Source organism: Streptomyces rimosus subsp. rimosus, from assembly GCF_000720725.1.
GTDB lineage: Bacteria > Actinomycetota > Actinomycetes > Streptomycetales > Streptomycetaceae > Streptomyces > Streptomyces rimosus_A.
In genome coordinates, this window is the sequence record NZ_JOCQ01000007.1 from 114,829 (window position 1) to 170,922 (window position 56,094).

The following is a 56,094-nucleotide window of genomic DNA, read 5'->3' on the forward strand; positions in this document are numbered from 1 at the left end:
TGCTGCCCGGCGGCGAGCTGCGCGCGATGGCGCACTACAGGGAGGAGGGCACTCCGCTGCGGGAGGCCGGCCGGTCGGCCGAGGGGCACGTACCGCGTCTCGACATGCGGCGGGCCCGCTGGGACGGCGGCGATCCGGCGCGGGGGGACCGAGACGGCGGCGATCCGGTGGGCAGGGGCTGAGGCGGTGGCGATCCGGTGCGGAGGGGCTGAGACGGTGGGTGGCTGAGCCGGGGACGGGGCGCCGACGGGCCCGGCCCGCAGCCTGCCCGCCGTCACGGCCGAACGCGTACCGGCCGCTTCCCGGGGCGCAGCGGTCCCGGCCGGTCCGTACGGCACTTCCGGCGCGCCCAGCGCGCTCGGCCGCCGGGGCGCCCCCGTCCGGCCGGGCACGTCCGGCACGGGCCGCCGCACCCACCGCGCGGTCGCGGGTACCGTCGTGGGACGCGCTGCGGCTCGTGCGCCGCCTGGCGTAGCGTCGGGCACGGCCCGCACCACCGCCCCGCCGCCCGGCGTCCGGCGCGGTGGCCGCACCGGCCCGCGCCGCACCGCAGTGCGCACCACCACCAGCACCTCCTCCCAGGACCGGCGATCCACGTGAGTTCCTCCTTCTCGGCTTCGGCCGTGCCGTCCGCGCAGCCGCGCCGGCGAGCGGCGCGGCGGGATGCCTCCGGCGCGTACCGACTGGTGCGTACCCGGCCGGGACCGGCGGACCCTCCTGCTTTGGACGCACGCCAGCGCGCTGTGGTTGACCACGGCGCCGGGCCCCTGCTGGTGCTCGCCGGCCCCGGTACGGGCAAGACGACGACCCTCGTGGAGGCGGTGGCCCGGCGGGTACGGGACGGCGCCGACCCCGAGCGGCTGCTGGTGCTGACCTTCAGCCGCAAGGCCGCCGTCGAACTGCGGGACCGGATCGCCGCGCGCCTGGGCAGCGCCGCCGCCCCGCAGGCCACCACCTTCCACTCGTACTGCTACGCGCTCGTACGGGCCCACCAGGACGCCGACCTGTTCGCCGACCCGCTGCGCCTGCTGTCCGGACCCGAGCAGGACCTCGTCGTGCGCGAGCTGCTCGAAGGGCAGGCCGGGCTGGCGGCCGCCGGGCGGGCCCGGGTGCGCTGGCCGGACGAGCTGCGGGCCTGCCTGACGACGCGCGGCTTCGCCGACGAGGTGCGCGCGGTGCTCGCGCGCAGCCGCGAGCTGGGGCTGGGCCCGGAAGCGCTTGCCGACTTCGCGCGGCGCACCGGCAGGCCCGACTGGGGCGCGGCGGCCGCCTTCCTCGCCGAGTACCTGGACGTGCTGGACGCCCAGGGCGTGCTCGACTACGCCGAACTGGTGCACCGGGCGGTGCTGCTCGCAGAGCGCGACGAGGTCGCCGCCGAGCTGGCAGCGCGCTATGACGCGGTGTTCGTGGACGAGTACCAGGACACGGACGCGTCGCAGGTACGGCTGCTGCGCGCGCTGGCCGGCGGCGGCCGTACGCTCGTGGCCTTCGGCGACCCGGACCAGTCGATCTACGCGTTCCGTGGCGCCGACGTCAACGGCATCCTCGATTTCCCGCTGATGTTCCCCCGAAGGGATGGCGAACCGGCGCCGGTGGAGGTGCTCGGCACCTCCCGCCGTTCGGATGCGGCTGTCCTGGCGGCCACCCGGCGGCTCACCTCCCGGATGCCGCTGACCCGTCTGCCGGCCCGGAAAGTACGGGAGCACCGCGACCTCGCGGCCGTACGGGACGGGGGCCGCGTCGAGGTCTACACGTACCCGACGCCGGGCGCGGAGCTGGACAACATCGCCGACATCCTGCGCCGCGCGCACCTGGAGGACGGCGTGCCGTGGCGTGACATGGCCGTCCTCGTACGCGCCGGCGCCCGCTCCATCCCCAGCGTGCGCCGGGCGCTGACCTCGGCCGGTGTCCCCCTGGAGATCGACGGCGACGAACTGCCGCTGCGCCGGGAACCGGCGGTGGCGCCACTGCTCACGGCGCTGCGGATAGCGGCTTCGGCGGTGGCGTCCGGGCCTGCCGAGGACGGGCCTGCCGATGACGAGCCTGCTGATGACGCGCCTGCCGATTACGCCTCTGCCTCCGCCGCCGACGCCTCCGCCGATGCTGATGACGTCCCCGCTGACGAGACGCCCGTCCCGGCCGACGAGCCCGCCGACGTCCCGGCCGGCGTTCCGGCCGCCGAGCCCACCGGGGCGGCGCACCGGCTCACCGCCGAGACGGCGATAGAACTGCTGACCTCCCCCCTCGGCGGGATGGACGCCGCCGATCTGCGCCGGCTGGGCCGGGCGCTGCGCGAGGAGGAGCGGGCCGCCGGGCACGACGTACCGCCGCCGTCCGACGAACTGATCGCGCGGGCGCTCGCCGAGCCGGAGCGCCTGGTCGCGCACGATCCGGCGTACGCGCGGGGCGCCCGGCAGCTCGGTGAGCTGCTGCGCACCACCCGCGCCCTGCTGGCCCGCGGCGGCACCGCCGAAGAGGCCCTGTGGACGCTGTGGGACGGCACGCCCACCTGGTCGCAGCGGCTGGAGCGGACCGCCCGGCGCGGCGGCGCGGCGGCCCGCAACGCCGACCGCGACCTGGACGCCGTGGTGGCGCTGTTCGAGACCGCCGCCCGCGCGGAGGCCCGTACCGGCGGCCGGGGCGCGCTCAACTTCCTGGAGGAGCTGGACGCCCAGGACATCGCCGCCGACACCCTGACCCGCCGGACCGTGCGCCCCGACGCCGTGCGCCTGATGACCGCGCACCGCTCCAAGGGCCTGGAATGGCGGCTCGTGGTCGTCGCGGGCGTACAGGAAGGGCTCTGGCCGGACCTGCGCCGCCGCGGCTCGCTCCTGGAGGCGGACCGGATCGGCCGGGACGGGCTGGCCGAGCCGCTGCCCCCGGGCGCGCTGCTCACCGAGGAGCGGCGGCTGTTCTACGTGGCGGCCACCCGCGCCCGCGAGCGCCTGGTGGTCACCGCCGTCAAGGCCGCGGCCGATGACGGCGACCAGCCGTCCCGCTTCCTGACCGAGCTCGGCGTGGAGCCGCGGGACGTCACCGGGCGCCCCCGCCGGCCGCTGTCGGTCGCCGCGCTGGTCGCCGAGCTGCGGGCCACCACCGTGGACCCGCAGGCCACTCCGGCGCTGCGCGAGGCCGCCGCGCAGCGGCTGGCGAAGCTGGCCGCGCTGCGCGACGACGACGGCCAGCCGCTGGTGCCGGCCGCCCACCCCGACCAGTGGTGGGGACTGTACGAGCCGACGCACAGCGCCGTACCGCTGCGCGACCGGGACCGCCCCGTGACGCTCTCCGGCAGCGCACTGGACCAGCTCGCCAACACCTGCGCGCTTCAGTGGTTCCTCGGGCGCGAGGTCAAGGCGGACACTCCCGCGACCGCCGCCCAGGGCTTCGGCAACGTCGTCCACGTACTCGCCGACGAGGTCGCCTCCGGCCGTACGCCCGCCGACCTGTCCGTCCTGATGGAGCGCCTGGACTCGGTCTGGGACGCGCTCGCCTTCGACGCGCCCTGGAAGTCGCGGCAGGAGAAGGACAACGCGCGCGCTGCCCTGGAGCGCTTCCTGCGCTGGCACGTGATGGAGCGCGGCACGCTGGGCCGCGAGACCGTCGCCACCGAGCACGGCTTCGACGTCACCCTCGAAGCGGGCGAGTACGCGGTGCGCATCCGGGGGAGCATGGACCGCGTCGAGCGGGACGCGGAGGGCCGGGCGTACGTCGTCGACTTCAAGACCGGCAAGCAGAAGCCGACCGGCCCGGAGGTCGCCCGCCACCCGCAGCTCGCGGTGTACCAGCTCGCGGTACAGGAGGGCGCGGTGGACGCCGCTTTCGAGGGGCGGCGGCCGGAGCCCGGCGGCGCGGAGCTCGTACACCTGCGGCTGGGCGCGCCCCAGAAGGAGGGCGGGGACGCGCTGCCCGCCGTGCAGGCGCAGGGGCCGCTGGCCGGGGACTGGGTGGGCGAACTGCTCGCCACCGCCGCCGGCCGGGTCCTGGAGGAGCGCTTCACGCCCAGCACCGGCCAGCACTGCACCCACTGCACGTTCCGCAGCTCCTGCTCGGCACTGCCGGAGGGGCAGCACGTGGTGGAGTGACGACGGGAGCGGGCGATGCGGCCGGGCGTCACGCCGTGCGGCGACACCGGCCTCCCCGCGTCCCACCGGCCCGCTCAGCTGGGTTTTGCCGCGATTGTCAGTGGGGGCCGATACGGTCTCGGGTGTGTCAGCGCGTATCACCGACCCCGAGCAGCTCAAGGAGCTCCTCGGCATCCCGTTCACCCCGGAGCAGACGGCCTGCATCACCGCACCGCCCGCCCCGCAGGTCATCGTGGCCGGTGCCGGTTCCGGCAAGACCACGGTCATGGCCGCGCGCGTGGTGTGGCTGGTCGGCACGGGCCAGGTCGCCCCGGAGCAGGTGCTCGGGCTGACGTTCACGAACAAGGCGGCGGGCGAGCTGGCCGAGCGCGTCCGCAAGGCCCTGGCCGCGGCGGGGGTGACGGAGCCGGCCGACCCGTTCGGCGCCCCCGCCCCGGAGGCCGCCGGCCCGGTCGGCGCCGACGGCGTCCCCGGTGAGCCGCGCATCTCGACGTACCACTCCTTCGCGGGCCAGCTGCTCAAGGACCACGGCCTGCGCATCGGCCTGGAGCCCAGCGCCCGCCTGCTCGCCGACGCGACGCGCTTCCAGCTGGCCGCCCGGGTGCTGCGCTCAGCGCCGGGTCCGTATCCGGCGCTGACCAAGTCGCTGCCCACCCTCGTGGAGGACCTCCTCGCGCTCGACGGCGAGCTGGCCGAGCACCTGGTCGAGCCGGACCGGCTGCGGGCGTACGACACCGAGCTGCTGGCCACCCTCGACCGCGTCAAGCTCTCCAACGCCGACCTGCGCAAGGTGCCCGAGACGGCCCGCGGCCGCCTGGAGCTGCTGGAGCTGGTCGAGACGTACCGAACCGAGAAGCGGCGGCGCGAGCTGCTGGACTTCGGCGATCAGATCGCCCTGTCGGCGACGCTCGCGACCACCCGCGCCGAGGTCGGCGCGCTGCTGCGCGAGGAGTTCAGGGTCGTCCTCCTGGACGAGTACCAGGACACCTCCGTGGCCCAGCGGATCATGCTGTCCGGCCTGTTCGGCGGCGGTACGGGCCATGCCGTGACCGCCGTCGGCGACCCCTGCCAGGCCATCTACGGATGGCGCGGCGCCTCCGTCGCCAACCTGGACGACTTCCCCGCCCACTTCCCCTTCGAGGACGGCACCCCGGCCCGCCGCGCCGCCCTCAGCCAGAACCGCCGCAGCGGCGGCCGCCTCCTCGACCTGGCCAACGCCCTCGCCGAGCCGCTGCGCGGCATGCACGAAGGCGTCGAGGCGCTGCGCCCGGCCCCCGGCGCCGAGCGCGACGGCGTGGTGCGCTGCGCGCTGCTGCCCACCCACGCGGAGGAGATGACCTGGCTCGCCGACCGCATCGCCCACCTGGTGCGCACCGGCACCCCGCCCGGCGAGATCGCCGTCCTGTGCCGTACGGCCGGCGACTTCGCCCGTATCCAGGGCGAGCTGGTCGCGCGGGAGATCCCGGTGGAGGTCGTCGGCCTGTCCGGGCTTCTGCACCTGCCGGAGATCGCGGACCTGGTCGCGGTGTGCGAGGTCCTCCAGGACCCCACGGCCAACGCCGCCCTGGTACGGCTCCTGATCGGCCCGCGCTGGCGGATCGGCCCCCGCGACCTGGCCCTCCTGGGCCGCCGCGCGCGGCTGCTCGTCCACCGGGACGGCCAGTCCGAGGACCCCGAGCGGCGCCTGGCCGAGGCCGTGGAGGGCGTGGACCCGGCCGAGACGATCTCGCTCGCCGACGCGCTCGACACGTTCCTGGAGTCGGACGGCCACGACGACGGCCTGCCGTTCTCCCCGGAGGCGCGCGTCCGCTTCGCCTACGTGGCGCGCGAGCTGCGCGAGCTGCGGCGCTCGCTGGGCGACCCGCTGATGGACGTACTGCACCGGGTCCTGACCGTCACCGGCCTGGAAGTCGAGCTGTCCGCGTCCCCGCGCGCGCTGGCCGCCCGCCGCAGGGAGACCCTGAGCACGTTCCTGGACATCGCGGCCGGCTTCGCCGCCAAGCAGGGCGGCGCCGCCCTGCTTGGCGACGCGACACTGCTGGCCTTCCTGGGCTTCCTGCGCACGGCCGTCCAGCACGAGAAGGGCCTGGACAGCTCCCTGCCGGGCGGCGAGAACACGGTCAAGGTGCTGACCGCCCACAAGTCCAAGGGCCTGGAGTGGGACGTGGTCGCCGTCCCCGGCCTGGTCGGCAAGCAGTTCCCCAGCGAGCAGTCCCGCGACTCCTGGCTCACCCAGCCCAAGGTCCTCCCGCACGCCCTCCGCGGCGACGCCGCGACGCTGCCCGACGTGGACGACTGGAGCAGCCGCGGCGTGAAGGCCTTCAAGGAGGCGATGAAGGAGCACCAGTCGGTCGAGGAACTGCGCCTCGGATACGTGACCTTCACCCGCCCGCGCTCCCTGCTGCTCGGCTCCGGCCACTGGTGGGGCCCCGACCAGAAACGGCCGCGCGGCCCGTCCGCCTTCCTGGAGGCGCTGCGCGCGCACTGCGAGGCGGGCCACGGCGAGATCGAGGAATGGGCCGAGGCCCCTGAGGAGGGCGCGGAGAACCCGTCCCTCAAGGAGGCCGAGGCGGAGCTGGAGTGGCCCCTGCCGCTCGACGCCGTGGCGACGGAGCGCCGTCGCGCGGCCGCCGCGACGGTACGGGCGTATCTCGACGGGATGACGGCTGTCGCCACGGGCAGCGCGCCGCCGCACGCGACCGCGGCCGACGGCGCGGAGGCCGCCGCTGCGCATGATGCTCCGCATCCGGCGGCGGGGAACGCGTACGCCGTCAAGGACACACCTCAGGGCGCGCACACCTTCAAGGAGACATCTCACGACGCGCACACCTTCGAGGACACCTTTCAGGACGCCATCGGAATCGACGACCGCCACGAGCCCGGCGCGGAACACGACCTGGCCGACTGGGACGCCTGGAGCGCCGAGCGTCCAGGGCGTGAGCGTGCCCACGTACCGGCCCAGGCTTCCGCCCCGGAAGCGGCGCCACCCTCGGCTCCCGAGGCGGCCCCCGGCCTCCCCCTCCTCCCCGAGGAGCACCGCACCGTCGCCTCCTGGGACCGCGATCTCGACGCGCTCGCCGACGAGCTGCGCCGGGCCCGCGCGACCGTCCGGGACGTCCCCCTGCCCTCCTCGCTCAGCGCCTCCCAGCTCCTGTGGCTGGCCGCCGACCCGGACGGCTTCACCCGGGAGCTGGCGCGGCCCATGCCGCACCCGCCCCGCCCCGCCGCCCGCCGCGGCACGCGCTTCCACGCCTGGGTGGAGTCCCGCTTCGAGGAGCTGACACTGCCCGTGCTCGGCCCGGACGAGCTGCCGGGCGGCGCGTACGGCCATGAGGCGCGCGCCCAGGACGCGGCCGGGGAGGCGGAGCCGATCGCGGACGAGGACGACCTCGAAGCCCTCAAGGAGGCGTTCGCCCGCACCCCGTACGCCCGGCGCACCCCGTACCGCATCGAGGTCCCCGTACAGCTCACCCTCGCGGGCCGGGTGGTACGCGGCCGTATCGACGCCGTCTACCGCACCCGCGGCCCGGAGGGGGACCGGTTCGAGATCATCGACTGGAAGACCCACCACGCGCAGACCGCCGACCCGCTGCAACTGGCGCTCTACCGGGTGGCCTGGGCCGAGCAGCACGGCCTGCCCCTGTCCGCCGTGGACGCCGCGTTCCTGTACGTACGCAGCGGCGAGACCGTCCGGCCGCAGCGGCTGCCCGACCGGGCCGGGCTGGAACGCATCCTGCTGGGGGAGGACGACCGGAGCGCCGACGAGCAGGACGGAGGGGGAGGAGGGCAGAGGTGACAAGATCGACGAGACCGGCGGCGGACCACGCCCGCGCGCCGGATAGGCTCGGACACATGAGCCCCACCTCGGACAGCGCCGTCCGCGCGTACATCGACGTCCACCGCGAAGAGTTCCTCGACGACCTCGCCGCCTGGCTGCGCATCCCCTCCGTGTCCGCGGACCCGGCCCGCGCCGCCGACGTGCGCCGCAGCGCCGAGTGGCTGGCCGGCCGGCTCACCGCGACCGGCTTCCCGACCGCCGAGATCTGGGAGACGGACGGCGCTCCCGCGGTCTTCGCCGAGTGGCCCTCCGGGGACCCGACGGCCCCCACCGTCCTCGTGTACGGCCACCACGACGTGCAGCCCGCCGCCCGCGAGGACGGCTGGCACACCGACCCGTTCGAGCCGCAGACCGTCGACGGCAAGCTGTACGCCCGCGGCGCCGCCGACGACAAGGGCCAGGTGTTCTTCCACACCCTCGGCGTGCGCGCCCACCTGGCCGCGACCGGCCGCACCGCGCCCGCCGTCAACCTCAAGCTCCTCATCGAGGGCGAGGAGGAGTCCGGCTCCCCGAACTTCCCGGCCCTGATCACCAAGCACGCGGACCGCCTGGCCTGCGACACGGTGATCGTCTCCGACACCGGCATGTGGTCCAAGGACACCCCCACCGTCTGCACCGGCATGCGCGGTCTCACCGACTGCCAGATCGACCTGTACGGCCCCGACCAGGACATCCACTCCGGCTCCTTCGGCGGCGCGGTGCCCAACCCCGCCACCGAGGCCGCCCGCCTGGCCGCCGCGCTGCACGACGACGAGCGCCGGGTGGCGATCCCCGGCTTCTACGACGGCGTCGTCGAGCTGACCGACCGCGAGCGCGAGCTCTTCGCCGAGCTGCCCTTCGACGAGGCCGGCTGGCTGCGTACGGCCCACTCGCACGCCGCGCTCGGCGAGGCCGGCCACAGCACCCTGGAGCGCGTCTGGGCCCGCCCCACGGCCGAGGTCAACGGCATCGGCGGCGGCTACCAGGGCCCCGGCGGCAAGACCATCGTGCCGTCCGCCGCGCAACTGAAGCTGTCCTTCCGCCTGGTGGCCGGCCAGGACGCGGCCGCCGTCCAGCAGTCCGTACGGGACTGGGTCGCCGCCCGCCTCCCCGACGGCATCCGCCACGAGATCACCTTCTGGGGCGCCACCCGCCCCTGCCTGACCCCGCTCGACCATCCGGCCCTCCAGTCCGTCGTACGGGCCATGGGCCGCGCCTTCGACCAGAAGATCCGCTTCACCCGCGAGGGCGGCTCGGGCCCGGCCGCCGACCTCCAGGACGTCCTCGGTGTACCGGTCCTCTTCCTCGGCATATCCATCCCCTCGGACGGCTGGCACGCCCCGAACGAGAAGGTCGAACTGGACCTGCTGATGAAGGGCGTCGAAACCGCCGCGCACCTGTGGGGCGACCTGGCGGAGAACTGGCGCGTGGCTTGACCGGTGACCGCGCCGCGACGGCGCCCGTGCCCGCGCCCCGGACGGCGGGACGCGTGACCGGCCCGGCGGCCGCGTGCGAGCGATGCCTGTACCACCACGCCGTGGGAACGGTCCCCGCCGCCCGCCGTATGGTCCGTGCTGCCCGCCGTACGGCTCGTACCGCCCGCCGTACGGCGCGTACCGCCGCCCCTCCGGCACCCGCACCCGCGCCCGTACCCAGCCGGCACGGTCGGCACGAGCCCCACGGCCATCACGGCAATCCCGGCCACCACCGCAATCACCCACGCCATAGGGGGAGTTGGAAACCGCAGTGACCACCTGGACCGACCACAGCGCCGACCGGCCGATCACCTTCAGCGCGCCGAGCGGCATCGACCGCGCCGCCCACCACCGCCTCGACGAGGCATGGCTCGCGGCGGCCTGGAGCCACCCGACGACACGCGTCTTCGTGGTCTCCGGCGGCCAGGCCCTGGTCGACGACACCCCGGACGGGCGTACGGAACTGGTCATGACGCCCTCCTTCGAGGCGCCGCTCACCGAGACACACCGCTACTTCCTCGGTACCGATGAGGACGGCGTGCGCTACTTCGCGCTCCAGAAGGACGCGCTGCCGGGCCGCATGGACCAGTCCGCGCGCCCCGCCGGCCTGCGCGAGGCGGGCCTGCTGCTCTCGCCGCGCGACGCCGGCCTGCTCGTGCACGCCGTCGCCCTGGAGAACTGGCAGCGCCTACACCGCTTCTGCTCACGCTGCGGCGAACGCACCGTGATCGCCGCGGCCGGCCACATCCGCCGCTGCCCCGCCTGCGGCGCCGAGCACTACCCGCGCACCGACCCGGCCGTGATCATGCTCGTCACCGACGAGGAGGACCGCGCGCTCCTCGGCCGCCAGGTCCACTGGCCCGAAGGCCGCTTCTCCACCCTGGCCGGCTTCGTGGAGCCCGGCGAGTCCATCGAGCAGTCGGTGGCCCGCGAGGTCTACGAAGAGGCGGGCGTGGTCGTCGGCGACGTCGAATACGTCGCCAGCCAGCCCTGGCCCTTCCCCTCCAGCCTGATGCTCGGCTTCATGGCCCGCGCCACGTCCTCCGAGATCCAGGTCGACGGCGAGGAGATCGAGGAGGCCCGCTGGTTCTCCCGCGAAGACCTGAAGGCCGCCTTCGAATCCGGCGAGGTCCTGCCCCCGTACGGCATCTCCATCGCGGCCCGCCTGATCGAAATGTGGTACGGGAAGCCGCTGCCGAAGCCGTAACGGCACCGCGGCCGGGGCTTGGCGGGGCCCCGGCCGTTCCCTCGCCGGGCGGGCGCCTCCCTACTGCCTGCCCTTGGCCGCACAGAGCGCGCAGGAAACAGACACGGCGGCATATCACCTTCGCCCCTCACAGCGGCAACGGAATCTCCCGCCGGTGCACCTCCCGCATGTGCCGCCGGTACCGAACCCGCGCGTCCACTTCCATCGACCGGTCCCGGCTCGTCCGCCCCTCGGCTTCGAGGGCCTTCAGCGCCTCGCACATCTCGCACACCTCGCACCTGTCCGTGGGGTTCTCGGTCATGGCGCCCATGCTCCGGAAGGGCCGGGTGCCATCGCGACGGCCATAGGACACCCGTCAGGAGTCCGACCAGCGTCACACGCAAGGCGTCAAACCGGTGCCATCCGCGGCCCGTTGGCCCTAGCTTGGACCCATGACGACCGCGCCGGACCTCGCGGCCAACGACGCCTTCCGGGCCGTCCGCCTCTCGCTCCGCTCGGCTTCGCCCTGCCGGTGCCGGCCGGCGTCCGCGACGACGGCACTGGAGGGCATGACGTGGCCCCTGGGGCGGAAGGCGTGACCGCCGCGTCCGGTAACGCCGAAACGTCCGCCCAGGCGGCTGGACGGCCGCACTACGGGGGCGTATGGCTCAGCCGGTACGAGTATCACTCCTCCGGCCGGGACCGGACCCTCACCGGCGCCCACTACGTCGTTGGAAACGTCGTCACGGGCACCTGGGTGGAGCAGACCGCGACGGACGGCTACTACGCCGGTGCCCGCTACCACGGCGCCGTCCAGCTACTCGCCGAGCCGACCGGCCGCCGCATGGCCGGGAAATGGGTCGGCTTCGGCAAGGACTTCGACGTGAACACCGGTCCCTGGGAGCTGATCTTCAAGGAGGGCTCTACGGCGAAGGAGACGGTGGAGCGGTACAGCCGCCGCCCGGAATGATTCAGTGGAGCCCGTAGCCGTACGCCGCCTTTCCGCCCTGCCCGAGGGTGGGGGTGGGGGCACCATGGCCCCATGCCCATCGGGGATCTGATCAGGAACCTGCGCAAGGCTCGCGGCTGGAGCCAGGGACGTTTGGTGTCGGAGATCAACAAGGCGTTCGGTACGGGGCTGACCCGGGAGTATGTGAGCCGCTGGGAGTGTTCCAAGGTCGCGCCGGGGGCCTATCACCTCAGACACCTGTCAGCCGTCTTGGACGTGCCTCTGGCCACTCTTGAAGGCGAAGTGGACCGACGTACCTTCATCAGTGACGTAGCCGCCACCGCGATAGTGGTGGCTTCGGACCTGCTCAGCGCAGGGTTCGCCGCGCGTCTGCGTGGCGGCCCGACGGCGGAACACTGGGAAGCCACGCTGGCCACGTACGGCACGGACTACATGTCGATGGGCGCCGCCGATATCCAGCGCCGAGTGGCCGGCGAACTTGTCGTGGTGCAACAGCAGCTCGACGATCCACGTCTGTGGTCCGTAGCCGCACGGCTCATGACCTTGTACGCCAAGACGTTCCCCGGCTCGGACGGCTCGAAGGCCGTCTCCTGGTACCGCATGGCTGCCCAGGCTGCCGACCGGTCAGGGGACGAACGGGCCCGCGTATGGGTGCGCGGACGTGCCGCGATCGCCCTCGGCTACGAGGGCGCTTCCCTGGGCGTCGCCGACATACTGGCGGACCAGGCCATGGCGATCTCCGACAAGCCTTCCCTCGGGCTCGTGAACGCCGTGATGGGGAAGGCTCACGCGGCAGCCGTCCGTGGCGACAGAGCGGCTGCCGTACACCTTGCCGACCACGGCCGTCGCCTCTTCGACCGTGTCGGCAGCCACGAGCAGACGTCCGCCTACGCGGTCCCCTGGTGGCGGATGAATGTCTTCCTGTCCCTGCTGCTCGCCAGGGTGGGGGACGAGAAGAACGCGGTCGAGGCCCAGGAGCAGGCGCGCCGCGAGCTTCCGGCGAGCCTGCCGAGGTTCGCGACGCATCTGGAGATGCACCGGGGGCTGATGCTGGCCCGATCCGGCGACCGCGCCGGGGGAGCGGCCTGCGCGCGGGCCGCCCTGGACCGGCTGCCGCCCGAGAAGCACTCGCTCACGCTGCGGATGCTCATGGAGGAGGTCAGGGCCTGACGCGGAAACCGGTCGCGGCACGACGAACCCCCGACCGCAACGGTCGGGGGTTCGCCCGCGTGAACCGGGGGCTAGGACGGTGCCCTGGTGGGGTTCAGGCCCCCAGCGCCTGCTTGACCTGCGCCAGCGACGGGTTCGTCAGGGTGGAGCCGCTGGGGAACAGGATCGTCGCCACCCTCTGTAGTCTTTCCGTTACTGTAAGGGTGGCCAGGGAGGGCTGCCCCATCTTCGGGAGGGGAAAGCCGTGAGCGAGAAGCCCAGGGCTCTTGGCGTGGTCCGTCTGTCTGTAGGCAATGAGAATCAGACCGGCGAGGAAACGCAGCGCACGCGCATCAGCAAGCGGGCGGACGCTGAAGAGATGGAGTTGGTCGACTTCGCTGTCGACATCGACGTATCGGCGTCGATCTCGCCGTGGATGCGCCCGTCCCTGGGGGACTGGCTCAACAACAAGAGGGACCAGTTCGACCACATCATCATCCTGAGAATCGACCGCATCGCGCGGTCGGTTCACCATCTCTCGGACATCATCGAATGGTGTGAGGCAAACGATAAGGGCCTGATTTCCTGTGAGGAGGGGTTCGACCTTTCGAAGCCATGGGGCAAGACCATTGCGAAGATCCTCGCCGTGGTCGCAGAGGCGGAGCTGGAAGCCATCAAGGCCCGCAACAAGGCTTCTCGGGAGACCATGCGGAAGGCCGGCCGGTGGCCGGGTGGCCTTGTCCCGTTCGGTCGCAGGGCGGTCAAGGGCGAGGAGGGCTTCACTCTGGAATTCGACCCGGATTACGGCCCGACGCTCATCGAGATGATCCGGCGATTCATCGAGCGGCCAAGCTTCTCTGCTGTGGCCGACTGGCTGAACGATCAGAGCGTCCCCACGGTCCAGGACATCGCCCGCATCCGGGCGGCAGCGGGCGAGAGCACGACCCGGCTGGCCGATCCGAAGCCACGGGGAAGCCGGTGGACACCGACCACTGTGCAGGCCGTACTGATGAGTCGGTCACTGCTCGGGGAGTACGTACGCGCCGGCGGGGCCGTGGTCCGCAACGACGACGGCTCACCTGTAATGAGGTCGGAGCCGGTGTTGAACGTGGAGGAGTGGAGGAAGCTGTCCGAGGCCGTCGCCTCGGTCAAGTACAAGAAGCAGAACGGCTCTACGTCTCCCACGGTCGGAGTGACCTTCTGTCTCCTGTGCAAGAGCCCTATCTACTACGTCAAGGGAGGCCGGTCCAACAGCAAGCGGGCGCGGTACCGCTGTCACGGATACAGGAGCAAGGGAATCAAGGCGTGCCCGAAGCTCACATTCTGGGCCGATGACCTCTACGCCTGGCTCGAATCCGCTTTGCTCGGCGAGATCGGTCATCTCGAAAGGATGGAGTCCAGCACTGCCATCGACGACAGCCGGGCGGCGAAGCTTGCGGTCGTTGACGGCAAGATGAACCAGCTCAGCAAGGAGTTCCAACAGGGGCAGATGAACGCCACTGCTTACGCCTCTCAGGTGACCAGCCTTGCGCGGGACCGGGAGAAGGTCACCAGCCAGGAAGGCCCCGAGCCTGTGACTGTCTGGGTCTCCACCGGCGAGAGCTACGCGGATTGGTGGCAGCGGTCCACCGTGGATGAGCGTCGCGAGTGGCTGAAGAAGCACAAGGTGCAGGCGTATTTTGGGCACGACGTGATGGCCATTGACCCCGGTGACTTGATCGAGAATCTGCGCCGACAGGGAATCTCGTGGCGGAACACGCCGGTCAAAACGTCCCAGGTGCTGGCGCCACTCACTCCTGTCGCGCTGCCCGGAAAGCCCCACGAGAAGCCCAAGGCGCTTACGGGCGCAGAGTGGGAGATCGTCAGCCGCTGGGAGGACTTCGAGGCAGAGCGAGCAGCGGAGCAGGCGAAAGCCGACGAGGACACCGAGACCGCGCTGGTTCGGGTCTGACACCTGGCGAGTAAGCGAGGAGGTCTCCGACCATGGGGGCCTCGCCCATTCCCACCCGGCACGATGCCCGGCAGGCCGCCGCCATCGCTTCCGACTGCATGAGACCGAGTCCGGGCTTGCGGTCTTGGGTGCCTCCTGTGAAGAGCGACCGTGCCGGCAGCCCGGCGCCGAATGGGGTGGCCTCTCGCAGGCGCAGTGCGCATGCATGGCCGGATAGGGGCGGCACCCACTGGCCTACCGCGTCTACTTGGCAGCCCGTGGAAGGCGAACCAGATCGGTCACGCCGAGTTCTCGCATGGGCGAGCTTGCCAAGGAATCCTCATTGGTGAGGGCAGGGCCGTCCCGTCCAGACGGAGCGTCGCGAACGCGGTCGGCCGAGCCGAGGCGCTGGAACCCATCGGATACGACTCCACCGCCCGCTGCCCAACCCTGCCCCGTCACCACTTCCAGAAGGGTGGCCGAGGGAGCCGCAGGTGGAGCGTGCACAGCGTTGCCACTCCGCGGGCACGCGTGGCCTGAGTGCTCGGGGGGACCGAGCTGCGCGGGGCCCGTGATCACGGAGTCCTGCACCACGTGGTACCCGCCTTCTTCCCCGGCCCACGGCGTGGGGCACGTCCCGTTCCGACAGTCCGGGCCTCCCGGAAGCTTTCGCAGCGGCTCAGCCGCCCTGGGCCGCCACGAGCATCAGCTTTCCGGAACAGGAAAGACCCCCGGCCACGAGGGGCGGAGGTCTCTCCACACTGAAAGAGCGGACTCAAGCGGCCATGGCCTGCTTGACCTGGGCCAACGAAGGGTTGGTCATCACCGACTCCTGGCCGCTGGGGGCAACCACCAGGACCGTCGGGACCGTCTGGTTGCCGCCGTTGGCCTTTTCCACGAAGGCGGCGGACTCGGGGTCCTGCTCGATGTTGATCTCGGTGTACGCGATTCCCTCGCGGTCCATCTGGCTCTTCAGCCGACGGCAGTAGCCGCACCACGTGGTGCTGTACATCGTCACAGTGCCCGCCATGGGTCCTCGCGCTCCTTCAAGCTCGGCGTGTTTGCAGTAGGAGAACGCCCACCTGGCCGGGACCATTCCCGTCCGTATCGGGCCGCTTCCGCATGCGTACGGTTCCACATCGGCACGCGTACGGCTGCGCATCCGTGGGCGCGCGTATTCGTATGACCACGCAGGGACAGCTGTGGACAACTTTCCCGGCTGCCCCGGTCGACCTGGCAGCATTGCGGTGTGACAGCAGCATCGGACCCCACTCTCTTCCCGCAGGCAGCGGCCGCGACCCAGTTCCCGGCCACGCCCGAGGGTGCCGACGCGGTGCTCGACGGCCTCGACCCCGAGCAGCGCGAGGTCGCCACGGCCCTGCACGGGCCCGTGTGCGTCCTGGCGGGCGCCGGTACGGGCAAGACCCGTGCGATCACCCACCGGATCGCGTACGGCGTACGTGCGGGCATCCTGCAGCCGGGCACGGTGCTCGCCGTCACGTTCACCGCCCGCGCGGCGGGGGAGATGCGCGGGCGGCTGCGCCAGCTCGGCGCGGGCGGCGTGCAGGCCCGTACGTTCCACTCCGCCGCCCTGCGCCAGCTCCAGTACTTCTGGCCCAAGGCGATCGGCGGCGAGCTGCCCCGGCTCGTGGAGCGCAAGGTCCAGCTGGTCGCGGAGGCCGCCGCCCGCTGCCGCATCCGCCTGGACCGCAACGAGCTGCGCGACGTCACCGGCGAGATCGAGTGGTCCAAGGTCACCCAGACCGTGCCCGCCGACTACCCGGCCGCCGTCCACAAGGCGGGCCGCGAGGCCCCCCGCGACCCGGCCGAGATCGGGCAGATCTACGGGGCGTACGAGCAGCTCAAGCGCGACCGGGGGACCATCGACTTCGAGGACGTCCTGCTGCTGACGGTCGGCGTCCTGCAGGACCGGCACGACATCGCCGAGCAGGTCCGCGCCCAGTACCAGCACTTCGTCGTGGACGAGTACCAGGACGTCAGCCCGCTCCAGCAGCGGCTGCTCGACCTGTGGCTCGGCGACCGCGACAACCTGTGCGTCGTCGGCGACGCCAGCCAGACGATCTACAGCTTCACCGGCGCCACCCCCGACCACCTGCTGAATTTCCGCACCCGCCATCCGAACGCGACGGTCGTGAAGCTGGTGCGTGACTACCGCTCCTCTCCGCAGGTCGTGCACCTGGCCAACGGCCTGCTGTCGCAGGCGCGCGGCCGTGCCGCCGAGCACCGGCTGGAGCTGATCTCCCAGCGGGACGCCGGCCCCGAGCCGGTGTACGTGGAGTACGGGGACGAGCCCGCGGAGGCGGAGGGCACGGCCCGCCGGATCCGCGACCTGATCGCCTCCGGCGTGCCGGCGAGTGAGATAGCGGTCCTGTACCGCATCAACGCCCAGTCCGAGGTCTACGAGCAGGCCCTCGCCGACCTCGGCGTGCCGTATCAGCTCCGTGGTGCCGAGCGGTTCTTCGAGCGGCCCGAGGTGCGCGAGGCGGGCGTCAAGCTGCGCGGCGCCGCCCGCTTCGGTGCCAACGACGCGCTTCTCGACGACGCCCCGGACCTCCCGTCCGAGGTGCGTGCGGTGCTCAGCGACATGGGCTGGACGAGCACGCCCCCGGCCGGCTCCGGCGCCGTACGGGACCGCTGGGAGTCGCTGGCCGCCCTGGTCCGCCTCGCCGAGGACTTCGCCAAGGCGCGCCCGACGGCCACCCTCGCCGACCTGGTCGCCGAGCTGGACGAGCGGGCCAACGCCCAGCACGCCCCGACGGTCGACGGTGTGACGCTCGCCTCCTTCCACGCGGCCAAGGGCCTGGAGTGGGACGCCGTCTTCCTGGTCGGCCTGACCGAGGGCATGATGCCGATCACCTACGCCAAGACGGACGAGCAGGTGGAGGAGGAGCGCCGCCTGCTGTACGTCGGCGTCACCCGGGCCCGGCTGCACCTGGGCCTGTCGTGGTCCCTGTCCCGCTCTCCCGGGGGCCGCGCGGTCCGCCGCCCCAGCCGCTTCCTGGACGGTCTGCGGCCCGGCTCGGGCGCCGCCGGCCGCCGTACGGCCCCCGGCGCCACGGGCGGCATCGAGCGGGGCGGCGGCAGCGCCAGGGGCGCGAGCAGGCGCCGCGAACGCTCCCCGGCCCGCTGCCGGGTCTGCGGCAAGACGCTGACCGACGCAGGCGAGATGAAGCTCATGCGCTGCGACGACTGCCCCTGCGAGCTCGACGAGGCGCTGTACGGGCGGCTGCGCGACTGGCGGGCCGAGCAGGCGCGGCAGCTGGGCCAGCCCGCGTACTGCGTCTTCACGGACAAGACCCTGATGGCGATCGCCGAGGCCGTACCGGGAACCGAAGGGGACCTCGCGGTCATCCCTGGTGTGGGGGGACGCAAGCTCGGCAGGTTCGGAGCCGACGTCCTCGCGCTGTGCGCAGGTGAGGAGCTGGTTCCGGCAGCGGAGGAGCCCCCGTCGGACGATCTTCCGGAGGGCGGTGCAAGAAGCTCCGGAAAGTCTTCAGAAAAATAGTTTGCGCGCGCGGAGCGCATCCCCATAGCCTTCACAGGCACGAAGACAACGGGCCTTCCGGGATCCGCTGGATTCGTGTTGTACTGAACAAGCCCGGACCGGATTTTCCGGCCCGCCGAGACGCCGAGAGGAGGCGAGACCAGTGATCAGCTTCATGGAGACCCAGAAAATGACCGATCGTCCGGTCGTCGCCACCTGCACCCTTGGCGCCTCGCTGCTGGGCACCGGTCTGTCCGGCGTCAGCCGGCTGTCCGGTCTTGAGGTCTCCCGTGCCGCTTCCCCGGCGTTCCTGCCCGAGGCCAAGCGTGACGAGCGACCGACCCAGGCACCCGCAGTAGCGGCAGCGGCACAGGCAGCGAATGCGCATGCCTTCGCCGGCGCGGCGGCCAACGGTGCCGAATCCCGGAAGCAGTACGAGACGCAGCAGGACACGTGGGCCCACCGCGGGCACGAACCCTGGAGAGATCCAGCCTGATCGGCATGATCAGGTCGGCACCTTCCAGGGCCGCGGAACCCACACCGGGATCCGCGGCCCTTTTGTTTTACCCAAGCGCCCAGCCACCAGCCGGGCCGAACAGACGAGGAACACACCACCGTGCAACTCCAGACGCACACCCCGTCCGTCGCCACCGACCTGATCCCTCCGCCCGACTCCCAGGAGAACCCTTTGCTGCCCCTCACCGAGCTCGACGACGAGATCGACCGACTCGGCGCCGCCGTGCCGTGCCGTACCTACGACCCCGAGGTCTTCTTCGCCGAGACCCCGGCCGACGTGGAGTACGCCAAGTCCCTGTGCCAGACCTGTCCGGTGCGCGAGGCGTGTCTCGCCGGCGCCAAGGACCGTCGTGAGCCGTGGGGCGTCTGGGGCGGCGAACTCTTCGTCCAGGGCGTCGTGGTGCCCCGCAAGCGTCCGCGTGGCCGTCCGCGCAAGAACCCGGTCTCGGCATGAACATCTGCGGCGCGTACACCAGCGGCACCGGAACGATCGACCGTCCCGCCAAGCGGGACCCCCAGAAGCAGGACCCGATGAACCCCAACTTCACCGACACCACCGCACCCGCGAACCCCGGCGCGATCGAGTCGCGCCAGAACAGGACCCTCGAAATGCAACTCATCCCAGAAGCCCTGGCTCGCGCGCAAATGCAAGCGCGCTTGCAGGAGGCCGAGTCCGAACGCAGGGCCCAGCGCCTCGCCGCGGCCCGGCGCATGCAGCGCCGTGCCGAGCGGGCGTCGCTGCGCGCCCGGCGCGCCTTGGCCATGGCTGTCATGCAGTGAGCCACCGGCGGCCCGGCACGCGCACCGTGCCGGCGCCGCCCGGCGGTGTCACCACCGCATCACGCGGCCACGCAACACCACGTACCTCAGGGGCTGTCCAACTGGGCGGCCCCTGAGGGCGTTGTGCCCCTTTCCCGGCGGTGCCGGGGATATTGTCGGCTGATGAACCAGAAGACATACGAACAGGCGGAGTTGGCGACCGGCAACGCGGTGTGCGCCGGGTGCGGTGCCGTGGCCGAGGGCGCCGCGCCGACCTGGACCTGCACCATCGTCAACGGCGCCCGCCAGCACCTCTGCGACACCTGCACCCGTGCCTGCCTCCCCACCATCGAGTCCCACCTGGACCCGGTCCCCGCGAGATGAGACCGCGGGGTGAGATCGCGAGGTGGGTTTGCGAGGTTCGACCGCGCGCCGCGCGGTGCGGAGGCAGGGCGCGGGCGGGTCAGGCCGTGGTCTCCTCCGCTGTGGGCCGATCCTGTTCCGGTACGGACGGCGCGGTGCCGGCCGGGCTGAAGCCCGGGAGCCAGGACTCCAGCTCGTCGCGCAGGCGGACGGTGGCGCCGAGCTGGCACAGGACGCCGATCGTGCTCAGCGTCACGCGGTGTATGAGCAGGTAGGACGGGGGCAGATTGAGCTGGCGGCCGAGCTGGTAGGCGGGGGACCGGGGATCGGCTATGCGCGCGGCCTGGTTGCGCATCCAGGAGCGGGTGAAGGTGAACGCGTCCACCTGGGCCGGTTCGATGATCGGCAGCAGATAGTCCAGCACCGCGTCGGGGTCCAGCTCGATGGACTCCTTGACGAAGCCCTCCTCGCACAGCAGCTCGTAGATCGCCTCGGCCTCGCCGTCGAGCGTCATGCGCAGCGAGGTACCGATCGTGGGCGGCAGGCCGTCCGGCAGGCGGTCGACCGTACCGAAATCCAGGACGCCCAGCCGCCACTTCTCCGGCGGGCCGTCGGGGGCGTCACCGGTCAGCAGGCGGAAGTTCCCCGGGTGGGGATCGGCGTGCAGCAGGCCCGTACGCGCGGTGCCGGAGAAGAGGAAGCGGGCCAGGAGCTGCCCGGCCCGGTCGCGCTCCTCCTCGGTGCCGTCCGCGATGACCTCCGACAGCGGGATGCCGTCCATCCACTCGGTCACCAGCACCTGGTCGCCCTGATGGATCACCGCGGGCACCAGGACGTCCGGGTCGTCGGCGAACTCCTCGGCGTGCGCCTGCTGGGCCTCGGCCTCCAGGGCGTAGTCCAGCTCCTCGGAGACCCGGTCGCGCAGCTCGGAGATCAGCGGCTTGATGTCCATGCCGGGGATCAGCGGACCGAGCAGCCGGGCGAACCGGCCGAGTTGCGACAGATCGGAGAGCAGGGCCGCGCCCGCCCCCGGATACTGGACCTTGACGGCCACCTCGCGGCCGTCGTGCCAGACCGCGCGGTGCACCTGCCCGATCGAGGCGGCGGCCGACGGCTTGTCGTCGAACTCCGTGAACAGCTCGCGCCAGTCCTCGCCGAGCCGCTCCGCCAGCACCTTGTGCACCGTGTCTGTCGGCATCGGCGGCGCGGCTTCCTGAAGTTTGGTGAGCGCCGCGCGGTACGGGCCGGCGATCTCCTCCGGCAGCGCCGACTCGAAGACGGACAGCGCCTGCCCGAACTTCATGGCGCCGCCCTTCAGCTCGCCGAGCACCCGGAAGAGCTGTTCGGCGGTCCGCTGTTGGAGCTCGCGGCCGACGAGGTCCGCCGACCTGCCGCCGATCCGCTTGCCCAGCCCCCAGGTGGCACGGCCGGCGAATCCCAGTGGCAGCGCGGCCAGCTTGGCGGTGCGGGTGACCGCCTTGCGGGGAAGATCTGACATTCGCCCCTCCAACTCACACTGTCCCCAACCGGGGTTACTCCGCCATTGTTACGTGTCGCCGTCGCGGTTCCGAGGCACCCATGGCGTCGGCCGGCCCCGCCGCGCCACAGCCGCACTCCGGATGCGGCGCGATCCGGGTCGTCCGCCAGTCCGCGCACGGCAGCGCGACCTCCATCCGGGCCCCGGTGCAGGGTGGCAACTGACCGTCCAGATACGCCAGTGCCTGCACGGCCGCCAGCCCCGCCACGGTCGCCGCCAGCGCCGCGTCGCACGCCGGAACGGCCGGTGACCCGCGCCCCGAGCGCCACTGGGCGAGCAGCCGCGGCCAGGCCGGCTCCGCGTCCGTACGCCGCAGCTCCAGGCAGCCCGCGCAGGAAGAGCCGCCCGGCAGGACCAGCGGGCCCACCACACCCGTCCCTTCGACCACGCCGGCGAACAGGTGCGGAATACCGGCGGACAGGAACGGCTCGACCAGGTCGGGGTCGGGAGCGTAGGCGGCGAGGCCGTCGCGCGGTGTGATCACGACGAGCGCAAGACCCGGTTCGCCCGCCTCCGACTGCGCCTCCGCGGTGTGGTTCCCGCGCGACCAGGGTGAGGCCCGGTGCACCAGGCCGCGGGCGGCGGTGTCGCGCCGTATGCCGATGTGCTCCGCCCGCGCACCGCCCGGCAGCACGTCCCACGGCTCGACCGTCCCGCCGTCCTGCACCTCCACCCGCCCGATGCCCGCCGCCGAGAGCAGGGCCGCGACCGAGGCCCCCACCCGCCCCGCGCCGCGCACCCGCGCCCTTATGGCACGGCGCGCTCCCATACGCTCCAGTCCACCCGTGGCCTCGGGATGCCGCACCGACAGCGACGCGAGATCCGCCCGCAGCCGCCCGAAGGCCGCGGCGTCCGACCGCACCGACTCGGCCGCCGGACCGCCCGCCGACGGCGCGTCCAGCAGGCCCGCCCGCCCCAGCCGGTCCACCACCCGCCGCGCGCGCTCTGCGGACAGCCCCAGCGACTCGGCCGCTTCCGCCAGCTGATCCAGGCTGCGCGTGCCGTCGATCAAGGCCAGAAAGCTGCCCGTCGCCGTGTCCACCGGCCCCAGCTCCACCGCGTGCGCCGGGGCCACCCCGAACCGCACCGTTTCCCGGTCCCGCCAGCCGCGTCGCAGCGCGGGCTTCACCATCGGATGCATGAATCCGTCCCCCGTCGATCGGATCTCGTCCAGCGCTGTCAGCATGCCCCGGCCGCCGGACGGGCATCGGAAGTTGTCCACAGGCGGCAGGCAATAGTCGTACAAGCCATGACTGCCTTGGAGTGTTTCGGTCGCACGGCAGAACCTGGGGACGGGACTTCCCGCGCGGGCAGCGGGTAACGTCGGGGCGTGCCCGCCGACCCTTTGCGCCGAGCCGCAGACCCCCAACGCAGGACCGCCGCGCGCCCCGCGACCGGCGGCTCCGCGACGAGCGCGGTCGAGGTGCGCAGAAGCTCGCGGCGCCGCCGTACGGTCTCCGCCTACCGCGAGGGCGACCGCACCATCGTGCTGATCCCGGCCCGGATGTCCGAGGCGGAGGAGCGGCGCTGGGTGACGGTGATGCTGGACAAGCTCGCCGCGCAGGAGAGCCGGCGGATGCTCGGCGACGGCGAGCTGGCCGAGCGCGCGGAGCGCCTGTCGCTCCAGTACCTGGACGGCCGGGCCAGGCCCGCCACGGTGCGCTGGGTGACCAACCAGAACACCCGCTGGGGCTCCTGCACGCCCGCCGAGGGCAGCATCCGCCTCTCGCACCGGCTCCAGGGCATGCCCGAGTACGTCATCGACTATGTGCTCCTCCATGAGCTGGCGCATCTTCTCGTCCCCGGTCACGGACAGCGTTTCTGGCAGCTCCTGGAGTCATACCCACGCACGGAGCGGGCGCGCGGCTATCTCGAAGGCGTGGTCGCGGCGGAGCGGCTGCCGCATTTGCCCGCTGCCCGTACGGAATGAGGCCGGTTCGGCACGCTTTGTGCCGCGCCCCGGCATCGCCCGCCGTCAGCGGCAGCGGTTAGCCTGGCGCGACGTCAATCAGAGCGCGAAGCGGGAGCGGGGGACGGTCGTTACGTATGGCCAGGGAATTCCAGCGGGGCCACAAGGCCAGGATCAGTGATCTGACGGCCGGGACGGATCTGTACGTGGGCGTGCAGATCGCGGGTTCCGGCCTGACCTTCGACATCAGCTGCTTCGGGCTCGACGCGGACGAGCGGCTCTCCGACGACCGGTACTTCGTCTTCTTCAACCAGCCCGCGTCGCCCGAGGGCGCGATCCAGCAGCTCGGCCCGCAGGCGGGCGACACCGAGTCCTTCCGGGTCACACTCGACCGGATACCGCAGCACATCCAGAAGCTCTCCTTCACCGCCACCCTGGACGGCGCGGGACAGATGTCCCAGGTCGGGCCCGGCTACCTGCGCATCGTCGCCGGCGGTGAGGAGGTCGCCCGTTACGCGTTCAACGGCGGCGAGTTCACCACCGAGCGCGCCGTCATGCTCGGCGACTTCTACCTGAAGGGCGAGTGGCGCTTCGCCGCGGTCGGGCAGGGCTTCGACGGCGGCTTGGAGGCGCTGCTGAAGAACTTCGGCGGCGAGGTCGCCGAGGAGGAGCCCGCGGCTGCGCCTGAGCCCGCGCCGCAGGGCGGCGTGCCGGGCTTCGCGCCGCCCGCCGCCTCCGAGCCCGCGCCGGGCTTCGCGGTCCCGACGGCGCAGGGGCAGCCCGCCACACCGCAGCCGCCCGTCCCGGCGCCCGCCGCACCGCAGCCGCCCGCCCCGGCCTTCGGTGCGCCCCCGAGCGCGCCCCAGGGCGCCCCGCAGAGCCAGCAGCTTTACGGAGCACCGCAGCCCCCGGCACCACCCCAGCCGGAGCCGCATGCCCAGCCGCCAGCTCCGCCGATGCACGGCGCCCCGACTATCGCGGCCCCGATGGCACCGCCGACCGGCCCCCCGGCCCAGCTCCCCGGCCAGCAGCCGCCGTTCGGCCAGGACCCGTACCAGCAGGCACCGCCCGCTCCGTACGGCCAGCCGCCCCAGGCAGCCCCTCAGGCGCCGCCCCAGGCCCCGTACGGCCAGCCGGTCGGCCAGTTCCCCGGCCAGCAGGCCCCGGCCCCGTACGGCGCTCCGCAGGGCCAGCCGTCTCCGTACGGGCAGCCGTCCGCCCAGGGGCCCGGCCTCGGCGTCGTCCTGGACAAGTACCGCGAGGCCCCGACCGGTCAGCGGTGGACCCCGCAGAACGAGAAGCTGATCCGCGCCGACCTCGGCATCGACGGACAGCCGGTGCTCGCCCGCCAGGGCAGCATGGTCCTCTACCAGGGCAAGGTCGACTTCAGCTACAAGGGCGCCGGCATCCGGGGCCGCATCGTGGGCAACGCCACCGGCCAGGAGATGCAGCTGATGCGCTGCACGGGCCAGGGCCAGGTGTTCTTCGCGGACAACAGCGCCCATGTGCACCCGATCGAGCTCCAGGGCGACGCGATCTGCGTGTCGGCCGAGAGCGTGCTCGCCTTCGACGAGTCGCTCCAGCACGAGGTCCGCCGCATCGAGGGGCACGGCATTCCGGGCGGCGCGCTGTTCACCATGCAGTTCCAGGGCACCGGCACGGTCGTCGTCAAGACCCGGGGCACCCCGGTCGTCCTCCCGGTCACCCCGACGACCTTCGCGGACGCCAACGCCATCGTCGCCTGGTCGGCCGGCTCGCAGGTGATCATCTCCAGTCAGGTGAGCCTGCGCCGCCACGCCTATCCGGGCCACTCCGGCGAGACCGTGAACCTCCAGTTCCGCGGCGCGCCCGGCAATTTCATCGTCGTCCAGCCCTACGAGGTCTGAGGGAGCCCGCCATGTACGAACAGCAAATCCCGGGCCACGCCCCGACCGCGCCCGCGGCCCGGATGGAGAACCACGGCAGCGCCATGGTCAAGATCGCCATGCAGAGCGGCCAGGACGTCTTCGCCCGCACCGGCTCGATGGTCGCCTACGAGGGCTTCGTCCAGTACGAGCCGAACCCGCCCGCGGTCCGCCAGATGGCCTCCCAGTGGCTGACCGGCGAGGGCGCGCCCCTGATGAAGTGCTCCGGTGACGGCCTGCTCTACCTCGCCGACTACGGGGCGGACGTGGTCTGCATCAACCTCGACGGCGACGCGCTCTCCGTCAACGGCACCAACCTCCTGGCCTTCGACGCGCACCTCCAGTGGGGCGTGCAGCGCGTCAAGGGCATGGCGAAGTTCGCCGGCCAGGGACTCTTCAACGTCGGCATCTCGGGCACCGGCTGGGTCGCGCTGACCTCCCGCGGCACCCCGATCGTGGTGGACTGCGGGCGCGGCGAGGACGAGACGTACGTCGACCCCGACGCGCTCGTCGCCTGGTCGACCAACCTGAAGATGAAGGGCAAGCGCAGCTTCAAGGCGTCCTCGATGATCGGGCGCGGCAGCGGCGAGGCGTACCAGCTCGGCTTCTCCGGCCAGGGCTTCGTCGTCGTACAGCCCAGTGAGGACAGCACCGACCGGCTCCGGGCCCGGGGCTGAGGGGGATCAAGCCATCATGCAGAGTCCGCTTTTTGCCCATACCGAGGCGCAGACCCAGGACCGGTTCGCCCTCCAGAACCCGCAGTTGCTGCGGGTCGCCCTGCAGGGCCACGAGGACCTGCTCGCCCGTAAGGGCACCATGGTCGCCTACCAGGGACTGCTGGAATTCGACGGGAACTACCAGACGCCGGGGCAGCAGCACGCCCGCGCGATGTCGGGCGAGGGCCTGGACCTGATGCGCGTCTCCGGACAGGGCACGGTCTACCTGGCCAACCTCGCCCAGTACGTCCACGTCATGGACGTCGACCACGACGGCCTGACCGTGGACAGCAACTACGTGCTGGCGCTGGACTCCGGCCTCCACTGGGAGGTCGTCTCGGTGGACAGCCAGTACGGGATCTCCGGCACCGGCAAGTACCAGCTCAACATCTCCGGCCGCGGCAAGGTCGTCCTGATGACCTCCGGCCAGCCGCTGATGATGCAGGTCACCCCGGACAAGTACGTCAACGCCGACGCCGACGCGGTGGTCGCCTGGTCCGCCTCGCTCCGCGTACAGATGCAGGCGCAGACGCACTCCTCGGGCGTGTGGCGGCGCCGCGGCAACACGGGCGAGGGCTGGGAGCTGAGCTTCCTGGGACAGGGCTACGCGCTCGTCCAGCCCAGCGAGCTGCTGCCGCCGCAGAACGCCGTCATCGGTTCCGGGCTCGCCGCCCAGTTCGGCATGGGCCAGCAGGGCGCCCACGGGCAGAACCAGGGCAACATCTTCACCAACTGAGGCGCACCGGCCGCGCGCCTGTGAGCCGACCGCCGCGCGTCCCTCATCCGGGGGCGCGCGGCGGTCGGGCGCGCTCTACAGCAGCGCGCGCGTACGCTCCACGAGGCGTACGACCGAGTCGTCCGCCACGTCCGCCACCTCGTCGTACGGGAACCAGCGCAGATCCAGCGACTCGTCGCTGATCGCCGCCTCGGCCCCCTCGGGCGCCAGGGCCGCGTACTGCACGTCCAGGTGCCACGCGCACGGTGTCAGATGCCGGTCCAGGCGCACCGGCCCGCCCAGCAGCGTCAGCCCGGACGTGATGCCGGACTCCTCGCGCGCCTCGCGCAGCGCCGCGTCCGCGAGCGTCGCGTCCTCCGGCTCGCAGTGCCCGCCCATCTGGAGCCACATCTTGAGCTTGCGGTGCAGCGTGAGCAGCACCTGCCCGCGCGCCGGGTCGATCACCAGGGCGCTGGCGGTGATGTGCCCGTCCTTGCACGGCTTGCCCATGCCGTCCGGGTGGGCGGCCAGGTGGTCCAGGTAGGCGAGCCGCAGCCGGTCCTGCTCAGGGGACGGCGCGGGCCACTCCTTGAGGACCCGCGCCGCGTCGTCGTGAAGGGTCACTTCTCGCCGTCGCCCCCGGGCTTGCCGCCCTCTTCGGAGCCGCCCCGGCCGCCGTCCTCGTCGGTCTCCTTGGTCAGGTCCGGCTTCGCCGTGCCGCCGCCGGCGGCCTCGCCGAGCATCTTGTCCAGCTCGGAGAAGTCCAGCTGCTCGTGGTGGACGAAGCCGTCCGGGTCGTCCAGGTCGGCGGCCGTCGGGAGCATGTCCGGGTGCTCCCACAGGGCGTCCCGGCCGTCCAGGCCGCGCGCGTCCGTCAGCAGGGCCCACAGCCGCGAGGCGTCCCGCAGGCGCCGCGGACGCAGCTCCAGGCCGATCAGGGTGGCGAAGGTCTGCTCGGCCGGGCCGCCGGTCGCCCGGCGCCGCCGCAGCGTCTCGCGCAGCGCGTCCGCCGAGGGCAGGTGCGGGGAGGCGGCGGCGTGCACCACCGCGTCCACCCAGCCCTCGACGAGGGCCAGCGCGGTCTCCAGACGGGCCAGCGCCGCCTTCTGCTCCGGGGTGTCCTCGGGCTGGAACATGCCCTGCTGGAGGGCGTTCTGCAGCTCCTCGGGGTGCTGCGGGTCGAGCTGGCCGACCACGTCCTCCAGCTTGGTCGTGTCGACCTTGATCCCGCGGGCGTACCCCTCGACCGCGCCGAACAGGTGCGAGCGCAGCCACGGCACATGGGCGAAGAGGCGCTGGTGGGCGGCCTCGCGCAGGGCCAGGTAGAGCCGCACCTCCTCCTCGGGGACGCCGAGGCCGGAGCCGAAGTTGGCGATGTTCCCCGGCAGCAGCGCGGCCTTGCCGGCCGGCCCCAGCGGCAGCCCGACGTCCGTCGAGCCGACGACCTCGCCGGCCAGGACGCCCAGCGCCTGCCCGATCTGCGTGCCGAACATCGCGCCGCCCATGGAGCGCATCATGCCGAGCAGCGGGCCCGCCATGGCCTGCATCTCCTCGGGCAGGACGTCGCCCATGGCCGCGCCGACGCGCTCCGCGACCGGGTCGACCAGGTCCTTCCACACGGGCAGGGTCTCCTCGACCCACTCGGCGCGGCTCCACGACAGCACGGTGCTCGCGCCCGAGGGCAGCGACGTCACGCCGTCCAGCCAGAGGTCGGCCAGGCGCACAGCCTCCTCGACGGCCGCCCGCTCGCCGTGGGAGACGCTCGCGTCCTTGGTGCCGTCCTCGGCGCCCTGCGCGACCGTCTGGCGCGCGATGTCCTTGGCCATGTCCCAGTTCACCGGGCCGCCCTCGTAGGAGAGCATCTGGCCCAGCTTCTGGAAGGCGGCACCGAGGTCGCCAGGGTTCATCTCGCCACCGGGACCGCCCATGCCGCCGAAGAGCGCCGCGAACGGATTGTCCGCGCCGCCGCTCCCGCCGCCGAATCCGAACGGGTTCGCGGGGCCCTGGCTACCTCCCTGGCCGCCCTTCTTCTTGCCGTTGTCGCCGTCCTCCGGCTCCTCCGGCGGAAGGCCGAATCCAAATGGGGTGTCACTCACGGGTTTCCTCGGCTCGTAGGGCCGCCGGCCCGGGGCCGGCGGCGGCTGCCCGACATTCTCTTCCAGCCTAGACACCCCGCCCGCATCGGGGCTCGGTGCTTCGCCGCCCCGGTGCCTGCGGCAGGATGGACGCCACCTGGTACGTACGCGTCAGCACGCCTACGCACTGAAGACAACCGCTGGAGACGCCCGGTGAGTTCCCCAGATCCGACCGTTCGCGCAGCGCGAAACGCCGCTGCCGAGACCGAAAGCGCAGCCAGGCAGGCGGACGACGCGCCTGCCAGGCCGCTGCGCCGCCCCGTCGTCGCGGTCACCGGAGCCGCCTCCGGCGTGGGCGCCCTGCTGACCCAGGCGCTGACCGAGTCCGACGAGGTCAAGCGGGTGGTGGCCATCGACGAGCGGCGCGGCGAGGCCACCGAGGCCCACTGGCACGTCCTGGACGTCCGGGACCCGGCCATCGCCGACAAGCTGCGCGGCGCGGACGTCGTCGTGCACCTGGCCCTCGACCTCGACCTGGAGACCGACGCCGCGGCCCGTACGGCGTACAACGTCCGGGGTACGCAGACGGTCCTCACGGCCGCCGCGGCCGCCGGCGTGCACCGGGTCGTGCTGTGCACCTCCGCCATGGTGTACGGCGCGCTCCCGGACAACGACGTACCGCTGGCCGAGGACGCCGAGCTGCGGGCCACCGCCGACGCCACCGGGGTCGGCGACCTCCTGGAGATCGAGCGCCTGGCACATCGCGCGCCCCGCGCGCACCCCGGCCTGAACGTCACCGTCCTGCGCCCCACCGTCCTGGTGGGCGGTACGGACACCGCGCTGACCCGCTACTTCGAGTCGCCGCGCCTGCTCGTCGTCGCCGGTTCCCGTCCCGCCTGGCAGTTCTGCCACGTGGAGGACCTGGTCAGCGCCCTGATGTACGCCGCGCTGGAGAAGGTCGAGGGCGAGCTGGCGGTGGGCTGCGACGGCTGGCTGGAGCAGGAGGAGGTCGAGGAGCTGTCCGGGATCCGGCGCATGGAGCTGCCGTCCTCGGTGGCGCTCGGCGCCGCCGCCCGGCTGCACCGCATCGGCCTCACGCCGTCGCCCGCCGGGGACCTGGCGTACACGATGCACCCGTGGGTCGTCAGCGGCAGCCGGCTGCACGAGGCGGGCTGGCGCCCCCGGTGGACGAACGAGGAGGTGCTGGCCGAGCTGCTGGAGGAGGTCGCGGGCCGGCACACCGTCGCGGGCCGCCGGCTGGGCCGCAAGGACGCCACCGCGGCCGGTGCGGCGGGCGCGACCGTCGCTCTCCTGGGCACCGCCGCCCTCGTACGCCGGGCCCGCAAGGCCCGCCGCCGCATCTGAGGTCCGGTCGGCGGGGCCTTCGCGGCCGGTTGCGGGGCGCCTCCGTACGGCCACGAGAAGCCCTCGTACAGTCGCGGGGCGGCCCTTCGCACGGGGCGTGAGGCCGCGGCGGCCGCCCGCCTGTAGAAGCCTCCATACGGCCTTTCGCAGGACCGGTGGAAAGGCCATGCCACGCGGCGCCTTCCCATGCGGCACGATGGGGGCATGCCAGGCATGTATGACCACCCCGGTGAGCAGAGCGCTGCGGACCCGATCCGCCTGCTCGCCGTCCGGGACACCCCGCTCTCCCTGGACGAGGTCTTCGCGGCCGTCGGCGATCCGGCGGCCGGCGGGACGGCTTTGTTCGTCGGCACGGTCCGGGACCACGACGGCGGCGCCGATGTGAACGCCCTCGGGTACTCGGCGCACCCGAGCGCCGAGGCCGAACTGCGCCGCGTCGCCGAGAAGGTGGCCGCGGACTTCCCCGTACGCGCCATGGCCGCGGTGCACCGGGTGGGCGAGCTGGCCGTCGGTGACCTGGCCGTCGTCGTCGCGGTCTCCTGTCCGCACCGCGCGGAGGCGTTCGCGGCCTGCCGGCGGCTGATCGACGATCTCAAGCACGAGGTGCCGATCTGGAAGCACCAGCGCTTTTCGGACGGCACCGAGGAATGGGTGGGTGCCTGCTGACGGCCGGTTCCTGGCGGTGGCGCCCGTTCCGGGTGGTTTTCGGTAAAGCCTTTACGTGCGCTCCAGTTGCGTAACCCGGCCCCTGGCGTAAGCGTTGACCTGGCAGATGGTTAATCTGCTTATTCGTCGTTGCGGTTGTTACAAGGGGTCGGGAGGCCGCTATGGGAGCGCTCCTCTGGTTGCTGATTCCGGTTCTCGCCGCCATCGCCGCCGTCGTGTGGAGCAGTTGGGCATCACGCAACCGCAGGACCGGGGATGTCGCGGAACTGGCGGGGTATGCGCGCTTCCGGGAAGCGATGGAAAAGCCCGAGAAGGCGCATTCCGGTTCCGACGCGGCATGAGCATGACGGAATGAACCGGGGCCGCGGCGGGCGTACGCAGCCGCAAGCGGCCGCCGCGGCTCCGGTTGTCCGCCGCCCTCGCGCGCCCCGCCCCCGGACGGACGGCCCCGGGGACCGGGTGTCGGAGGCGTCCCGTACTGTCGTTCCATGCCACGCCGCACCGCGACGCTGCTCGCCTCCCTCGTGATGCTGATTGCGCTGCTCTGCGCCGGTTTGGTGATCCCCGTCCCGTATTCGGAGATGTATCCGGGGCCCACCACCAACACCCTCGGTGAGGACAAGGGCGAGCCGGTGCTGCAGATCTCCGGCCACAAGACGTATCCCACCTCCGGCAACCTGAACATGGTCACGGTCCGGGTCACCGGCGCCGAGTTCCGTATGAACCTCCTCGAAGCGGTCTACGGCTGGCTCAAGCACGACAGCATCGTGGTGCCCCACAAGATCCTCTACCCGGAGGGCCAGACGGCCGAGCAGTCCGACCAGCAGAACGCCGAGGAGTTCACCCAGTCCCTGGAGAGCGCCAAGGTCGCGGCGTTCAAGCAGCTGGACATCCCGGTCGGCTCCCAGACGGTCGTGGCATCCGTCGTCAAGAACGCCCCCGCGGACGGCAAGCTGCACGCCGGTGACGTGATCAAGGCCGTGGACGGTACGGAGATCAAGGCCAACACGGACGTCGCCAAGCTCGTGACCAAGCACAAGCCGGGCGAGCCGGCGGTCTTCACGGTCATCCCGGCCAAGGAGGCGGCCGCGGCCCAGAAGAAGGGCAAGAAGCCCGAGGGGCCCACCAAGGACGTCACCGTCACGGCCGCGAAGGCGAAGGACGGCCGGTCCATAGTCGGGATCCAGGCCGGCATCGACTACACGTTCCCGTTCAATGTCGACATCAAGCTGGCCGACGTCAGCGGGCCCAGCGCCGGGCTGATGTTCGCCCTCGGGATCATCGACAAGCTCACGCCCGAGGACCTGACCGGCGGCAAGTTCATCGCCGGTACGGGCACGATCGACGCCGACGGCAAGGTCGGCCCGATCGGCGGCATCGCGATGAAGGTCGTCGGCGCGCGCAACAAGGGCGCGGAGTACTTCCTCACCCCCAAGGACAACTGCTCGGCCGTGGTCGACGACCACCCGGACGGCCTCCGCCTGGTCAAGGTGGACACCATCCGCGACGCGCTGACGTCCCTGGAGAAGATCCGCAAGGGCGACACGGCGAGCCTGCCGAGCTGCCCCGCGAACAAGTAGCCGGTCCGGTCCGTACGGGCCCGGGGCCGGTCACACAACGACCGCGGGCCGGGCGGTGGGCCCGGCCCCGGACGGTCCTGCGTCGGCCCGGTCAGCCCTCGAAGGTCGCGGCCAGCGCGTCCGCCAGGCCCGGCACCAGCTGCGAGCCGGTCAGCACCTCGGAGGTGGCGTCCTTCTCGCGCAGCCGCAGCGCCGACTCGCGCTCGCCGTCGCGCAGCACGGCCACCGTCATCCGCACCTCCTGGCGGTCCGGGTGGCCGGCGACCCACTTCGCGAGCTGGGCCTCGTCCATGCCCTCCGGCACGGAGTCCTCGGCGGACGGCGGCAGCATCAGCCGCTCCACGGTCATCGCGCAGCCGGCCACCGCATCCGGCCAGCCGATGGTGGCCAGGAACTCGTCCAGCGGCACCTCGGCCGGGACCTCGTCCTGCTCCACCGGGGTGAGCGAGGCGGTGGTGCTGTCGTCGATGCCGAGCTGTTCGGCGAGCGAGGGTTCCTGTGCGCGGAGCCGGGCGGTGTCCACGAGGGCGAAGAGGCGGGCGGGCTGGTCCCAGCCGAGCCCGGCGGCGTACTCGTCGATTTCGAGTACGGCACGGGTCAGCGGGCTGGCGGCGAGGGGGGTGCCGTCGACGGGAAGGTTGTCCATGCCCAATATCGTGCCCTGCGGACCCCGGAAATCGGGAACCGAGTAAAGCCTTAGTAAGTTGCAACAGTGGGTCCTACTATCGCCGGGCCTGCTCAACACGACAGCGAACTTCGAGGTGCGCACCTTGGCTTTCCAGATGCCGGACCGCGGCGGAGGCCCGACAGGGCCACGGATCAGAGTGGGCCGGCCGTCCCGGCGGGTTCGGACCCTGTTCATGACACTGGGCGTGCTGGCCGTGCTGGCCATGCTCTTCGTCATGTTCTCCGGGTTCTGGACCGACTGGCTCTGGTACCGGTCGGTCGACTACTCCTCGGTCTTCACCACCACCCTGTGGACGAAGATCGGCCTGTTCTTCGCCTTCGGCGCCCTGATGGCCGCCGCGGTCGGCGTCAACATCTGGCTGGCGCACCGCCTGCGGCCGCCGCTGAGCGCGATGTCCATGGAGCAGCAGAGCCTGGACCGCTACCGGATGGGCATCGCGCCGTACAAGAAGTGGGCGCTGATCGCGGTCACCGCCGTGGTGGGCCTGATCGCCGGCGCTTCGGCCTCCGGCCAGTGGCGTACGTGGCTCCAGTGGGTGAACGGCGTGCCGTTCGGCCAGAAGGACCCGCAGTTCGGCCAGGACGTCTCGTTCTACGCCTTCGACCTGCCCTGGTACCGCTTCCTGCTCAGCTTCGGCTTCGCCTGCGCGGTGCTGTGCCTGATCGCCGCGGCGCTGACCCACTACCTGTACGGCGGGCTGCGCCTGACGAGCCCCGGCTCGCGCGCGACGGCCGCCGCCACCGGCCACCTGTCCGTGGTGCTCGGCATCTTCGTCTCGCTCAAGGCCGTCGCGTACTGGCTCGACCGGTACGGCCTGGCGGTCAAGTCCAGTGGCCTGAAGTCCGCCGACGGGTGGACGGGCCTGCGCTACGTGGACGCCAACGCCTACCTCCCGGCGAAGACGATCCTGTTCTTCATCGCGGCGATCTGCGCGGTGCTCTTCTTCGCGACGCTGTGGCGGCGCACCTGGCAGCTGCCGGTCATCGGTTTCGGCCTGATGGTGCTCTCCGCGGTCCTCATCGGCGGCCTGTACCCGGCCATCGTGCAGAAGTTCCAGGTCCAGCCGAACGAGCAGGCCAAGGAAGCGCCGTACATCAAGCAGAACATCAAGGCGACGCGGGACGCGTACGACATCAACGGTGTCGACGTGCAGGGCTACGACGGCAACTACAAGCCGAAGGGCGACGCGGACCGGCAGAAGCTGCGGGATGCCGCCGACACCACGGCGAGCGTGCGCCTGCTCGACCCGAACGTGGTCTCGCCGTCCTTCCAGCAGCGCCAGCAGGTCCGCAGCTACTACCAGTTCCCGTCCACCCTCGACGTCGACCGCTACAAGGACAAGGACGGCAAGGACCAGGACACCGTCATCGGCCTGCGCGAGCTGAACCTCAACGGCGTCTCCGAGCGGAACTGGATCAACGACCACTTCAAGTACACCCACGGGTTCGGCGCGGTGGCCGCCAAGGGCACCACGTTCGCCGAGGGCGGCGAGCCGGACTACACCGAGAGCGAGCTGCCGTCGAAGGGCCAGTTCGGGCCGTACGAGCAGCGCGTCTACTACGGCGAGAAGACCACCCAGTACTCGATCGTGGGCGGGCCGCAGAAGGAGCTGGACTACTCCTCCGACAAGAGCGGCGAGAAGAGTTACAGCTACACCGGCAAGAGCGGGGTGAACCTCGCCAACCCGATCAACCGCGCCGCCTACGCGGTGGCGTTCGGCGAGCCGCAGATCCTCTACTCGGGCGCCATCGGCGAGGGCTCGCGGATCCTGTACAACCGCACGCCCAAGGAGCGCGTGGAGGCGGTCGCTCCCTGGCTGACCATCGACGGCGACGCCTACCCGGCGGTCATCGACGGCCGGATCAAGTGGATCGTGGACGCCTACACGACGAGCAACGGCTATCCGTACGCCTCGCGCACCACGCTCGGTGACACCACCGCCGACTCGCTCACCGACGGTCAGCGGGCGGTCGTCGCCCAGCAGAACCAGGTCAACTACATCCGTAACTCGGTCAAGGCGACGGTCGACGCCTACGACGGCTCGGTCAAGCTCTACGAGTGGGACACCAAGGACCCGGTCCTGAAGACCTGGATGAAGTCCTTCCCCGGGACGGTCGAGAAGAAGAGTTCCATCAGCAAGTCCCTGATGGAGCACATGCGCTACCCGCAGGACCTCTTCAAGGTGCAGCGCCAGCTGCTGACGACGTACCACGTCACCGACCCGAACACCTTCTACACGGGCAGCGAGCGCTGGCAGGTCCCGAACGACCCGACGAACAAGTCGGGCAACTCGGTGCCGCCGTACTACCAGAGCCTGAAGATGCCCGACCAGAAGGCCCAGACCTTCGCGCTGACCACGACGTTCACGCCCAACAAGCGCGACAACCTGGGCGCGTTCATGGCGGTGGACGCCAATGCCACCAGCGCCGACTACGGCAAGATCAGAGTGCTGAAACTGCCGTCCCAGACGCCGGTGCCCGGTCCGCAGCAGGTCCAGTCGAAGTTCAACTCCGACCCGAAGATCGCCAATGAGCTGAACATCCTGAAGAAACTCGGCGACTCCGAGATCGAGTACGGCAACCTGCTCACGGTCCCGATGAACGGCGGCCTGCTGTACGTCGAACCGGTCTATCTGCGCGGCGCGGGCACCAACTACCCGCTGCTGAAGAAGGTGCTGGTCAGCTACGGCGAGAACGACCCCGTGCTGGGCAACAACCTGGCCGAGGCGCTCGACGTCGTCTTCGGCAAGAAGCCGCCGGGCTCCGGCAACCAGAACCCGCCGGGCGGCGGCGACACAGGTCAGCAGCCGCCGGCCGACCAGACGGTCCAGCAGGCCCTCGACGACGCCGTGAAGGCGTACGAGGACGGCGAGAAGGCCCGCAGGGACGGCGACTGGGGCGGCTACGGCGAGGCGCAGAAGAAGCTGAAGTCGGCCCTCGACCGGGCGGCCGAGGCGGAGAAGAAGGCGCAGAAGGGCAACGCCGGCAAGAACGGCGGCGCCGGCAGCGGCTGATACGAAGGCCCGGCCCCCCGTGGGCCGGGCACCACCTCCCTGCCGTGGTACCGTGGAGGCACAACGGCGCGGGGTGGAGCAGCTCGGTAGCTCGCTGGGCTCATAACCCAGAGGTCGCAGGTTCAAATCCTGTCCCCGCTACTGGAAACGAAGGCCCGGATCCTTGGGATCCGGGCCTTCGTCGTGTGCGGGGTGACGCCCCCGGACGGCGTTCCGGGCGACACGCCCGACGAGGCGCACCGTCCTCAGGTGTGAACGGAACTGGAGGGAACGGAGTTTGGCATGTCTCTGTATCGGGAAGTCGACAAAACGCTGTAGTGACCTCACTGGCTGCGGTATACCAGGTGTACGCGGGTTGCGGGTGGTGCGACGATGGCCCTCATGGGGGACAAGGCAAGGTTGTTGGAGACAGGCCGGTTTGTGCACGCGCCCGACGACGGGCGCGAATCCGAGACGCCGGACGTACGGGAGACCGTGCTTCCGGACCAGCGTGACGACCGGATGCCGCTGGACGCCATCGAGGCCGACGCCCCGGCCGAGGCGTCCGAAGCCGTGATCGAAGCGAACCAGCGCCGGGCCGCCGACGCCGGCGACACCGGAGCCATGAGCGTGCTGGGCGCCCTGCTGCTGCGCCGCGGCGACCTGGACGGCGCCGAACCGTACCTGCGCTCCGCCACCGCGGCGGGCGACCGCGCCGCCGCCAACAACCTCGGCGTCCTCCTGCACCAGCGGGGCTACGCGGACGAGGCGGCGGGCTGGTGGCGCATCGCGGCCGTCGCCGGATCCGCGGCAGCGGCGCACGCGCTGGGCCGTTTCTACCGTGAGCGCGGCGACGAGCCCGCCGCCGAGTACTGGCTGCGCCAGTCCGCCGAGTCGGGCCACTGCCTGGGCGCGTACGCCCTCGCCGACCTCCTGGAGCACCGCGGCGACGTGGGCGCCGAGCGCTGGTTCCGGGCCGCCGCCGAGCGCGGGCACCGCGAGGCCGCGTACCGCCTCGCGCGCCTCCTGGAGGACCGCGCGCAGGCCGTGGGCGGGCGCGACGCCGCCGGCGAGGCCGAGGCCGAGCAGTGGTTCCGCCAGGCCGCGGCCCGCGGGCACCGCCGCGCCGCCCTGCATCTGGGCACGCTCCTGGAGGAGCGCGGCGACACCCAGGAGGCCGGCCGCTGGTACCTGACCGCCGCCAAGGGCGGCGAGGCGCGGGCCGCCTGCGCACTGGGCTTCCTGCTGCGCGACGCGGGCGACGAGGACAGCGCCGCCGAATGGTGGCGCCGCGCCGCCCAGGACGGCGACGGCAACGCCGCCAACGCGCTGGGCGCGCTGCACGCCGACCGCGGCGAGACGCAGACCGCCGAGCGCTGGTACCGCGCCGCGCTCGACGCGGGCGATGTGAACGGCGCCTACAACATCGGCCTGCTCTGCGCCGAGCAGGGCCGGGACGGCCGCGGCGAGCAGTGGTACCGCCGCGCCGCCTACGCCGGGCACCGCGAGGCCGCCAACGCGCTCGCCATCATGCTGCTCCAGCGCGGCGACTCGGCAGGCGCCGAGCCGTGGTTCTCCAAGGCCGCCGAGGCGGGCAGCGTGGACGCCGCCTTCAACCTCGGCATCCTGTACGCGGAGCGCGGCGCGGAGCGGATGGCGCACGAGTGGTACGAGCGCGCCGCCGCGGCCGGCCACACCGAGGCCGCCCTCCAGGTCGCCATCGTCCAACTGCGCGACGGCGACACGGAGTCCGCCGAGCGGAACCTGCGCTGCGCGGCGGAGGGCGGCAGCGCCGAGGCTGCGTTCCGCCTCGCCGACCTGCTGGACCGCCGGGACGGCGGCGCGGTCGAGCGGCGGCAGGACGACGAGTGCACCCGGTGGTACGAGCACGCCGCGCAGCAGGGGCACCGGCGCGCCCAGGTCCGGGTCGGCATGTTCGCCGCGGCGCGCGGCGACGTGGTCGAGGCCGCGCGCTGGTACCGCGCGGCGGCCGAGGCGGGCAGCCGCAACGGCGCCTTCAACCTCGGCCTGCTCCTCGCGCGTGAGGGCAGTCTCCCCGAGGCCAAGCTGTGGTGGACCCGTGCGGCCGAGGACGGCCATGGGCGCGCCGCCCTGCGCCTGGCGCTGCTCGCCGCCCGGCGCGGCGCGCTCGCCGAGGGGCACCAGTGGTGCCGGCGGGCGGTGGAGCTGGGGCCGCCGGAGGTGGCGGAGCGCGCGGCACGGCTGCGCGAGGCGCTTCAGGAGGAGCTGACCGCGTAGGCCGCGGTTACGGGTGCCGTACGGGGCGGGGCGCTCCGTACGGCGCGCCCCAGCTCGTACGGCGCTCCAGCTCGTACGGCATGCCCTGGCCCGTACGGCACCCCCGGCCGACCGCCGACCACCGGCCCCGCAAATCCCGGCCCCGCAATCCCCGCCCCCAGCGCAACGGACAGTGATTTGCGCTGGTCGGCGCCGTGTGCGTAGACTAGAGACACAACGACGCGGGGTGGAGCAGCTCGGTAGCTCGCTGGGCTCATAACCCAGAGGTCGCAGGTTCAAATCCTGTCCCCGCTACTGAACGGCTAAGGCCCGGATCCCTCGGATCCGGGCCTTAGCCGTGTCGTGACGCGGGGCCCGTGTGCGGGTGATGTCACTCGCCGCGGCGTTCGCCCTTCGGGCCCCGGCCGCGCTCGGTGCGCGGGCCTCTGCTGCGCCATCCCTCTTCGTCCTGGAGGGTCTCGTTGGCCTCCTGGTTGGCCTGCTGATCGTTGATTCCGCTGTTCTCGGCGTCCTTGCGGAGCCGGGCGCGGCGGGTGTCGTAACTCTTGCTGCCGGGCTCGGGCACGGCGACCACCTCCTGCGGCCCGGGTGCCCCGGCGATTCCGGTGAAAACGCCACCAAGGGGACATGTTGTGTCACTGCCCCCGGGGCTTGACCTCGTACCGCTGCCCCATGTCGGGGTCCTCGGTCCCTTGCAGCTCACTGGCCACCCGGAACGTGTCGACCAGATCGTGCACCAGGACGCGGGTCTCCTCCGGCTCCCGCCCGGAGCGCCGGGCGATGTCCTGGAGGTACACGCCGTCGCCGCCGTGCTCCTCCTGCGCCTCGGTGAGCGCGCGGAGGGTCTCTTCGTGGGCCGGGGTGTAGCGCCCGCCGCCGTACGAGGGCAGCTTCTCGGAGCGCTCGGGGGGCGGGAGCACCGGCTCGTGCGGCTCGTCCTGCTTGCCGCGGTGCCGCGTGGCGACCCGCTCTTCATGAGCCGCCTTCTCGGGCTCGTGCGCGCGCTGCTTGGAGGCGCCGGTGGTCGCCTGCCGGGCACTGGGGGCCTCGCCGGCCTCGCGGGCCTCACGGGCCGCCGCGCGGCGCTGGTCCTCGTCGCCTTCGACCTTCTTGCGCACCATCAGTAGGGTCCCTTCCTGGTCGGGATGCGGGTCCAGGCCGGGTACCCGAGGTGCGGGACGTAATCCCTGGTGCCGGTGGTGCGAAGGGTGCGCGCACGCCGAAGAGCCCGCGCCGTCCCGGGCGGGCTCTTCCTGGGGCCGGCGCCGGCGCGCGAGGGCGCGGCCGCCGCCGTGGTTCAGCTGTGCGAGTGGCAGTTCGGGCAGATGCCGCGGTACGTCACCGACACCTCGGAGACCTGGAAGCCGAAGCGTTCCGGCACCGGCAGTGCGGCGAGCGGGTCGCTGTCCAGGTGCACGTCCCTTATCGTCCCGCACCGCGAGCACACCAGGTGCTGGTGGTCGTGGTGGGCGTTGGGGTCGTACCGCTTGGCGCGGCCGTCCGTGCTGACCTCCAGCACCTCGCCGAGCGAGACCAGCTCGCCCAGCGTGTTGTAGACGGTCGCGCGCGAGATCTCCGGCAGGCGCTCGGTCGCCTTCGCGTGCACCTCGTCAGCGGTGTAGTGGACGTGGTCCCCGTCGAGGACCTCGGCGACGACGCGTCGCTGCGCGGTCAGCCGCCAGCCGCGTCCCCGGAGCCGTTCCAGCAGGTCACTCATGCCAATCACCTATCAGTCAGATAAGGCCAAGGGTAGCAGTGGTCCGTCCATCACCGGATTCGGTACGAGTTTCGGGATCATCTTGACTTAGACAATGTCCAATGTAGGATCTGTTTCGGCGCAAGCCAAGGGCAGGTTCATGACTCAGGAGGCGCACGTGTCGGTACAGAGCAGCACCGGACCGCTGACCACGGAGGCCGGGGCACCGGTCGCGGACAACCAGAACAGCGAGACGGCCGGCGTCGGCGGCCCCGGGCTCATCCAGGACCAGCTCCTGATCGAGAAGCTCGCGCACTTCAACCGTGAGCGCATCCCGGAGCGCGTGGTGCACGCCCGCGGCGCCGGTGCGTACGGCACCTTCACGGCCACCGCCGACATGTCGCGCTACACCCGCGCCAAGTTCCTCTCCGAGGCCGGCAAGCAGACCGAGACCTTCCTGCGGTTCTCCACGGTCGCCGGCAACCTCGGCTCCGCCGACGCGGTCCGCGACCCGCGCGGCTTCGCGCTGAAGTTCTACACCGAAGAGGGCAACTACGACCTCGTCGGCAACAACACCCCGGTGTTCTTCATCAAGGACGCCATCAAGTTCCCCGACTTCATCCACACCCAGAAGCGCGACCCGTACACCGGCTCCCAGGAGGCGGACAACGTCTGGGACTTCTGGGGTCTGTCGCCCGAGGCCACCCACCAGGTGACCTGGCTGTTCGGCGACCGCGGCATCCCGGCCTCGTACCGCCACATGGACGGCTTCGGCTCGCACACCTACCAGTGGAACAACGAGGCGGGCGAGGTCTTCTGGGTCAAGTACCACTTCAAGACCGACCAGGGCATCAAGAACCTCACCGCGGCCGAGGCCGCCAAGCTCGCCGGCGAGGACCCGGACAGCCACCAGCGCGACCTGCGCGAGGCGATCGAGCGCGGCGAGTTCCCGAGCTGGACCGTCCAGGTGCAGATCATGCCGGCCGCCGACGCCGCGACGTACCGCTTCAACCCGTTCGACCTGACCAAGGTCTGGCCGCACGCGGACTACCCGCCGATCGAGATCGGCAAGCTGGAGCTCAACCGCAACCCGGAGAACGTCTTCGCCGAGGTCGAGCAGTCGATCTTCTCCCCGCACCACTTCGTGCCGGGCATCGGCCCCTCGCCCGACAAGATGCTCCAGGGCCGGCTGTTCGCGTACGCCGACGCCCACCGCTACCGCGTCGGCATCAACGCCGACCACCTGCCGGTCAACCGCCCGCACGCCGCCGAGTCCCGCACGCACAGCCGCGACGGCTACCTCTACGACGGCCGCCACGGCCGCGCGAAGAACTACGAGCCGAACAGCTTCGGCGGCCCGGTGCAGACCGACCGCCCGCTGTGGCAGCCGATCGCGGTGAGCGGCACGACCGGCCAGACGGAGGCGCCCTCGCACGCCGAGGACAACGACTTCGTGCAGGCCGGCAACCTGTACCGCCTGATGACGGAAGAGGAGAAGGAGCGCCTGGTGGACAACCTGGCGGGCTTCATCTCCAAGGTCTCGCGCGACGACATTGCCCAGCGCGCGATCGAGAACTTCCGCAAGGCGGACCCCGACTACGGCAAGCGGCTGGAGGCCGCGGTCCAGGCCCTGCGCGGCTGACCCATCCCTTGCCGTAACACCGAAGAGGCCGGACGCCGATGGGCTCCGGCCTCTTCGCGTACCCGTGGCGCGGGTGCGGTCACGCCGGTACGGCGTCGACCCGCTCCCGCTCGGGGGCCGGGGACTGTTCCGGAACCCTGGACCAGCACCGGATGATGTCGCGGACCGACACGATCCCCACCGGCTCCGGCTCCTGGCCGTCGAGCACGATGAGATGGCGGAAGCCGCCGTGCACCATGGCGGTGGCGGCCTCGTCGAGCGTCCATCCGGGCGCGGCGAAGACCACGTCCGAGGTCGTGTGGGCCTGCGCGGTCTCCCGGTCCGGGTCCTCGCCCGCGCCCAGGGAGTTGAGGATGTCGCGCTCGGTGAGGATGCCGAGCCCGCTGGTGTCGGTGTCGAGGACGACGGCCGCGCCGATGCGGCGGGCCGACATCAGGCGGGCCGCCTGGCGCAGGGTGTGGGCGGGCCCGATGGTGAGGACCACCGTGCTCATGGCGTTGCGCACGTACATGGGCATGGAATGGAGCCACCTCCTTGACGCTTGCGGGGGCACCTTGCGAAGGATTTCACAAGTTCACAAGCTTCGGTGTTCTCATGTTCACATGCGTCCGGGGAGGCAACAAGGGGCGCGGAACGGACGATTGCCGTTTCCACGCCCCCGGGGGCGGGCCCCGTACGCGCGTACGGGGCCCGGAGGGTGCCTCAGCGGCGCCCGTCGCCGATGTAGTTGAGCAGTTCCTCGTGCAGCAGGCCGTTCGAGGCCGCGGCGTTGCCGCTGTGCGGCCCCGGCACGCCGTCCAGGCCGGTGTACCGGCCGCCCGCCTCCTGCACGATGACGGCGCAGGCCGCCATGTCCCACAGCGACAGCTCCGGCTCCGCGCACATGTCCACCGAGCCCTCGGCGACCATCATGTACGGCCAGAAGTCGCCGTAGCCGCGGGTGCGCCAGACGTCCCGGGACAGTTCGAGGAAGCCCGGGAGCCGGCCCTGCTCCTCCCAGCCGGTGAGCGAGGAGTACGCGAACGAGGCGTCCTGGATGCGGCCCACCTGTGACGCCTGGAGGCGGCTCGCGGAGGTGAGGCTGCGGCCCGTGTACGCGCCCAGGCCCTCCGCCGCCCACCAGCGGCGGTTGAGCGCGGGCGCGGAGACGACGCCGACCACCGGGCGGTCGCCGCCCTCGCCGCGCTCCATCAGGGCGATGAGCGTGGCCCAGACCGGGACCCCGCGCACATAGTTCTTCGTGCCGTCGATGGGGTCGACGATCCAGCGGCGCGGGCCGGAGCCCTCGCTGCCGAACTCCTCGCCCAGCACGGCGTCCCGCGGGCGGGCGCGCTGCAGATGACCACGGATCAGTTCCTCGGCCGCCTTGTCGGCCTCGCTCACCGGGGTCATGTCCGGTTTGGTCTCGACCTTCAGGTCGAGTGCCTTGAACCGCTCCATGGTCGCGGCGTCGGCGGCGTCCGCCAGGACGTGGCCGAGGCGGAGGTCATCGTGATAGTCGGGCATGTGCGAACAGTATCGATTGGTATACGGGACGAGCCACATGACCACGGTTCCCCGGCGCGTACGGACCCTTGACAGCCCCTGGTGGTGAGTCAATCCTGTGGCGCACACCGGCCATCTGGGCCGGCGGCCTGGGAGGCGACGATGCCTACAGCGCGTGAATCCCTGCTGGACGCCGCCTACGCGGCGCTCGCGGCCAGGCCGTGGGCGGGCGTCCGGATGGTCGATGTCGCGGCCGAGGCCGGGGTGTCCCGGCAGACCCTCTACAACGAGTTCGGCAGCAAGGAAGGGCTGGCCCGGGCCCTGGTGCGGCGGGAGACGGAGGGTTATCTCGCCGGGGTGACCCGCGCCCTGGAGGAAGCGGGGCCGACGGCGGGCGGCGGCGTCGAGGGGCGTGTCGTGGCGGCCGCCGCGTGGACCGTGCGGGCCGCGCGGACCAATCCGCTGATACGGGCCGCGCTCACCGGCTGCTGGAGTGAGCGCCTGCCCACGCCGGCGGGCGGAGTGCCGGGCCAGCGCGCGGCGCGCGCCGGCGGCGCGGGGGCGCACGCGGAGGGGCCGCCGCCGGGACCGACGGAATTGGTGGGCCGCTTCTGCGACCGCGCGGTGGCCGCACTGGAGGCCGACTGGCCCAAGGAGGACCTCCCCGAACTGGGCACCGCCTGCGCGACAGCGGCCCGCCTCACCCTGTCGTACGTCGTGGCCCCCGCCGAACCGGAAGACCTGACCCGCCAGCTGCACAACGCGTTCGCGCAGGCCGCGCACCGCCCGTGAGTCGTACGGGACGCCCCCGCGCAGACCTAGTGCGCCGACCCCGACAACTGCAGCCCGATCACCCCTATGATCACCAGCGAGATCGAGACGATCTTGAGGACCGAGGTGATGTCACCGAGGAAGATCATGCCGTAGATGGCGGTGCCGGCGGCGCCGATGCCGGTCCACACCGCGTAGGCGGGGCCGACGTCGAGCTTCTTCAGCGACAGGGTCAGCAGGCCGAAGCTGCCGAGCGCGAAGCAGGCGAAGGCGATGGTGGGCCAGAGCCGGGTGAAGCCGTGGGAGAGCTTGAGGCAGACCGCAAACCCCGTCTCCAGGAGCCCTGCCACCACGACGAGCAGCCACGCCATGTCCATTGCCTCCGTACGGTCGGTGACCGCTTCGCCAGCCTTGGTGTGATTATGCATTTACCTCGGTGGCGGGGCAGCAAACTTGAGCGATCAGTCCCCCTCGCGTCGCTCCCGGGTGGCCAGCAGACGTCGTAGCGAGTACAGCCGGGCCGGGTCCGCGTGGCCGTCGGCGACCCACTGGTCCAGGGCGCAGTCCGGCTCGTCGTGGCTGCACGCGCGCGGGCAGTCGGCGGTGCCGGGCACCAGGTCCGGGAAGGCGAGGACGACCCGGGACGGGTCCACGTGGTGCAGCCCGAAGGAGCGCACGCCCGGGGTGTCGATGACCCAGCCCGAGTCGTCGGGCAGGGGCAGCGCGAGGGCGGAGGTGGTGGTGTGCCGGCCGCGCCCGGTGACCGCGTTGACGTGCCCGGTGGCCCGCTTGCGGTCCGGCACCAGCGCGTTGACGAGCGTGGTCTTGCCGACACCGGAGTGCCCGACGAAGGCGGTCATGTGCCCGCGCAGTCGCTCGCGCACCCGCTCGGCGGCGGTGCCGTCGGTGAGCTCGACGCGGTTGGTGACGACGTACGGGACGCCGATCGTGCCGTACGACTCCAGGAGCGTGTCGGGGGAGGCCAGGTCGGACTTGGTGAGGACCAGCAGCGGGTCGAGCCCGGCGTCGTACGCGGCGACCAGGCAGCGGTCGATCAGCCGCGGCCGCGGCTCCGGGTCGGCCAGCGCGGTGACGATCGCGAGCTGGTCGGCGTTGGCGACGACCACCCGCTCGAACGGGTCGTCGTCGTCCGCCGTACGCCGCAGGGTGGAGCTGCGCGGCTCGACGCGGACGATCCGCGCGAGGGTGTCCTTGGCGCCGGACAGGTCGCCGACGACCGCGACCCGGTCGCCGACCACGACGGACTTGCGGCCCAGTTCCCGGGCCTTCATCGCGGTGACCGTGCGGTCCTCGATCAGGCAGGTGATCCGGCCGCGGTCGACGGTCAGCACCAGGCCCTCGCTGGCGTCCTCGTGCTTGGGGCGGATGTTCGTACGGGGGCGGTTGCCCTTGCGGTTGGGGCGGACGCGGACGTCGTCCTCGTCGGGGTTCTTGCCGTAGCGGCGCATGGTCGTACGGCCTCAGCCTCTCCGGGCGGGGGCCGTCGCCTCGCCCAGCATCCCGGTCCACAGGGCGGGGAAGTCGGGCAGCGTCTTGGCGGTCGTCGCCACGTTCTCCACCTGCACGCCCGGCACCGCCAGGCCGATGATCGCGGCGGCGGTGGCCAGCCGGTGGTCCTCGTACGTGTGGAAGATGCCGCCGTGCAGCGCGCGCGGCCGGATGTGCAGGCCGTCCTCGGTCTCCGTGACGTCGCCGCCCAGCTCGTTGATCTCCTTGGTGAGCGCCGCCAGCCGGTCCGTCTCGTGGAGCCGCAGGTGGGCGACGCCGCGCAGAGTGGACGGGGAGTCGGCGAGGGCGGCCACCGCGGCGATGCCCGGGGTCAGCTCGCCGACCTCGCCCAGGTCGACGTCGATGCCGTGGATCCGGCCGGTGCCGGTGAAGGTCAGCCCCTGCTCGGTCAGCTCGCAGGAACCGCCCATGGCGGTGAAGATCTCGCGCAGCGCGTCACCGGGCTGGGTGGTCCGCTCGGGCCAGTCGGGAATGGTCACCCGGCCGCCGGTGACCAGCGCCGCCGCCAGGAACGGCTGGGCGTTGGACAGGTCCGGCTCGACGATCAGGTCGCGGCCCAGCAGGGCGCCGGGGGTGACCCGCCAGACGTTCGGCTCGCCGCCGGATTCCGGGGTGTCCACCTGGGCGCCGACGCTGCGCAGCATGTCGACGGTCATCCGGATGTGCGGCATCGAGGGCAGCGCCGCGCCGACGTGCCGTACCTCGACGCCCTGGTTGAAGCGCGGCGCGGACAGCAGCAGCGCGCTGACGAACTGGGACGAGGAGGAGGCGTCGATCTCCACGGCGCCGCCCTCCAGGGCACCGCCGCCGAACACCGTCATGGGCAGCGCGCCGCGGCTGTCGTCGTCGATCCGGGCGCCGAGCGAGCGCAGCGCGTTGATCACACCGTCGAGCGGGCGCTCGTAGGAGCGCGGGTCGCCGTCGAAGCGGATGGGGCCGTCGGCGAGGGCCGCGACCGGGGGCAGGAAGCGCATGACCGTACCGGCGTTGCCGACGTCGACGGTGGCCGGACCGTGCAGCCCGGCCGGGATCACCCGCCAGGCCTCGCCGCCACCGCCGTCCGCGCCGGCCGCCGAGGCGGCGCTGGAGGGGGCGGTCTCCTCGATGCCGACGCCCATCGTGCGCAGCGCCTCGGCCATCAGCAGGGTGTCCCGGGAGCGCAGCGGGCGGCGCAGCCAGCCGGGTTCGGAGGACAGGGCGGCGAGGACGAGGCCACGATTGGTGACCGATTTGGAGCCGGGCACGGTGACGGTCGCGTCGACCGCCCCGGCAGCTACGGGGGCGGGCCAGAGGGCGGGATGCACGGGGCTCTCGGTCATGCCCTTCACTTTAATGGCTGGACCGGTGTGCAGATCTTGATCAAAAGCGGCGCAACCTGCAGGAAACACAGCACTGATAGTGCAGGCGGGGTCACGCTGCGGGGCCGGGCACCCGGCGGCACGCTCCGGGGCGTGTCCGGCGGGCGCCGGCGTACGGGGCGTACCGGCTCGGGCGCATGGACCGTACGGGCTCAGACGTCCAGCAGCCAGCGCCCGCCGCCGGCCAGCGAGCACAGCGTCACCACATGGAAGAGTCCCAGCCAGACGGCTGCCGGTACCCGGGTGAGCCGGGCCAGCTGGTCGGGGTCGGAGTCCCCGGCCCGGCCGCGGCGCCGCTTTCCCTGGAGCTCGAAGGGCGGCCGTACGCCGCCCAGCAGCAGGAACCACACGACCGCGTACGCGAACGCCGCCTGCACCTCTGGAGCGGTCAGCCAGGAGACGAGGAAGAAGGCGGCGCCGGCCAGCACCACGGTCAGTACGCCGTACGCGTTGCGGATCATCAGCAGCATCGCGGCGAGCAGCGCGGTGGCGCCCCACAGCAGCGCCGTGATGTGCCCGGAGGCCAGCAGCCAGGCGCCGAGGAGCCCGAGCAGGGACGGTGTGACGTATCCGGCGGCGGCGGTGAGGATCATGCCGAGGCCGGTCGGCTTGCCGCGCGAGACGGTCAGCCCCGACGTGTCGGAGTGCAGCCGGATGCCGGACAGCCGGCGCCCGCTGAGCAGCGCGACCAGGCCGTGCCCGCCCTCGTGGGCGATGGTGATGGCGTTCCGGGACAGCCGCCAGGCGCGGTACGGGGTGATCGCGGCCAGCGCGACCACCGCCGTGACGACGACGAGCCAGGGCGGCGGGTCGGGCTGGATGCCGAAAACCCTGTCCCATACGTCGGTGATATGACCGGTGTCCATCTCTCCCCTTGGTCTGGCGTGGCACTGTGGCATGCATGTGCGGACGGTATGGAAGCCGTCCAGCAAACACGACTTCTCTGTGACACCAAACCCGCAGCTCACAGGCTTAGAGCCCCGGTTCGTCCCGGGGCTCTTTGCGTACCCGCGCTGACTCCGTGCTGAGTTTGGTGGAGTCCGTTTCGGAGTGGTTGGGGGCACTGCGATGGTGTCGTGCTGACCAAGACGCTCGGACGGGGAGGGCGGTTTCCTGTTCTCTCAACTGGCACACCTTGACCCGCTGTCACGCGCTCGGGAGCATCGGACACACAACCTCACACCAGGGGGAAGCCATGCCCGCCAGGCGACTCGTCGGCGAATGCGAGGGCGGCACTTGCGCCACCCTGTACGCCGTTGACGGCACCGGTGACTTACTCGTCCAGGGGTACAACACCAGCGAGACGGAGACGGCCGGAATCGACGTTCCGGCGGGGGAGTCCGTAGTCCGCATCCCCGCCCACATCATCGAGAGGTACGCCCGTGAATATCTCAACGGATGAGTTCGGGAAACTCTTCACCACGTTCGAGCGGGAAGCATTCCGGCTGGAAGCGCTGGACGATTACAGTGGCTCATCCAACCCGGAAATGATCCGCGCTTTTCTGGCCGGGGAGCCCCAGCCTGCCGAGTACAACCAGCAGTGGGTTGACGACGTACGCGCAAACACCGAAGCGGGTAAGCGCATGTATCGCGTCCACGTGGTCTCGCGACCGCTTACGGATTACCTTCGATTCGAACTCGGATGGGGCTACGTCAAAAATCAGGCGGCAGGCGAAGAGTTCTTCATCCTTGATGCTACCGACCGGGATAATCCGGTTTCCGGCGTGCCGGATTTCTGGATGTTTGACGAATCTCAGATCGCCTCGATGAACTATGGCGAGAACGGGAAGTTCCTCGGAGCTGAACTACAGGCCGACGCATCTCAATGGCTCGAGATTCGCAATGTCGCAATGCGGAATTCCGTGCCGTTCTCCGACTGGTGGGCACAGTACGGCGAGTGAACGCTATTGACATCGGGCAGGCGCTGCGGGAACTGCGAGAGGCCAGCGGGAAGCAGGCCAAAGTCGTGGCCCGTGGCGCTGCCATGTCGCCAAGCAAGCTCAGCAAGATTGAGAATGGGGTACTTGCGCCTAGCGTCATCGACGTGGAACGCATCTTGGCAGCCCTGGAAGTCTCCGAGGAGGCCAAGGTTCGGCTAATGGAGATTGCCCGGCAGGTAGCCACGGAAGCCACCGCATGGCGTATATACCGACGCTCGGGGCTCCACAAACATCAGGAAGAGATTAGGGCCATTGAGGCCAGTACGACGCTACTCAGGCTGTTTCAGCCGTCCTGCATCCCCGGGCTACTCCAGACCCCCGAATATGTGAGGGGAATCCTGGAAGGCTGGAATCTCACCGAAGACGCACTAGAGAAAATGGTCGGTGCTCGACTCAAGCGCCATGATGTGCTGCACCATGAGGGGCGAAGCTTCCATTTCCTGATCACAGAATCAGTGCTCCGCTGGGAGATAATTGGAGTTCGGTCGATGGCAATGCAGCTAGACAAGATCATCAGCATGTCGAGATTCCCTAACATCACGATCGGCGTTGTTCCGCAGCGGGGAGTCAAGCCAGGACTGCCTACATCGGCATTCGTCCTCTTTGATACTCGGCTAGCCACAATCGAAGTCCCGCACGCCGAGATCACCACTACCGAGATTCCCGACATCGACCTCTACCTGGACAAGTTCCGGAATTTCGAGCGAGTGGCCGTTACCGGCGACGACATGCGGGACCTCGTGTCAGGCATTCGGGACGACTTCTTGAGGCAACAGGAAACGGACTAGAGGATTCGCCACGGCGGCCCGAGGATGTATTCATGCCGACCGAACCGAAGAACCACAGGAAGAGCGTCCCGCAGGGGTGGCGGATGGACCCGATCCCCAGCCGCAAGGCGTACCGGGATGATGATGGGAACATTCGTGTCCCGATGTGGTTGACGAAGAACGGTCGGCACATGGCAGACACAGAAATGGTCCTGCTTCCGTCCGAGGCCGCTCTACTGGCCGAAAGTCTGGCCAATGCCATGCGGGACGGCCCCAGGTCGATGCTGGACGAACTCTTCCGTGAGTCCGCCACGGCTCTTGCTCCCGGCGTCGTGTACGTGCAGAAGCCGGAGCAGTACCCGTTCTGAGCCTGCCCTTCACTGATCTATCAGGAAGGCACAGCCATGGCCCGAACCGACCTGTACAGCCTGTCCATCGACGGCGCCTCATTCCTCAAGGCGTGCGGGGGCAACACGCACCCGGACGGCGAATCCTGCGCCACGTTGGCGAAGATCGGCCCCAATGCGTGGGCCTTGGGTGACAGCAAGCGGCCCGGTGCGGAGCCGCTGAGGTTCACCACCGCCGAACTGAACGCGGCCGGTATCGACCCGGCCCGCTTCGGCCTCTCGGCCTGAATGGCCGCTCCCTGACTGGCGGCCTCTGTTCTCTGGGGAGGCGGAGGCCGCCTTCAACTGTTCTGACGAGGATCATCAGTTGCACTGTCACGGCTACCTGTGGACGGGCTCGAAGAAGCGGTTCGACGAGGAGGCTTTGCGGCGGCCTCCCCAGCCCGATCCGCCCCCGGCCCCGGCCGGTGACGACGACACCGAAGGAAAGCGGCTAGTCGAACGCTATCGGGTAGTGCGGGCAGAGTTCCCCGTCAGCGACCTGCCCCCGCTGGAAACGGCGCGCTGGCTCTCCAAGCCCGGCAGGCTGGCACGGGGGACCTGGGACGAGCCGAAGGAAGCCGCCGAATGGCTCGGGGAACAGCTCGCCGCGTACGCACCCCGGTTCGGATCCGAAGAGGACCGCGACACAACCCGGCTGGCCATACTTGTCAGCTCCGCCGCCGAACGGCTGGCATGGGGCGGCGACGTGTCGCACGGCTTCTATCTCGAACGACCCTCGTTCCTGTCCCTGGTCCTGGTGTGCTGCTCCCCTAACCGCACCCTGCCGGACCAGGACTGCCCGCTGCGGTAGGCCCCTCAGTCACCCTCCGTGCTGGCCGGCGTGGCGTTCCGTGTGCTGACGTGCGCCAGGTACTCGTCCGTCGTCATGCCGAGGTACGGCACGTACCGACGCATGGCAGCCTCACGTGGTAGCGGTCGTCCTCGGGTCCTCGATCCAGTCCGCCACTCCGCCGCCCCCATGTCACGGCGGGAGGGTGTTCCTGGCCCGTTGCGCGGCCGTGGGGTTCTGCACCATCTTCAGCATGGCGTCAGCGAGTGCGCGTGACTACTCGACGGCTTTCCGGAAGGTCATCAAGACTCTCGGGTTCGACTGGTCGCCTCACGACCTCCGGCACTGGATCGCCTCTACAGCGCTCAGCAGCGGTCTGCCATTGTTGGACGTGTCCGGGTGGCTCGGACACAAGTCCAGCAACGAGACGGCCGACACGTACGGCCACCTCGCGCCGGACTCGACCGGACGAGCCATCGCGGTCATGGATGTGGCGATTACCCGGCACCGTGCTGACGTGGTGCTGACTATGGCGGCCTGACTCGGGGAATCCGCAGGTCAGAGGTGTGGTTCACGATGTGCGGACGGTATGCAGCGAGTCGCAGCCCCGAGGATCTGGTGGGGCTCTTCGAGGTCGAGAAGTGGGAACCGGAGGAGACCCTGGCGCCCGACTGGAACGTCGCCCCGACGAAGAACGTCCACGCGGTGCTCGAACGTCCCCTGAAAGACGCGGAAGACCGCCGTCCGGTTCGCCAGCTGCGGAGACTGACCTGGGGACTGGTCCCGTCCTGGGCGAAATCGCCCGATGTCGGGGTGAAGATGATCAACGCCCGCGCGGAGACGGTGCACGAGAAGCCGTCGTTCCGGCGGCCGTTCGCGGCCCGCCGCTGCCTGCTGCCCGGCGACGGCTACTACGAGTGGGTCACGGCCGCCGCCGAACGGCAGCTGGAGGAGCAGGGCCGGCGCAAGCGCCCGCGCAAGCAGCCGTACTTCGTCACACCGGCGGACGGGCAGGTGATGGCGCTGGCCGGGCTGTACGAGTTCTGGCGCGACCGTACGCTGCCCGAGGACCACCCGCAGGCGTGGTGGGTGACCTGCACGGTCGTCACGACCGAGGCCGAGACCACGCCGCTGGCGAACGCGGGCGGCGGCGAGGGCCCGCAGTCGCTCGCCGACATCCACCCGCGGATGCCGCTGGTCATGACGCCCGACAAGTGGGACGCCTGGCTCGACCCGGCCCGTACGGAGGTGGACGACATCGTGCCGCTGCTCGCGCCACCGCCCGCCGGGCTGATGCGCGCGTACCCGGTGCCGTCCGAGGTGAGCAACGTCCGCAACAACGGGCCCGAACTGGTCAAGGAGCTGCCGGCGCCGGAGGAGGAGACGCTGTTCTGACGCGCGCCCCGGAGCCGGTCCGCGGGGCCGGGACGGCAGGATGAGGGCGTGAGCGAAACAGTTGAGACTCCTGTGGGTGAGGCGCGCATCACCTGGCACCCGGCGGAGGACGCGCGGGCCGTCCTCGCCGTCAGCCATGGCGCGGGCGGCGGCATCGAGGCCCGGGACCTGCGCGCGCTGGCCGCCGCGCTGCCCGCGCGCGGCTATACCGTCGCGCTGGTCGAGCAGCCGTGGCGGGTGGCCGGCAAGAAGCTGGCCCCGGCGCCCAAGACGCTGGACACCGCGTGGACCGCGCTGTGGCCCGCCCTGGAGAAGCCGGGACTGCCGGTGGTCGCGGGCGGGCGCAGCGCGGGGGCGCGAGTGGCCTGCCGTACGGCTCGCGGCCTGGGCGCGCACGCCGTACTGGCGCTCAGCTTCCCGCTGCACCCGCCGGGCAAGCCGGAGAAGTCGCGCGCGGACGAACTGACCGGGGCCGGGCTGCCGACGCTGGTGGTGCAGGGCGGCCGTGACCCGTTCGGGCGGCCGCCGGAGTTCCCGGCGGGCACCCGCGTCGTCGAGGTGCCGCACGGGGACCACGGCTTCGCCGTACCGAAGAAGGCGGACCTCGACGAGCCCGCGGCGATGGCCCTGCTCACGGACGCGGTGGGGGAGTGGCTGGACGGCCTCTTCGCCTGAGCCGGCCCGGTCCCGTACGTGCTTCAGTCGCCGTCCCCCTTGGACCGCGGCTTGGCGCGTACGTGCATCCGCTCGCCCTGCCGCCCGAAGAGGCTGAGGATCTCCACCGGCTTGTCGTCCGCCGGGCCGAACCAGTGCGGCAGCCGGGTGTCGAACTCCGCGGCCTCGCCGGAGCGCAGCACCACGTCCCGGTCCGCGAGCAGCAGCCGCAGCCGCCCGGAGAGCACGTACATCCACTCGTAGCCCTCATGGGTGCGCTGTTCGGGCGTGCCCGGCACCGGATCGATGACCATCTTGTACGCCTGGAGGCCGCCGGGCTGCCGGGTCAGCGGCACGAACGTCATGTGCTTACGGCGCTGCGGCACCGCGCGCACCCGCGGATCACCCACCTCCGGCGCGCCGACCAGCTCGTCCAGCGGCACCTGATGGGCCTGGGCGAGCGGCAGCAGCAGCTCCAGGGTGGCCTTGCGCCCGCCCGATTCCAGGCGCGAAAGGGTGCTCACCGAGATGCCCGTCGTCTCCGAGAGCGCGGCGAGCGTCACCCCTCTCTCCTGCCGCAGCCGTCGCAGCCGCGGCCCCACGTCCGTCAGCACCCGTTCGTACGCCTTCTCGTCCATGTCTTCATTGCCGATCCGGCAAGCGTGTTTGTCAAGAGTCCGGGGGCGTTCCGGCGGCCCCCGCGGGCCCGCGTGACCATGCTCACGTGCCGCCCGCGCGGCGCGGGAATGACGTGCGGGGTGCGGCTGTTGTGCGGGTTGCAGGAACGTTGAAGGAATCTTCGAAGAATGGGAGCCCGCCGCATGGGAATCGCTTGCCCAGCCCGCCCGCAGGCCGCTGACCTGCAGTGGACACAGCTGCGCGGCGCCCAGGCCGCCATGGCTGGAGCGGCGGCGGTACCGGATCGTCGTCTATTCTCCGATTCGAGCGGGTCGGTATCCGGACCCGTCACGGTGTTGGAGGAGGTGGGTCCGGTCACCGGTACCGACGCAGGGACCGACGGCACGGCAGGGGAACACGCTGGCAACGGGAAGCGGGAGACGGACGCCGAGCGCAACGCGCGCTTCGAGCGGGACGCGCTCACCTTTCTGGACCAGATGTATTCGGCCGCGCTGCGCATGACGCGCAACCCGGCCGATGCGGAGGACCTGGTTCAGGAGACGTATGCCAAGGCGTATGCGTCCTTCCACCAGTTCCGTGAGGGAACGAACCTCAAGGCGTGGCTGTACCGCATCCTCACGAACACCTTCATCAACTCCTACCGCAAGAAGCAGCGCGAACCCCAGCGCAGCGCCGCCGAGGAGATCGAGGACTGGCAGCTGGCACGCGCCGAGTCGCACATGTCGACCGGTCTGCGCTCCGCCGAGTCCCAGGCGCTGGACCACCTGCCGGACTCCGACGTGAAGGCCGCCCTTCAGGCCATTCCGGAGGAATTCCGCATCGCGGTCTACCTCGCGGACGTCGAGGGCTTTGCGTACAAGGAGATCGCCGACATCATGGGTACACCCATCGGCACGGTGATGTCCCGTCTGCACCGCGGCCGGCGCCAACTGCGCGGCATGCTGGAGGATTACGCCCGTGAGCGTGGGCTGGTCCCCGCCGGGGCGGGCGCTGCGACCGCGCAGTCGTCGCAGTCGCACGATCGGAAAGGCTCGGGATCATGAGCTGCGGAGACCCGCACGAGAAGGACTGCTCAGAGGTCCTCGACCATCTGTACGAGTATCTCGACCGCGAGATGCCGGCCGGTGAATGCGAGAAGTTCCAGGAGCACTTCGACGAGTGCTCGCCCTGCCTGGAGAAGTACGGGCTGGAGCAGGCCGTCAAGAAGCTGGTCAAGCGCTGCTGCGGCCATGACGACGTACCGACCGACCTGCGGTCGAAGGTCATGGGCCGGATCGACCTGATCCGTGCGGGCGAGGCGGTGCCCGAGCAGAGCGTGCTGGAGCAGGCGAAGCAGGAGCAGGCGGCGGCCCGCGCCGCCGCGGCCGCCAAGACCCCCGGACAGCCGTCCGGGCCGGGCCAGGGCGGCACGCTCGACGCGCGCGGTGAGACCGCGCGGGCCGAATAGCGGCGTATCACCCGAAGGGGTGAGGGGCGGGGCGTTTCGTCCCGCCCGGATCTTCACAGCTTCCCCGCCCGTAGGGCGCCAACTTCCGCGCAGCGGTGCGCCGTTCCCGTACGCCCCGCTGCCGCCCGCCGTCCCGGCGTACGCATCGCGCGCCGCCTCGGGGCACGGCGTTTGCGCGGTCCCCGGAGCCTCATCCGACGTACGGCCCGGCCGCGTTGCCGACGGCCGCCTCGTGGCGCAAGCCCGTACGGACCCCTCCTGCCGTCACCCCTCCCAGATCGCCACAAACACCCGCGCAAGGTCACGGAACCGATGGGTAATGAGCGGCCCCGGAGATGGGCATGGTTGGATGCGAAGGAACCCCCACGAACGGGGATTCAGGGGGTCCGCGAAAGGCAAGGAGCCGATGAGGGGGTCGGTGGCGGGCCGCGGTCGGCGCGGCAACCGGGCTGAGCCCGGCGGCAATCTGTGGCAGGTTGTCGAGTGGGCCCTCGAACGGCCCCCGGCCTCCGTCCGGGCGGCATCCAGGAAGCAACCAGCAGGCGGGAATCGTGAGGATCTTCGGCAAGGTACGGCACCGGCCCTCCGCCTCGTGGCGGCAGGCGACCGACCGCGCTTTCACGCTGATCGGTGACGGCCGTTACGAGGACGCGGGCGCGCTGCTGACCCGGGCGGCGGACATGGAGCCGTGGCTGTCGGAGTCCTGGTTCAACCTCGCGCTGCTGCACAAGTTCCGGCACGACTGGGAGCAGGCACGCGCCGCCGGACTGCGCGCGGTCGCCCTGCTGGACCGCGAGGCCGGCGCCCCCGACTGGTGGAACGTGGGCATCGCGGCCACCGCACTCCAGGACTGGCCGCTGGCCCGGCGCGCCTGGCAGGCGTACGGACTCAAGGTCCCCGGCGAGGGGTCGCCGTCCGCGGAACCGGTCGGCATGGAGCTGGGCAGCGCCGCCGTGCGCCTGTCGCCCGAGGGCGAGGCCGAGGTGGTCTGGGGCCGCCGGCTGGACCCGGCCCGGATCGAGGTGCTCTCCATCCCGCTGCCGTCCTCCGGGCGGCGCTGGGGCGAGGTCGTCCTGCACGACGGCGTCCCGAACGGCGAGCGCACCACCGCCGCGGGACCGTCCTTCCCGGTGTTCGACGAGATCGAGCTGTGGGCGCCCTCCCCGGTCCCCACCTGGGTCGTGCTCCTGGAGGCCGCCACCGAGGCCGACCGCGACGCCCTGGAGCGGCTGGCCGCCGACGCGGGCTTTGCCGCGGAGGACTGGTCGTCCTCCGTCCGCCTGCTGTGCCGTACGTGCTCGGAGAGCCGGATGCCCAGCGACGAGGGCGAGGGCGAGCACCTGGACCCGCACGACCACAGCGAACCGGGCCACCCGGGGCCGCTGGGCCACCGTACGGCGGGCTCCGGCTCGCTGTGGGTGCCGGAGCGCGAG

54 protein-coding genes, 2 tRNA genes and 1 pseudogene (2 of these 57 cut by a window edge) are annotated in these 56,094 nt (G+C 71.5%); 39 read left to right on the forward strand and 18 right to left on the reverse strand.

The window, feature by feature from the left end; translation table 11 throughout:
- The 5 genes from IH45_RS0105705 to nudC all read left to right on the forward strand — a co-directional run.
- A protein-coding gene (locus IH45_RS0105705; RefSeq protein ID WP_324607922.1) for an MGMT family protein crosses the window boundary here: on the forward strand, positions 1-182 show its end. It extends 337 nt beyond the left edge of the window; the window shows 182 of its 519 coding nt (coding positions 338-519); its start codon lies off the left edge, out of view; its stop codon occupies positions 180-182.
- Between the two features lie 441 nt (positions 183-623).
- Positions 624-4,082, forward strand: coding sequence for an ATP-dependent helicase (locus tag IH45_RS0105710; protein WP_107058578.1), 3,459 nt, complete (start codon positions 624-626; stop codon positions 4,080-4,082).
- A 124-nt stretch (positions 4,083-4,206) separates the two neighbouring features.
- Positions 4,207-7,878 carry an ATP-dependent DNA helicase gene (locus IH45_RS0105715; protein WP_032916862.1) on the forward strand — a complete coding sequence of 1,224 codons (3,672 nt, stop codon included), beginning with the start codon at positions 4,207-4,209 and terminating at the stop codon, positions 7,876-7,878.
- Between the two features lie 56 nt (positions 7,879-7,934).
- The gene (locus IH45_RS0105720; RefSeq protein WP_030662320.1) at positions 7,935-9,335 is read left to right on the forward strand and encodes a dipeptidase; all 1,401 of its coding nucleotides are present in this window, start codon (positions 7,935-7,937) and stop codon (positions 9,333-9,335) included.
- Between the two features lie 310 nt (positions 9,336-9,645).
- A complete protein-coding gene (gene nudC / locus IH45_RS0105725; RefSeq protein ID WP_030662324.1) occupies positions 9,646-10,581 on the forward strand; it encodes an NAD(+) diphosphatase in 936 nt (311 codons plus the stop codon).
- A gap of 127 nt (positions 10,582-10,708) precedes the next feature.
- On the opposite strand, the gene IH45_RS0105730 is transcribed toward nudC, so the two are convergent.
- On the reverse strand, positions 10,709-10,882 hold the full coding sequence (locus IH45_RS0105730; protein ID WP_158812938.1) for a hypothetical protein: 174 nt from the start codon (positions 10,880-10,882) through the stop codon (positions 10,709-10,711).
- Between the two features lie 42 nt (positions 10,883-10,924).
- Here IH45_RS0105730 and IH45_RS0105735 point away from each other — a divergent pair, with 42 nt between their 5' ends.
- Positions 10,925-11,530, forward strand: coding sequence for an XRE family transcriptional regulator (locus IH45_RS0105735; protein ID WP_394298659.1), 606 nt, complete (start codon positions 10,925-10,927; stop codon positions 11,528-11,530).
- Between the two features lie 72 nt (positions 11,531-11,602).
- Complete coding sequence (locus IH45_RS0105740) at positions 11,603-12,700, forward strand: helix-turn-helix domain-containing protein (protein ID WP_030662333.1); 1,098 nt, start codon at positions 11,603-11,605, stop codon at positions 12,698-12,700.
- A gap of 94 nt (positions 12,701-12,794) precedes the next feature.
- Here the strand turns inward: IH45_RS0105740 and IH45_RS1000000147705 are convergent.
- A pseudogene (locus IH45_RS1000000147705) lies at positions 12,795-12,881 on the reverse strand (NrdH-redoxin); the annotation flags it as partial.
- A gap of 63 nt (positions 12,882-12,944) precedes the next feature.
- Here IH45_RS1000000147705 and IH45_RS0105750 point away from each other — a divergent pair.
- Complete coding sequence (locus IH45_RS0105750; protein WP_030662336.1) at positions 12,945-14,630, forward strand: recombinase family protein; 1,686 nt, start codon at positions 12,945-12,947, stop codon at positions 14,628-14,630.
- Between the two features lie 754 nt (positions 14,631-15,384).
- On the opposite strand, the gene IH45_RS0105755 is transcribed toward IH45_RS0105750, so the two are convergent.
- Complete coding sequence (locus IH45_RS0105755; protein ID WP_030662339.1) at positions 15,385-15,639, reverse strand: mycoredoxin; 255 nt, start codon at positions 15,637-15,639, stop codon at positions 15,385-15,387.
- A 219-nt stretch (positions 15,640-15,858) separates the two neighbouring features.
- On the opposite strand from IH45_RS0105755, the gene IH45_RS0105760 reads away from it, so the two are divergent.
- The 5 genes from IH45_RS0105760 (at position 15,859) to IH45_RS0105780 (ending at position 19,773) form a co-directional block, all read left to right on the forward strand.
- The gene (locus IH45_RS0105760; RefSeq protein ID WP_078897276.1) at positions 15,859-18,135 is read left to right on the forward strand and encodes an ATP-dependent DNA helicase UvrD2; all 2,277 of its coding nucleotides are present in this window, start codon (positions 15,859-15,861) and stop codon (positions 18,133-18,135) included.
- A gap of 142 nt (positions 18,136-18,277) precedes the next feature.
- Positions 18,278-18,610, forward strand: coding sequence for a hypothetical protein (locus IH45_RS0105765; protein WP_030662345.1), 333 nt, complete (start codon positions 18,278-18,280; stop codon positions 18,608-18,610).
- 120 nt (positions 18,611-18,730) lie between these two features.
- Positions 18,731-19,084, forward strand: a complete 354-nt coding sequence (locus IH45_RS0105770) for a WhiB family transcriptional regulator (protein ID WP_030662348.1) — start codon at positions 18,731-18,733, stop codon at positions 19,082-19,084.
- Positions 19,081-19,410: a hypothetical protein gene (locus tag IH45_RS0105775; RefSeq protein WP_030662351.1), complete on the forward strand. Its 330-nt coding sequence runs from the start codon at positions 19,081-19,083 to the stop codon at positions 19,408-19,410. The genes IH45_RS0105770 and IH45_RS0105775 overlap by 4 nt, the downstream gene beginning before the upstream one ends.
- A 162-nt stretch (positions 19,411-19,572) precedes the next feature.
- Positions 19,573-19,773: a hypothetical protein gene (locus tag IH45_RS0105780; protein WP_030662354.1), complete on the forward strand. Its 201-nt coding sequence runs from the start codon at positions 19,573-19,575 to the stop codon at positions 19,771-19,773.
- A 79-nt stretch (positions 19,774-19,852) separates the two neighbouring features.
- On the opposite strand, the gene IH45_RS0105785 is transcribed toward IH45_RS0105780, so the two are convergent.
- Together IH45_RS0105785 and IH45_RS0105790 are read right to left on the reverse strand one after the other, a co-directional pair.
- A complete protein-coding gene (locus IH45_RS0105785) occupies positions 19,853-21,250 on the reverse strand; it encodes an ABC1 kinase family protein (RefSeq protein WP_030662357.1) in 1,398 nt (465 codons plus the stop codon).
- 34 nt (positions 21,251-21,284) lie between these two features.
- On the reverse strand, positions 21,285-22,421 hold the full coding sequence (locus IH45_RS0105790; RefSeq protein ID WP_032916875.1) for a TOMM precursor leader peptide-binding protein: 1,137 nt from the start codon (positions 22,419-22,421) through the stop codon (positions 21,285-21,287).
- A gap of 198 nt (positions 22,422-22,619) precedes the next feature.
- Here IH45_RS0105790 and IH45_RS0105795 point away from each other — a divergent pair, with 198 nt between their 5' ends.
- The 4 genes from IH45_RS0105795 (at position 22,620) to IH45_RS0105810 (ending at position 26,554) form a co-directional block, all read left to right on the forward strand.
- A complete protein-coding gene (locus IH45_RS0105795) occupies positions 22,620-23,219 on the forward strand; it encodes a M48 metallopeptidase family protein (RefSeq protein ID WP_032916863.1) in 600 nt (199 codons plus the stop codon).
- A 116-nt stretch (positions 23,220-23,335) separates the two neighbouring features.
- On the forward strand, positions 23,336-25,084 hold the full coding sequence (locus tag IH45_RS0105800; protein ID WP_030662365.1) for a TerD family protein: 1,749 nt from the start codon (positions 23,336-23,338) through the stop codon (positions 25,082-25,084).
- A gap of 11 nt (positions 25,085-25,095) precedes the next feature.
- A complete protein-coding gene (locus IH45_RS0105805; RefSeq protein ID WP_030662367.1) occupies positions 25,096-25,779 on the forward strand; it encodes an AIM24 family protein in 684 nt (227 codons plus the stop codon).
- A gap of 16 nt (positions 25,780-25,795) precedes the next feature.
- Entirely contained in the window at positions 25,796-26,554 is a 759-nt protein-coding gene (locus tag IH45_RS0105810) for an AIM24 family protein (protein WP_030662369.1), read from the forward strand.
- 75 nt (positions 26,555-26,629) lie between these two features.
- Here the strand turns inward: IH45_RS0105810 and IH45_RS0105815 are convergent, their stop codons facing one another.
- Both IH45_RS0105815 and IH45_RS0105820 read right to left on the reverse strand, forming a co-directional pair.
- Positions 26,630-27,157: an NUDIX hydrolase gene (locus IH45_RS0105815; protein WP_030662371.1), complete on the reverse strand. Its 528-nt coding sequence runs from the start codon at positions 27,155-27,157 to the stop codon at positions 26,630-26,632.
- The gene (locus IH45_RS0105820; protein ID WP_030662374.1) at positions 27,154-28,629 is read right to left on the reverse strand and encodes a zinc-dependent metalloprotease; all 1,476 of its coding nucleotides are present in this window, start codon (positions 28,627-28,629) and stop codon (positions 27,154-27,156) included. The genes IH45_RS0105815 and IH45_RS0105820 overlap by 4 nt, the downstream gene beginning before the upstream one ends.
- A 192-nt stretch (positions 28,630-28,821) precedes the next feature.
- On the opposite strand from IH45_RS0105820, the gene IH45_RS0105825 reads away from it, so the two are divergent.
- The 4 genes from IH45_RS0105825 (at position 28,822) to IH45_RS0105840 (ending at position 32,219) form a co-directional block, all read left to right on the forward strand.
- Positions 28,822-29,973, forward strand: a complete 1,152-nt coding sequence (locus tag IH45_RS0105825) for an SDR family oxidoreductase (protein ID WP_030662377.1) — start codon at positions 28,822-28,824, stop codon at positions 29,971-29,973.
- 186 nt (positions 29,974-30,159) lie between these two features.
- Positions 30,160-30,639, forward strand: coding sequence for a molybdenum cofactor biosynthesis protein MoaE (locus tag IH45_RS0105830; RefSeq protein ID WP_078897278.1), 480 nt, complete (start codon positions 30,160-30,162; stop codon positions 30,637-30,639).
- Positions 30,640-30,800: 161 nt separating this feature from the next.
- Positions 30,801-30,980, forward strand: a complete 180-nt coding sequence (locus IH45_RS0105835; protein WP_030662384.1) for a hypothetical protein — start codon at positions 30,801-30,803, stop codon at positions 30,978-30,980.
- A gap of 147 nt (positions 30,981-31,127) precedes the next feature.
- Positions 31,128-32,219, forward strand: a complete 1,092-nt coding sequence (locus tag IH45_RS0105840; protein ID WP_030662387.1) for a YlbL family protein — start codon at positions 31,128-31,130, stop codon at positions 32,217-32,219.
- Between the two features lie 91 nt (positions 32,220-32,310).
- Here IH45_RS0105840 and IH45_RS0105845 read toward each other — a convergent pair whose 3' ends face one another.
- Positions 32,311-32,865, reverse strand: coding sequence for a PPA1309 family protein (locus IH45_RS0105845; protein ID WP_030662390.1), 555 nt, complete (start codon positions 32,863-32,865; stop codon positions 32,311-32,313).
- Positions 32,866-33,001: 136 nt separating this feature from the next.
- On the opposite strand from IH45_RS0105845, the gene IH45_RS0105850 reads away from it, so the two are divergent.
- The 4 genes from IH45_RS0105850 (at position 33,002) to IH45_RS0105865 (ending at position 38,452) form a co-directional block, all read left to right on the forward strand.
- Positions 33,002-35,920, forward strand: a complete 2,919-nt coding sequence (locus IH45_RS0105850; protein ID WP_078897294.1) for a UPF0182 family membrane protein — start codon at positions 33,002-33,004, stop codon at positions 35,918-35,920.
- A 67-nt stretch (positions 35,921-35,987) separates the two neighbouring features.
- Positions 35,988-36,061: transfer RNA gene (locus IH45_RS0105855), tRNA-Met, on the forward strand.
- A 240-nt stretch (positions 36,062-36,301) separates the two neighbouring features.
- The gene (locus IH45_RS0105860; RefSeq protein WP_394298658.1) at positions 36,302-38,158 is read left to right on the forward strand and encodes a tetratricopeptide repeat protein; all 1,857 of its coding nucleotides are present in this window, start codon (positions 36,302-36,304) and stop codon (positions 38,156-38,158) included.
- A gap of 220 nt (positions 38,159-38,378) precedes the next feature.
- Positions 38,379-38,452 (forward strand) — tRNA-Met (locus IH45_RS0105865).
- 76 nt (positions 38,453-38,528) lie between these two features.
- On the opposite strand, the gene IH45_RS0105870 is transcribed toward IH45_RS0105865, so the two are convergent.
- From IH45_RS0105870 to IH45_RS0105880, 3 genes are all read right to left on the reverse strand, one after another.
- Positions 38,529-38,723, reverse strand: a complete 195-nt coding sequence (locus IH45_RS0105870) for a hypothetical protein (protein WP_030662398.1) — start codon at positions 38,721-38,723, stop codon at positions 38,529-38,531.
- Between the two features lie 70 nt (positions 38,724-38,793).
- The gene (locus IH45_RS1000000147710; RefSeq protein WP_030662400.1) at positions 38,794-39,279 is read right to left on the reverse strand and encodes a hypothetical protein; all 486 of its coding nucleotides are present in this window, start codon (positions 39,277-39,279) and stop codon (positions 38,794-38,796) included.
- Between the two features lie 176 nt (positions 39,280-39,455).
- On the reverse strand, positions 39,456-39,875 hold the full coding sequence (locus tag IH45_RS0105880; RefSeq protein ID WP_003987106.1) for a Fur family transcriptional regulator: 420 nt from the start codon (positions 39,873-39,875) through the stop codon (positions 39,456-39,458).
- 139 nt (positions 39,876-40,014) lie between these two features.
- Between IH45_RS0105880 and IH45_RS0105885 the strand changes: the two genes are divergently transcribed.
- On the forward strand, positions 40,015-41,496 hold the full coding sequence (locus IH45_RS0105885; RefSeq protein WP_030662404.1) for a catalase: 1,482 nt from the start codon (positions 40,015-40,017) through the stop codon (positions 41,494-41,496).
- Between the two features lie 79 nt (positions 41,497-41,575).
- Here the strand turns inward: IH45_RS0105885 and IH45_RS0105890 are convergent, their stop codons facing one another.
- Positions 41,576-42,007, reverse strand: a complete 432-nt coding sequence (locus IH45_RS0105890; RefSeq protein ID WP_030662407.1) for a CBS domain-containing protein — start codon at positions 42,005-42,007, stop codon at positions 41,576-41,578.
- A gap of 191 nt (positions 42,008-42,198) precedes the next feature.
- Entirely contained in the window at positions 42,199-43,002 is an 804-nt protein-coding gene (gene hisN / locus IH45_RS0105895; protein WP_030662410.1) for a histidinol-phosphatase, read from the reverse strand.
- A 141-nt stretch (positions 43,003-43,143) separates the two neighbouring features.
- On the opposite strand from hisN, the gene IH45_RS0105900 reads away from it, so the two are divergent.
- Positions 43,144-43,773 carry a TetR/AcrR family transcriptional regulator gene (locus IH45_RS0105900; RefSeq protein ID WP_032916864.1) on the forward strand — a complete coding sequence of 210 codons (630 nt, stop codon included), beginning with the start codon at positions 43,144-43,146 and terminating at the stop codon, positions 43,771-43,773.
- A 26-nt stretch (positions 43,774-43,799) separates the two neighbouring features.
- On the opposite strand, the gene IH45_RS0105905 is transcribed toward IH45_RS0105900, so the two are convergent.
- The 4 genes from IH45_RS0105905 to IH45_RS0105920 form a co-directional block, all read right to left on the reverse strand.
- Positions 43,800-44,123, reverse strand: a complete 324-nt coding sequence (locus IH45_RS0105905) for a DMT family transporter (RefSeq protein WP_030662416.1) — start codon at positions 44,121-44,123, stop codon at positions 43,800-43,802.
- Positions 44,124-44,213: 90 nt separating this feature from the next.
- Positions 44,214-45,221, reverse strand: a complete 1,008-nt coding sequence (gene rsgA / locus IH45_RS0105910; protein ID WP_030662419.1) for a ribosome small subunit-dependent GTPase A — start codon at positions 45,219-45,221, stop codon at positions 44,214-44,216.
- Positions 45,222-45,233: 12 nt separating this feature from the next.
- Positions 45,234-46,601 (reverse strand): 3-phosphoshikimate 1-carboxyvinyltransferase, encoded by a 1,368-nt coding sequence (aroA, locus tag IH45_RS0105915; protein ID WP_030662423.1) that lies wholly within the window; start codon positions 46,599-46,601, stop codon positions 45,234-45,236.
- Between the two features lie 191 nt (positions 46,602-46,792).
- Complete coding sequence (locus tag IH45_RS0105920; RefSeq protein ID WP_030662426.1) at positions 46,793-47,506, reverse strand: M50 family metallopeptidase; 714 nt, start codon at positions 47,504-47,506, stop codon at positions 46,793-46,795.
- 329 nt (positions 47,507-47,835) lie between these two features.
- On the opposite strand from IH45_RS0105920, the gene IH45_RS0105925 reads away from it, so the two are divergent.
- The 9 genes from IH45_RS0105925 to IH45_RS0105970 all read left to right on the forward strand — a co-directional run bounded on the left by IH45_RS0105925 (position 47,836) and on the right by IH45_RS0105970 (position 52,596).
- Positions 47,836-48,042: a hypothetical protein gene (locus IH45_RS0105925; RefSeq protein ID WP_030662429.1), complete on the forward strand. Its 207-nt coding sequence runs from the start codon at positions 47,836-47,838 to the stop codon at positions 48,040-48,042.
- Entirely contained in the window at positions 48,023-48,541 is a 519-nt protein-coding gene (locus IH45_RS0105930) for a DUF6879 family protein (protein WP_030662432.1), read from the forward strand. Before IH45_RS0105925 ends, IH45_RS0105930 begins: the two co-directional genes overlap by 20 nt.
- The gene (locus IH45_RS0105935) at positions 48,538-49,368 is read left to right on the forward strand and encodes a helix-turn-helix domain-containing protein (protein ID WP_030662435.1); all 831 of its coding nucleotides are present in this window, start codon (positions 48,538-48,540) and stop codon (positions 49,366-49,368) included. Before IH45_RS0105930 ends, IH45_RS0105935 begins: the two co-directional genes overlap by 4 nt.
- A 170-nt stretch (positions 49,369-49,538) precedes the next feature.
- Positions 49,539-49,715: a hypothetical protein gene (locus IH45_RS1000000148590; protein WP_158812942.1), complete on the forward strand. Its 177-nt coding sequence runs from the start codon at positions 49,539-49,541 to the stop codon at positions 49,713-49,715.
- Between the two features lie 36 nt (positions 49,716-49,751).
- Entirely contained in the window at positions 49,752-49,982 is a 231-nt protein-coding gene (locus tag IH45_RS0105945) for a hypothetical protein (RefSeq protein WP_030662441.1), read from the forward strand.
- A gap of 79 nt (positions 49,983-50,061) precedes the next feature.
- Positions 50,062-50,547 carry a hypothetical protein gene (locus tag IH45_RS0105950; RefSeq protein ID WP_030662444.1) on the forward strand — a complete coding sequence of 162 codons (486 nt, stop codon included), beginning with the start codon at positions 50,062-50,064 and terminating at the stop codon, positions 50,545-50,547.
- 232 nt (positions 50,548-50,779) lie between these two features.
- The gene (locus tag IH45_RS1000000145055; RefSeq protein ID WP_158812944.1) at positions 50,780-51,067 is read left to right on the forward strand and encodes a tyrosine-type recombinase/integrase; all 288 of its coding nucleotides are present in this window, start codon (positions 50,780-50,782) and stop codon (positions 51,065-51,067) included.
- Between the two features lie 35 nt (positions 51,068-51,102).
- Positions 51,103-51,921 carry an SOS response-associated peptidase gene (locus IH45_RS0105965; RefSeq protein ID WP_030662450.1) on the forward strand — a complete coding sequence of 273 codons (819 nt, stop codon included), beginning with the start codon at positions 51,103-51,105 and terminating at the stop codon, positions 51,919-51,921.
- A 48-nt stretch (positions 51,922-51,969) separates the two neighbouring features.
- Positions 51,970-52,596, forward strand: a complete 627-nt coding sequence (locus IH45_RS0105970) for an alpha/beta hydrolase family protein (RefSeq protein ID WP_030662452.1) — start codon at positions 51,970-51,972, stop codon at positions 52,594-52,596.
- A 23-nt stretch (positions 52,597-52,619) separates the two neighbouring features.
- Here IH45_RS0105970 and IH45_RS0105975 read toward each other — a convergent pair whose 3' ends face one another.
- Entirely contained in the window at positions 52,620-53,213 is a 594-nt protein-coding gene (locus IH45_RS0105975) for a helix-turn-helix domain-containing protein (RefSeq protein WP_030662454.1), read from the reverse strand.
- A gap of 345 nt (positions 53,214-53,558) precedes the next feature.
- Here IH45_RS0105975 and IH45_RS0105980 point away from each other — a divergent pair, with 345 nt between their 5' ends.
- The 3 genes from IH45_RS0105980 to IH45_RS0105990 all read left to right on the forward strand — a co-directional run.
- On the forward strand, positions 53,559-54,257 hold the full coding sequence (locus IH45_RS0105980; protein WP_030662456.1) for a sigma-70 family RNA polymerase sigma factor: 699 nt from the start codon (positions 53,559-53,561) through the stop codon (positions 54,255-54,257).
- Positions 54,254-54,661: a mycothiol system anti-sigma-R factor gene (gene rsrA, locus IH45_RS0105985; protein WP_030662460.1), complete on the forward strand. Its 408-nt coding sequence runs from the start codon at positions 54,254-54,256 to the stop codon at positions 54,659-54,661. Before IH45_RS0105980 ends, rsrA begins: the two co-directional genes overlap by 4 nt.
- A gap of 551 nt (positions 54,662-55,212) precedes the next feature.
- Positions 55,213-56,094, forward strand: partial view of a tetratricopeptide repeat protein gene (locus IH45_RS0105990; RefSeq protein ID WP_030370727.1) — the 5' portion only. Its footprint extends 105 nt past the window's final position; only the first 882 of its 987 coding nucleotides appear in the window; the start codon lies at positions 55,213-55,215; its stop codon lies beyond the right edge, outside the window.

Bases quoted from the DNA above. Each gene is read 5' to 3' on its own strand.
- IH45_RS0105720 (WP_030662320.1), top strand. From the start codon at position 7,935: ATGAGCCCCACCTCGGACAGCGCCGTCCGCGCGTACATCGACGTCCAC.
- IH45_RS0105730 (WP_158812938.1), bottom strand. From the start codon at position 10,882: ATGACCGAGAACCCCACGGACAGGTGCGAGGTGTGCGAGATGTGCGAG.
- IH45_RS0105740 (WP_030662333.1), top strand. From the start codon at position 11,603: ATGCCCATCGGGGATCTGATCAGGAACCTGCGCAAGGCTCGCGGCTGG.
- IH45_RS0105755 (WP_030662339.1), bottom strand. From the start codon at position 15,639: ATGGCGGGCACTGTGACGATGTACAGCACCACGTGGTGCGGCTACTGC.
- IH45_RS0105775 (WP_030662351.1), top strand. From the start codon at position 19,081: ATGAACATCTGCGGCGCGTACACCAGCGGCACCGGAACGATCGACCGT.
- IH45_RS0105780 (WP_030662354.1), top strand. From the start codon at position 19,573: ATGAACCAGAAGACATACGAACAGGCGGAGTTGGCGACCGGCAACGCG.
- IH45_RS0105785 (WP_030662357.1), bottom strand. From the start codon at position 21,250: ATGTCAGATCTTCCCCGCAAGGCGGTCACCCGCACCGCCAAGCTGGCC.
- IH45_RS0105790 (WP_032916875.1), bottom strand. From the start codon at position 22,421: ATGGTGAAGCCCGCGCTGCGACGCGGCTGGCGGGACCGGGAAACGGTG.
- IH45_RS0105800 (WP_030662365.1), top strand. From the start codon at position 23,336: ATGGCCAGGGAATTCCAGCGGGGCCACAAGGCCAGGATCAGTGATCTG.
- IH45_RS0105805 (WP_030662367.1), top strand. From the start codon at position 25,096: ATGTACGAACAGCAAATCCCGGGCCACGCCCCGACCGCGCCCGCGGCC.
- IH45_RS0105810 (WP_030662369.1), top strand. From the start codon at position 25,796: ATGCAGAGTCCGCTTTTTGCCCATACCGAGGCGCAGACCCAGGACCGG.
- IH45_RS0105830 (WP_078897278.1), top strand. From the start codon at position 30,160: ATGCGGCACGATGGGGGCATGCCAGGCATGTATGACCACCCCGGTGAG.
- IH45_RS0105835 (WP_030662384.1), top strand. From the start codon at position 30,801: ATGGGAGCGCTCCTCTGGTTGCTGATTCCGGTTCTCGCCGCCATCGCC.
- IH45_RS0105840 (WP_030662387.1), top strand. From the start codon at position 31,128: ATGCCACGCCGCACCGCGACGCTGCTCGCCTCCCTCGTGATGCTGATT.
- IH45_RS0105845 (WP_030662390.1), bottom strand. From the start codon at position 32,865: ATGGACAACCTTCCCGTCGACGGCACCCCCCTCGCCGCCAGCCCGCTG.
- IH45_RS0105850 (WP_078897294.1), top strand. From the start codon at position 33,002: ATGCCGGACCGCGGCGGAGGCCCGACAGGGCCACGGATCAGAGTGGGC.
- IH45_RS0105860 (WP_394298658.1), top strand. From the start codon at position 36,302: ATGGGGGACAAGGCAAGGTTGTTGGAGACAGGCCGGTTTGTGCACGCG.
- IH45_RS1000000147710 (WP_030662400.1), bottom strand. From the start codon at position 39,279: ATGGTGCGCAAGAAGGTCGAAGGCGACGAGGACCAGCGCCGCGCGGCG.
- IH45_RS0105880 (WP_003987106.1), bottom strand. From the start codon at position 39,875: ATGAGTGACCTGCTGGAACGGCTCCGGGGACGCGGCTGGCGGCTGACC.
- IH45_RS0105885 (WP_030662404.1), top strand. From the start codon at position 40,015: ATGACTCAGGAGGCGCACGTGTCGGTACAGAGCAGCACCGGACCGCTG.
- IH45_RS0105890 (WP_030662407.1), bottom strand. From the start codon at position 42,007: ATGTACGTGCGCAACGCCATGAGCACGGTGGTCCTCACCATCGGGCCC.
- hisN (WP_030662410.1), bottom strand. From the start codon at position 43,002: ATGCCCGACTATCACGATGACCTCCGCCTCGGCCACGTCCTGGCGGAC.
- IH45_RS0105900 (WP_032916864.1), top strand. From the start codon at position 43,144: ATGCCTACAGCGCGTGAATCCCTGCTGGACGCCGCCTACGCGGCGCTC.
- IH45_RS0105905 (WP_030662416.1), bottom strand. From the start codon at position 44,123: ATGGCGTGGCTGCTCGTCGTGGTGGCAGGGCTCCTGGAGACGGGGTTT.
- rsgA (WP_030662419.1), bottom strand. From the start codon at position 45,221: ATGCGCCGCTACGGCAAGAACCCCGACGAGGACGACGTCCGCGTCCGC.
- aroA (WP_030662423.1), bottom strand. From the start codon at position 46,601: ATGACCGAGAGCCCCGTGCATCCCGCCCTCTGGCCCGCCCCCGTAGCT.
- IH45_RS0105920 (WP_030662426.1), bottom strand. From the start codon at position 47,506: ATGGACACCGGTCATATCACCGACGTATGGGACAGGGTTTTCGGCATC.
- IH45_RS0105925 (WP_030662429.1), top strand. From the start codon at position 47,836: ATGCCCGCCAGGCGACTCGTCGGCGAATGCGAGGGCGGCACTTGCGCC.
- IH45_RS1000000148590 (WP_158812942.1), top strand. From the start codon at position 49,539: ATGGCAGACACAGAAATGGTCCTGCTTCCGTCCGAGGCCGCTCTACTG.
- IH45_RS0105945 (WP_030662441.1), top strand. From the start codon at position 49,752: ATGGCCCGAACCGACCTGTACAGCCTGTCCATCGACGGCGCCTCATTC.
- IH45_RS1000000145055 (WP_158812944.1), top strand. From the start codon at position 50,780: ATGGCGTCAGCGAGTGCGCGTGACTACTCGACGGCTTTCCGGAAGGTC.
- IH45_RS0105965 (WP_030662450.1), top strand. From the start codon at position 51,103: ATGTGCGGACGGTATGCAGCGAGTCGCAGCCCCGAGGATCTGGTGGGG.
- IH45_RS0105975 (WP_030662454.1), bottom strand. From the start codon at position 53,213: ATGGACGAGAAGGCGTACGAACGGGTGCTGACGGACGTGGGGCCGCGG.
- rsrA (WP_030662460.1), top strand. From the start codon at position 54,254: ATGAGCTGCGGAGACCCGCACGAGAAGGACTGCTCAGAGGTCCTCGAC.